Annotated in this window: 44 protein-coding genes and 1 pseudogene (1 of these 45 running past the window's edge); 22 read left to right on the plus strand and 23 right to left on the minus strand. The window is 59.0% G+C overall.

The window, feature by feature from the left end; all coding sequences use genetic code 11:
* The 4 genes and pseudogenes from QD409_RS23840 to QD409_RS23855 form a co-directional block, all read right to left on the minus strand.
* A pseudogene (locus QD409_RS23840) lies at positions 1–338 on the minus strand (DNA-binding response regulator); the annotation flags it as partial.
* A 259-nt stretch (positions 339–597) separates the two neighbouring features.
* Entirely contained in the window at positions 598–1,269 is a 672-nt protein-coding gene (locus QD409_RS23845) for a Crp/Fnr family transcriptional regulator (RefSeq protein WP_159432188.1), read from the minus strand.
* A 252-nt stretch (positions 1,270–1,521) separates the two neighbouring features.
* On the minus strand, positions 1,522–2,742 hold the full coding sequence (locus tag QD409_RS23850) for a polysaccharide pyruvyl transferase family protein (protein ID WP_430763821.1): 1,221 nt from the start codon (positions 2,740–2,742) through the stop codon (positions 1,522–1,524).
* Positions 2,739–4,160: a hypothetical protein gene (locus QD409_RS23855; RefSeq protein WP_430763822.1), complete on the minus strand. Its 1,422-nt coding sequence runs from the start codon at positions 4,158–4,160 to the stop codon at positions 2,739–2,741. The genes QD409_RS23850 and QD409_RS23855 overlap by 4 nt, the downstream gene beginning before the upstream one ends.
* A 187-nt stretch (positions 4,161–4,347) precedes the next feature.
* On the opposite strand from QD409_RS23855, the gene QD409_RS23860 reads away from it, so the two are divergent.
* The 5 genes from QD409_RS23860 (at position 4,348) to QD409_RS23880 (ending at position 19,573) form a co-directional block, all read left to right on the plus strand.
* Positions 4,348–5,154: a glycoside hydrolase family 16 protein gene (locus QD409_RS23860; protein WP_430763823.1), complete on the plus strand. Its 807-nt coding sequence runs from the start codon at positions 4,348–4,350 to the stop codon at positions 5,152–5,154.
* A gap of 306 nt (positions 5,155–5,460) precedes the next feature.
* Positions 5,461–7,374, plus strand: a complete 1,914-nt coding sequence (locus QD409_RS23865) for an amino acid adenylation domain-containing protein (protein WP_430763824.1) — start codon at positions 5,461–5,463, stop codon at positions 7,372–7,374.
* Entirely contained in the window at positions 7,371–15,449 is an 8,079-nt protein-coding gene (locus QD409_RS23870; RefSeq protein WP_430763825.1) for an amino acid adenylation domain-containing protein, read from the plus strand. Before QD409_RS23865 ends, QD409_RS23870 begins: the two co-directional genes overlap by 4 nt.
* Positions 15,446–17,929 carry a condensation domain-containing protein gene (locus QD409_RS23875; protein ID WP_430763826.1) on the plus strand — a complete coding sequence of 828 codons (2,484 nt, stop codon included), beginning with the start codon at positions 15,446–15,448 and terminating at the stop codon, positions 17,927–17,929. Before QD409_RS23870 ends, QD409_RS23875 begins: the two co-directional genes overlap by 4 nt.
* Before the next feature lie 42 nt (positions 17,930–17,971).
* Positions 17,972–19,573, plus strand: coding sequence for a glucosamine inositolphosphorylceramide transferase family protein (locus QD409_RS23880; protein ID WP_430763827.1), 1,602 nt, complete (start codon positions 17,972–17,974; stop codon positions 19,571–19,573).
* Here QD409_RS23880 and QD409_RS23885 read toward each other — a convergent pair.
* Both QD409_RS23885 and QD409_RS23890 read right to left on the minus strand, forming a co-directional pair.
* Complete coding sequence (locus QD409_RS23885) at positions 19,543–20,280, minus strand: 4'-phosphopantetheinyl transferase family protein (protein WP_430763828.1); 738 nt, start codon at positions 20,278–20,280, stop codon at positions 19,543–19,545. The genes QD409_RS23880 and QD409_RS23885 overlap by 31 nt on opposite strands.
* A gap of 1 nt (position 20,281) precedes the next feature.
* Entirely contained in the window at positions 20,282–21,466 is a 1,185-nt protein-coding gene (locus tag QD409_RS23890) for a DegT/DnrJ/EryC1/StrS family aminotransferase (protein WP_430763829.1), read from the minus strand.
* Positions 21,467–21,678: 212 nt separating this feature from the next.
* On the opposite strand from QD409_RS23890, the gene QD409_RS23895 reads away from it, so the two are divergent.
* On the plus strand, positions 21,679–23,394 hold the full coding sequence (locus QD409_RS23895) for a GMC oxidoreductase (RefSeq protein ID WP_430763830.1): 1,716 nt from the start codon (positions 21,679–21,681) through the stop codon (positions 23,392–23,394).
* On the opposite strand, the gene QD409_RS23900 is transcribed toward QD409_RS23895, so the two are convergent.
* Together QD409_RS23900 and QD409_RS23905 are read right to left on the minus strand one after the other, a co-directional pair.
* Entirely contained in the window at positions 23,391–24,227 is an 837-nt protein-coding gene (locus tag QD409_RS23900; RefSeq protein ID WP_430763831.1) for a methyltransferase, TIGR04325 family, read from the minus strand. The two genes, QD409_RS23895 and QD409_RS23900, sit on opposite strands and share 4 nt — an antisense overlap.
* 51 nt (positions 24,228–24,278) lie before the next feature.
* Positions 24,279–25,784 (minus strand): oligosaccharide flippase family protein, encoded by a 1,506-nt coding sequence (locus QD409_RS23905; protein ID WP_430763832.1) that lies wholly within the window; start codon positions 25,782–25,784, stop codon positions 24,279–24,281.
* A gap of 270 nt (positions 25,785–26,054) precedes the next feature.
* Between QD409_RS23905 and QD409_RS23910 the strand changes: the two genes are divergently transcribed.
* Positions 26,055–26,228 (plus strand): hypothetical protein, encoded by a 174-nt coding sequence (locus tag QD409_RS23910; RefSeq protein WP_159432189.1) that lies wholly within the window; start codon positions 26,055–26,057, stop codon positions 26,226–26,228.
* Here the strand turns inward: QD409_RS23910 and QD409_RS23915 are convergent.
* The 4 genes from QD409_RS23915 to QD409_RS23930 form a co-directional block, all read right to left on the minus strand.
* On the minus strand, positions 26,218–26,910 hold the full coding sequence (locus tag QD409_RS23915) for a sugar transferase (protein ID WP_430763833.1): 693 nt from the start codon (positions 26,908–26,910) through the stop codon (positions 26,218–26,220). The two genes, QD409_RS23910 and QD409_RS23915, sit on opposite strands and share 11 nt — an antisense overlap.
* 130 nt (positions 26,911–27,040) lie before the next feature.
* Entirely contained in the window at positions 27,041–28,348 is a 1,308-nt protein-coding gene (locus tag QD409_RS23920) for a glycosyltransferase family 4 protein (RefSeq protein WP_430763834.1), read from the minus strand.
* A 4-nt stretch (positions 28,349–28,352) separates the two neighbouring features.
* Complete coding sequence (locus tag QD409_RS23925) at positions 28,353–31,610, minus strand: Wzz/FepE/Etk N-terminal domain-containing protein (protein ID WP_430763835.1); 3,258 nt, start codon at positions 31,608–31,610, stop codon at positions 28,353–28,355.
* A 31-nt stretch (positions 31,611–31,641) separates the two neighbouring features.
* Positions 31,642–32,979 (minus strand): polysaccharide biosynthesis/export family protein, encoded by a 1,338-nt coding sequence (locus QD409_RS23930; RefSeq protein WP_430763836.1) that lies wholly within the window; start codon positions 32,977–32,979, stop codon positions 31,642–31,644.
* 311 nt (positions 32,980–33,290) lie between these two features.
* Here QD409_RS23930 and QD409_RS23935 point away from each other — a divergent pair, with 311 nt between their 5' ends.
* The 3 genes from QD409_RS23935 to QD409_RS23945 all read left to right on the plus strand — a co-directional run bounded on the left by QD409_RS23935 (position 33,291) and on the right by QD409_RS23945 (position 38,482).
* Positions 33,291–34,478, plus strand: a complete 1,188-nt coding sequence (locus QD409_RS23935) for a glycosyltransferase (RefSeq protein ID WP_430763837.1) — start codon at positions 33,291–33,293, stop codon at positions 34,476–34,478.
* Positions 34,479–34,914: 436 nt separating this feature from the next.
* On the plus strand, positions 34,915–36,087 hold the full coding sequence (locus QD409_RS23940) for an acetate/propionate family kinase (protein ID WP_430763838.1): 1,173 nt from the start codon (positions 34,915–34,917) through the stop codon (positions 36,085–36,087).
* 19 nt (positions 36,088–36,106) lie between these two features.
* Positions 36,107–38,482 carry a phosphoketolase family protein gene (locus tag QD409_RS23945; RefSeq protein ID WP_430763839.1) on the plus strand — a complete coding sequence of 792 codons (2,376 nt, stop codon included), beginning with the start codon at positions 36,107–36,109 and terminating at the stop codon, positions 38,480–38,482.
* Here QD409_RS23945 and QD409_RS23950 read toward each other — a convergent pair.
* From QD409_RS23950 to QD409_RS23960, 3 genes are all read right to left on the minus strand, one after another.
* Positions 38,479–39,402 (minus strand): patatin-like phospholipase family protein, encoded by a 924-nt coding sequence (locus QD409_RS23950; RefSeq protein WP_430763840.1) that lies wholly within the window; start codon positions 39,400–39,402, stop codon positions 38,479–38,481. The genes QD409_RS23945 and QD409_RS23950 overlap by 4 nt on opposite strands.
* A 67-nt stretch (positions 39,403–39,469) precedes the next feature.
* A complete protein-coding gene (locus QD409_RS23955) occupies positions 39,470–39,640 on the minus strand; it encodes a hypothetical protein (protein WP_167668035.1) in 171 nt (56 codons plus the stop codon).
* 83 nt (positions 39,641–39,723) lie between these two features.
* On the minus strand, positions 39,724–40,185 hold the full coding sequence (locus QD409_RS23960) for a YbhB/YbcL family Raf kinase inhibitor-like protein (protein WP_092852815.1): 462 nt from the start codon (positions 40,183–40,185) through the stop codon (positions 39,724–39,726).
* Positions 40,186–40,325: 140 nt separating this feature from the next.
* Between QD409_RS23960 and QD409_RS23965 the strand changes: the two genes are divergently transcribed.
* The gene (locus QD409_RS23965) at positions 40,326–40,583 is read left to right on the plus strand and encodes a DUF2934 domain-containing protein (protein ID WP_092852817.1); all 258 of its coding nucleotides are present in this window, start codon (positions 40,326–40,328) and stop codon (positions 40,581–40,583) included.
* A gap of 134 nt (positions 40,584–40,717) precedes the next feature.
* On the opposite strand, the gene cydX is transcribed toward QD409_RS23965, so the two are convergent.
* Genes cydX through QD409_RS23980 form a run of 3 tightly spaced genes read right to left on the minus strand, consistent with a single transcriptional unit; the run spans position 40,718 to position 43,634 of the window.
* Positions 40,718–40,849, minus strand: a complete 132-nt coding sequence (cydX, locus tag QD409_RS23970) for a cytochrome bd-I oxidase subunit CydX (RefSeq protein ID WP_092852819.1) — start codon at positions 40,847–40,849, stop codon at positions 40,718–40,720.
* A gap of 21 nt (positions 40,850–40,870) precedes the next feature.
* Positions 40,871–42,025, minus strand: a complete 1,155-nt coding sequence (gene cydB / locus QD409_RS23975) for a cytochrome d ubiquinol oxidase subunit II (RefSeq protein WP_430763841.1) — start codon at positions 42,023–42,025, stop codon at positions 40,871–40,873.
* A 25-nt stretch (positions 42,026–42,050) separates the two neighbouring features.
* Positions 42,051–43,634: a cytochrome ubiquinol oxidase subunit I gene (locus QD409_RS23980; protein WP_430763842.1), complete on the minus strand. Its 1,584-nt coding sequence runs from the start codon at positions 43,632–43,634 to the stop codon at positions 42,051–42,053.
* A 101-nt stretch (positions 43,635–43,735) separates the two neighbouring features.
* Between QD409_RS23980 and QD409_RS23985 the strand changes: the two genes are divergently transcribed.
* The 4 genes from QD409_RS23985 (at position 43,736) to hemN (ending at position 48,272) form a co-directional block, all read left to right on the plus strand.
* On the plus strand, positions 43,736–45,337 hold the full coding sequence (locus QD409_RS23985; protein ID WP_430763843.1) for an ATP-binding cassette domain-containing protein: 1,602 nt from the start codon (positions 43,736–43,738) through the stop codon (positions 45,335–45,337).
* Entirely contained in the window at positions 45,337–46,272 is a 936-nt protein-coding gene (locus QD409_RS23990; RefSeq protein WP_430763844.1) for a hypothetical protein, read from the plus strand. Before QD409_RS23985 ends, QD409_RS23990 begins: the two co-directional genes overlap by 1 nt.
* A 114-nt stretch (positions 46,273–46,386) precedes the next feature.
* Positions 46,387–46,923, plus strand: a complete 537-nt coding sequence (locus QD409_RS23995; protein WP_430763865.1) for an ATP-binding cassette domain-containing protein — start codon at positions 46,387–46,389, stop codon at positions 46,921–46,923.
* Positions 46,924–46,925: 2 nt separating this feature from the next.
* Entirely contained in the window at positions 46,926–48,272 is a 1,347-nt protein-coding gene (gene hemN / locus QD409_RS24000; RefSeq protein ID WP_430763845.1) for an oxygen-independent coproporphyrinogen III oxidase, read from the plus strand.
* Between the two features lie 88 nt (positions 48,273–48,360).
* Here the strand turns inward: hemN and QD409_RS24005 are convergent, their stop codons facing one another.
* Positions 48,361–50,283: a PAS domain S-box protein gene (locus tag QD409_RS24005; protein ID WP_430763846.1), complete on the minus strand. Its 1,923-nt coding sequence runs from the start codon at positions 50,281–50,283 to the stop codon at positions 48,361–48,363.
* Positions 50,284–50,403: 120 nt separating this feature from the next.
* On the minus strand, positions 50,404–51,153 hold the full coding sequence (locus QD409_RS24010; protein ID WP_430763847.1) for a Crp/Fnr family transcriptional regulator: 750 nt from the start codon (positions 51,151–51,153) through the stop codon (positions 50,404–50,406).
* A gap of 134 nt (positions 51,154–51,287) precedes the next feature.
* Here QD409_RS24010 and QD409_RS24015 point away from each other — a divergent pair, with 134 nt between their 5' ends.
* Together QD409_RS24015 and QD409_RS24020 are read left to right on the plus strand one after the other, a co-directional pair.
* Positions 51,288–52,031, plus strand: coding sequence for a response regulator (locus QD409_RS24015; protein ID WP_430763866.1), 744 nt, complete (start codon positions 51,288–51,290; stop codon positions 52,029–52,031).
* A gap of 144 nt (positions 52,032–52,175) precedes the next feature.
* On the plus strand, positions 52,176–52,871 hold the full coding sequence (locus tag QD409_RS24020; protein ID WP_430763848.1) for a CBS domain-containing protein: 696 nt from the start codon (positions 52,176–52,178) through the stop codon (positions 52,869–52,871).
* Between the two features lie 339 nt (positions 52,872–53,210).
* On the opposite strand, the gene QD409_RS24025 is transcribed toward QD409_RS24020, so the two are convergent.
* Entirely contained in the window at positions 53,211–54,047 is an 837-nt protein-coding gene (locus QD409_RS24025) for a universal stress protein (RefSeq protein WP_430763849.1), read from the minus strand.
* A gap of 240 nt (positions 54,048–54,287) precedes the next feature.
* On the opposite strand from QD409_RS24025, the gene QD409_RS24030 reads away from it, so the two are divergent.
* Both QD409_RS24030 and QD409_RS24035 read left to right on the plus strand, forming a co-directional pair.
* Positions 54,288–54,938, plus strand: coding sequence for a CBS domain-containing protein (locus QD409_RS24030; RefSeq protein WP_430763850.1), 651 nt, complete (start codon positions 54,288–54,290; stop codon positions 54,936–54,938).
* Between the two features lie 76 nt (positions 54,939–55,014).
* Positions 55,015–55,530: a GNAT family N-acetyltransferase gene (locus tag QD409_RS24035; protein WP_430763851.1), complete on the plus strand. Its 516-nt coding sequence runs from the start codon at positions 55,015–55,017 to the stop codon at positions 55,528–55,530.
* A gap of 100 nt (positions 55,531–55,630) precedes the next feature.
* Here the strand turns inward: QD409_RS24035 and QD409_RS24040 are convergent, their stop codons facing one another.
* Together QD409_RS24040 and QD409_RS24045 are read right to left on the minus strand one after the other, a co-directional pair.
* Complete coding sequence (locus tag QD409_RS24040; protein WP_430763852.1) at positions 55,631–55,831, minus strand: hypothetical protein; 201 nt, start codon at positions 55,829–55,831, stop codon at positions 55,631–55,633.
* A gap of 20 nt (positions 55,832–55,851) precedes the next feature.
* The gene (locus QD409_RS24045) at positions 55,852–56,034 is read right to left on the minus strand and encodes a hypothetical protein (protein WP_430763853.1); all 183 of its coding nucleotides are present in this window, start codon (positions 56,032–56,034) and stop codon (positions 55,852–55,854) included.
* 314 nt (positions 56,035–56,348) lie between these two features.
* Between QD409_RS24045 and QD409_RS24050 the strand changes: the two genes are divergently transcribed.
* The 3 genes in view from QD409_RS24050 to QD409_RS24060 are tightly spaced (at most 32 nt apart) and all read left to right on the plus strand, a layout consistent with a single transcriptional unit that may run on beyond the window.
* Positions 56,349–56,651: a hypothetical protein gene (locus QD409_RS24050; RefSeq protein ID WP_430763854.1), complete on the plus strand. Its 303-nt coding sequence runs from the start codon at positions 56,349–56,351 to the stop codon at positions 56,649–56,651.
* 8 nt (positions 56,652–56,659) lie between these two features.
* Entirely contained in the window at positions 56,660–57,247 is a 588-nt protein-coding gene (locus tag QD409_RS24055) for an ANTAR domain-containing response regulator (protein ID WP_430763855.1), read from the plus strand.
* Positions 57,248–57,279: 32 nt separating this feature from the next.
* A protein-coding gene (locus tag QD409_RS24060; RefSeq protein ID WP_430763856.1) for a CmpA/NrtA family ABC transporter substrate-binding protein crosses the window boundary here: on the plus strand, positions 57,280–57,671 show its 5' portion. The gene runs 883 nt beyond the window's last position; the window shows 392 of its 1,275 coding nt (coding positions 1–392); the start codon lies at positions 57,280–57,282; the stop codon falls past the right edge of the window.

Consider the following 57,671-nt stretch of genomic DNA (forward strand, 5'->3'; position numbering starts at 1 on the left):
CAGCAGATCTTGGCACTGACATCGGCGTCAGAAACCTTGCGTCCCCCGATCATGATGAGAACGGCAGATGGCAATACTTCCATATTGCGCATTTGCCATTCGTCCAGCGAGCCGACCGTCACGATATGCAGGGCGCTGTCGCACTCGGTCAAACTCTTCGATAGGCACTCGCGATCCAGTGCGCGGGAATCGATGAGCAGAACGTAGTCTTCCCATTCATCGATGCCGGGCGCGCCGGCCGCGATGAACGGCTTCAAGGCGTCGGATGTCCGAACTGAAATGATACGTGCGCCCGATTCTGCGGTGAATTTTTCACCTGTGAGTGATTGTCCAATCATGGCCGCTATCCCCAACTCTAAATTTCGCTTTTGTATTTTTTGCAACTTTTTCAGTATTTAGTCGATTTAGAGAGCATATCATCCGTTTGAGTCGAGGCTTTTCTTGGTTTTTCATCTCGGTCCCCTCTATTTTAGATTTATATGAACGTATTAATTGCTTATTTTTCTCTTCAGTGCATTAACATATGTTAACATTGAATTGAAATATTAAATATAAGCACAGTTTTAGTCTCTATTTATAATAGAGACTAAGTGCTACTCAAATGATGGTTGTGTCAAAATCGGACTCGTCGAAGTCGACGAGATCCGCCAGACGTGCGCGGTCGAGAAAGGCAACGATACCGTTGCGGAAGGACAGCAGACCGGCTTCACGCATGTCCCTGAGCACACGATTTATGTGCACTGTCGACAGACCGACGGCATCGCCAATATCTGCCTGCGTCAAAGGGCAATCGAAGTACTCGGAGTTAGCATAGTCTCTTGACATGCCAACACGCGTTCCGAGCTCAAGCAGCATGTAGCCTGTTCTTTCGAGCGCATCGCGCCGCCCGATGTTGGCAAGCCTCTCCGACATGCGCGCCTGATGCCGCACCAATTCGGCAATGACGATGCGATAGAAGTATGTCGGCGCGTCGACTTTCGGAAGCGCGGTGAAATCTGGGAAAGCCGTCACCGTTACATTGGTGATTGCCCGCACGGTCTCGCGTGAAAGCGCTGCCAGCGATGTCGAGATCATATCGCCGCGCAGCACGAATTCTGTGACGAAGCGTGTGCCGTTCGGCAGCGTCTTACTGCTCGCAGCCCAACCATTCAGAACGAAGAGAAGACGCGGCGTATCATGTCCGTAGCCGCAGATCTCACTCCCCGCAACGAAGGTTCTCGCTACGCCACCGAGACTTCGAACATACTCAATCGGAATCTGTGCCGCCATGCCGTCATCCCATCGACCGAAGACCATATCTCGAATGTTCCGTTGACCATCTGAAATATAGTCTTCGCGAGTTCAAACCTCTTAGTACCATAGAAAATCCGCAGTGTCTCCGATGTAAATCAATACCCGCTATTTCCAGAAGCTCCATCGCTCCCGTGCTGGCGCCTTGTATGCTTCATATGGGACAGTAATATTTCGAGGTGTTTACTTTATGCGTAATTCAAAATGGCGAAATATTTCGCGAGAAACATGTTATACCTGCAATGCAGGATATCGATCACTTTCGGTTAAGTGCCGACGCATGTTGGAAACTCCGGCTCGGGCCTCCGCAATGGTAAGATGATGTCGAAGGACTTCAATCTCCTCCTTCTGGGCTGCCTTCAGCAGCAGCGCGATATGCTCGGGCGTTGGCGATGCCTCCTTTATGAAATAGGCCTCGCGCCCGACAGAATTGAAGAATCCTTCGACCTTCCGGTCCCAACCCAAGCCGATATGCGGGATTCTCAGCGCATAGGCCGCGATGCAGGCGTGCAGCCGGTGAGCCAAAATCACATCCATTGACTGGATTGTCTCTATCAAATCAACCGGAAGTCGCGGCCGCCTGGAAACAGTCAGAGTGCCGGCACCAATAGCACGATGCTTGGCAACCGAACTGCGGATGCGCTCCGCAAAAGCCTGATCTTCGCGAGCTCCATTGCAGAACAAGACGACGCGTTGGCCGTCATCCAAAAGCAATGCGATCAAATCCCTATAGGGGGCAATACTCGAAAATGGGATGCCGGAGGCCTTGGCACTGCCATGTCTCTGCAGGATTAATGGGTCGGTGACGCAGAGTCCTACGGTCAATCGGCCCTTGGATGGGGAGACTGGGTCCCTAGCGGTCGGCGAAGCCCGAAGCAACAGTCCGGGATCGCGCACGATTTTGGCGCTCGGCCCTTCGGGGAAGTGCTCAAACCAAGCGTCTTGCGCAAAGCCATCGCGCACGGAAAGATGGACAAGACGCGTCTGCTTCAATCGTGCAAAGAGATGGTATGCCGGCTCCGACCAATGGTTGCTGACGCCGACGGCGTAGATCGCCAGCGGGCGATCGTGCCGGGAGACGCAATCAAGCACAGTGCCGATCTTGAGCGGGAAATTCAGGTCGTCGTCCTGAAACAAATTGCCGCCGCCGATCACAACAGCGTCCGCAGATGCAACCTTGTCTTCCCACTGCCCGCGAAGTTTGTTCAGGCGACGCTCGAGCCCGGCGCGGACAAGCCGTCGACGGATGCCTGCGGGGAGCCGATGGAGCAACCCGAGCACGAGGCGCCTGCGCCCGCCGTGGCCTGCGCCAAAGGCCTGCCGCCCCGCGAGATCGATCGTCTCGACTTCGATCTCGCCCCTGCCATTCGTCAATGCAAGTTCGACGCATTCTGCGAGCAGTCCGTCGCCTAGGTTTTCACTATACTTCACATTGAAAACAAGGATCTTCATCGCAGTTCTCCAGCAGTACGCAAACTACCTCCGGATTTGGACAGTATATGCTGGGCCTCGGCGCCGAATGCGGAAATGCTCCCTGCGAGAATGTAAAATATCAGTCCAAGATCATACACCGTGCCGGAGGCGAAAGCAGAAATGAGAACGGTGATGATCCCGGCCTTGGCGGAGCGCACGACGGCGGCGGTCTCCCGCGACGGATACGGGAAGCGCCCGTCTGCCGTAAGCAGCCGGCCGACGAACAATGCAAAGAGCAGCGTGCCGAAGAGCCCGACATTGGACAAAAGCACAAGACCGAAGCTTGATGCGCGGGCGCTGCCAAGGCCGGCACCGAAGCCATTCGTGTCCAGGAAAGCCCGATAAGCCATGGCGTTCCACATGAAGCGCTCGCGCCCGGACTGACTATCGGCCTTGGAGAGCAGCATTTCGTCGAGAAACTCGTGCAGACTATGGGCGAGATCCGGCATGACTATGAGAACGAAGAAGATGGCGAGCGGCATGCTCGCCAGAATGGACACGATCAGAACCGGCCGTCCGGCACCGGGCTCGCGGCGGAAAGCCAGAAATGACTGCAGGCTGAGAATAGGCAGGATAGCGGCGAGCCCGATAAGCGCGGTCGCCGACGTCGATAGGATCAGCGCGACCAGAAGCAAGCCTGCAAAGGCACCTGTGATGGTTGAGCGGATACCGCTGAGCCACAGGCTGGTGATGATGGCAAAGAGGACGAGCGTGAAGTCGGCGAATGCCGAAGCCTCGGGAAAGGTTCCCGAAATGCGCTTCAATCCCCCCTTTTCGGCATTGGTCAAAAGGGCGTAATTGGCCGTCCGCACGAAACTCAACAGAGAGTCCGTGTGGGTGAAATGGGTAATTATGTCGGCAAGTGCGAAGCCGAGATCGACGCTCGAGACGATCAAGATCCCTTTGACAAAGGTCAAGGGCATGGTGTCACGCCGGAAGAAGGCAAAGGTAGCGATGAAGCAAATCAGGCCGCCGGCGGCATAGACCGATTGCGTAATATTATTTGAGGAGAAGCGCAGCGGCACCAGCGCAATCAAGCTGCGAGCGCCAACCATGCGCTCAACCGACATTGTCTGCGTCATGCCTTGAAACATTCGTGGGAAGAAAATCGCTGTAAAGATTCCGAAGGCGGTCAGAAGCAGCAGGAGGAACCCGGGACGCCAGGGGACCAGGGCGGCGAGAAATGGCCCCTCTCCATAGGCTGCGAACAGGCGAACGGCGAAGAACACCAGAAATAGGCTCGGCACGAGCACAGACGCGCCGCCGAGGCCAGGCACGCTGAAAGCGGCAGCCGCGCCAAACACGGTCGACAGGATCATGATGATAAACGACCAACGGACAGGCGTCGTCAACGTCACAACACCAACGATCAGTGTTACAAGCCCCATGGCATTCATTGTGAGGTAATCCAGCCGCTTTGCGTATTGCTACTGCAAGCTAGCACGTCGCCCATGCGGCTGTATTTCCGCCTTCCCTAAGCCTTTTGGAGGACGCATCGGCCGAAATGAGTCCTATACCATGGGTGTTACGGCGCTCATGTTGGTTTGCATGGATCACGTCTTACAAACCTGCCGCGCTCGATGCTTGACCAGCCGCCGCGCGTTTCTTTACGCGTCGGTTGCCACAGCGCTCGTTGCGATCTGCGATACCAAGGTCGCATATGCCGGCGATACCGGCGATGCGCTTGATGTCGACAACATGACGTTGACCTTCCAGGATGCTTTTGACACGCTCAGCATCTCTGCCTGGGGACCTGGCACGCGCTGGATCGCCCATACGCCCTGGAATGGCGATTTCGGAGGTGCCCGCTTCGCTGATCCGAGTGGCGAGTTCCCCTTCGCAGTACAGGACGGGATGCTGCGCATTACCGCCGCGCGCGATAGCGAGGGTGTCTGGCGCTCCGGCCTGATTGCTTCCGTTGACAGCGATGGAAATGGCTTCGCTCAGCAATATGGTTACTTCGAGATGCGCGCGCGGCTGCCTGATGGGCCGGGCGTGTGGCCGGCATTCTGGCTGATTGGCAAGGATCGCTCGAAGGCCACTGCCGAGATCGATGTGATCGAATATTATGGCGACAAGCCGGGTGCCTATTCCTCGACGGTGCATGTCTGGCACCGCGATGGCCGGCACGATTCCGACTATTCCCGCATCAAGGCATTCGCCACCGCGAACCCCGCCGACATGCATCGCTATGGCGTGAAGATCGATTCAGACTTCATACGCATGTATTTCGATGGAAGTCTCGTCTGGAAAACCAAAGTTTTGCCGGAGCATCGCCAGCCAATGTATATATTGATCGATCTCGGCATCGTCGACGGCATAACGAAGGTGGCTGCCGCCGACCCATCCTTCATGTTTGTCGACTACGTCAGAGCCTACCAATTCCGGTAGGTCCTTCATCATCATTCTCCCCGGCAACTCATCTCGACCTCTGTCATACATCTGCGTGGCAGATGCAGCCATTCGCATGCGGATCCGCATGGCGGCGCGCGTAATGCTTTCGGTCGAGTTGGGCCGGTCTCATGAAACCTCTCAGACGAAATGGCTACGCTGCAGTCTGACTTACGACTTTCGATGGTGCGAACAGTCATCCCAATGATCAACTGGTGCTTTTGCCCCAGCGTGAAATTCTGCGGTGGACGGTGAAGCATCTCATATCGCGGCGGCGTCAGTCGCAGGACAACCAGGAGGGCGATAATGATTGACCGCGAGGCTCAAGCAAAAGTAGCTGGCCCGGCAAGCCTGCATTACGATCGCAATCTTTGCCTTCATGAAATGCTGCGCAGCCAAGCTAGCGCGGCACCGGAGGCGACGGCCTTAGTCTTAGGCGACACTCACGTCACCTATCGCGATCTTGATCGCATATCCGACGCGCTCGCGCAGTATCTGATCAGCGCCGGCGTTCAAAAGGCCGATATCGTCGGCCTCTTCCTGCCGCGAAGCGTGAATGCCGTCATTTGCACCCTGGCCATCCTGAAAGCCGGCGGCGCCTATCTTCCCCTGGATCCTGCCTTTCCGGTCGAGCATCTCGATTTCGTCGTCGGAGAATGTGCCCCGAAGGTCGTTTTCGTCGACCCCGCTTATGGCGACAAGCTGGCGAGCGTGCCGAGCATGAGCGGCCAGGTCATCGAAGCAGATGCCATTATCGCCGAGATGGCGAGCCAGCCCGGGGTTATCGCGCCCGCCGTGGATATAACGGGCGGTGATCTCGCCTACGTCATGTATACCTCCGGCTCGACCGGGCGGCCCAAGGGTACGATGATCTGCCATCGCAGCATTGCCAGGGTTGTTCTCGACCAGACCTATATCGATTTCCGTCGGGATGATGTCGTGCTCCACACGGCCACCATCTCCTTCGACGCATCGACATTCGAAATCTGGGGTGCGCTTCTCAATGGTTGCACAATGGCGATCATGCCCGACGCCGATTTCTCCATTTCGCGTCTGACCGACTTCATGCAAGCAACGAATGTCAGCATCTCCTTCCTCACGACAGGACTGTTCAATCTCTTTGCCGATCATGCTCACGTATCCCTGCCGAGGCTTCGGCACATCCTCTTTGGCGGCGAGGTCGGCTCGGCTGTTCACGCCCGACGCTTTCTGGAGCACCATCCTGGCTGCAGGCTCAGCAATGTCTACGGGCCGACCGAGACGACCGTCTTTGCCACCGCCTTCCAGGTCCTGCCCAGCTTTTCGGGCCCAGAGCTGCCGATCGGCAAGGCGATTGCTCATACCGGGATCGCGATACTGGACGAGGAATTGCGCATCCTTCCTGCGGGCATTGAGGGTCAATTGGCGATCTCGGGCGACGGCCTCGCCATAGGCTATTTCAAGCGGCCGGAGCTGACGGAGCAGAAATTCGTCACTGTCGAGACGAAAGACGGCAGGACACGCTTCTATCTGACGGGCGACGTGGCCTGCCTGAAGCCGGACGGCACCGTTACTTTCAAGGGGCGCCGCGACCGGCAGGTCAAGATCAACGGCAAGCGCATTGAGCTCGACGAAATCGAAGCCGCGCTCAGGCGCGATCCACGCCTCGCCGACGGCGTAGTGCTTTGCCACACGCAGGGTGAGAACCTGAAACGCATCATTGCCTATCTATGCCCGAAGGAAAGCCATATGGGCGCGGGCGCCGATCTGGCGCAAGGCGTCATGGCGACGCTGCGCGCAGCTCTTCCGGCCTACATGATCCCGAATGCCGCAGTCATCGTGGACGCCTTGCCGCTGACGCCGGCCGGCAAAGTCGATCGTTCGAAATTGCTACCCCCTGCGGTCGAAGCCCAGACAAGGCCAGCGGACACCAGGAGCCTGACCGAAGAACTCCTCACGACCCTGTGGCAAGACGCATTGGCTCTCGAAGGCGTCGATCCCGACAGGAACTTCTTCGACCTCGGCGGCACCTCCCTGCAGCTACTGGAAATTCATGCCGGTCTTGAGGAGGCGCTCGGCCGGGCGATCGATGTGGTCGCGCTGCTGCGTTATCCGACAATTCGGGAACTGGCGCTTCATCTGGATGGGCGCACGCCGGGTCCGACACGCATTGCCGCCACCGCTCAGCGCGCAGCACTTCAGAAGAAGGCGATTTCTCATATTCGCAGGAGCTCTCTATGAAACGGAATCACCAGGAGAATGGCAAACAGCGTGATTTCGAAGATAATGAGGACCTGAACGAGCAAATTTCCGGGCAAGTCGCCATTGTCGGCATGTCCGGCCGCTTTCCCGGCGCTCCATCAGTACCGGCGCTCTGGCAGCTTGTGCTTGAGGGAAAGAACGCCTTTTCGCTTTTTTCGCCGGATGAAATCGAAGACGCGTTCACCGACGAAGAGCGTGCGCAGCCCAACTATGTCGCTGCAAGGCCTCATCTCGATGGCGCTGACATGTTCGATGCCGAATTCTTCGGCATGTTTCCGCGCGAAGCTGCGATAACCGATCCGCAACATCGTATCTTCCTGGAAATATGCTGGGAGGCGCTTGAGGATGGCGGCTACGATCCGCAGCGCTATGCCGGTCTGATTGGGGTATTCGCCAGCTGCTCGATGCCGACCTATCTGATCAACAACGTCCTGCGCGACCGCGCGAAGGCCGAGGAGTTCACATCGAACTACCAGATCGGCTGCTTCCACGAACTCGTCGGCGCTCTCAACGATGCGCTGGCAACCCGCATCGCCTATAAGTTCAATTTGCGCGGGCCTGCCTTTACCTTGCAGTCGGCATGCTCAAGCTCCCTGCTTGCCGTTTCGCAGGCGTGTCAGAATCTCCTCACATATAGCTGCGACGTGGCTCTTGCGGGCGGCGTCTCGGTCACCATTCCGCAAAAAAGGGGCTACATCTACCAGGAAGGTGGCATGGCCTCGCCCGACGGCACCTGCCGCCCGTTCGACGCCAACGCTGCCGGAACCGTCTTTGCGAGCGGAGCAGGCGTCGTCCTCCTGAAGCGCCATGAGGATGCCCTGCGGGATGGCGACCACATCTATGCGGTCATTCGCGGCTACGGCATCAACAATGACGGCAGCGACAAGGTTGGCTTTACGGCGCCGAGCGTGGAGGGGCAAGCCGAGGCTATTGCCACAGCTCTCGCCAATGCCGGCGTCGAACCCTCAAGCATCGGCTATATCGAGTGTCACGGCACTGCGACGCCGCTCGGCGATCCCATAGAATTCAATGGATTGACGAGGGTCTTTGCGGATGAGGTACCGGGGTCGGCCAGCTGTGCGCTTGGCTCGGTCAAGGGCATCATCGGCCATACCGACGTGGCAGCCGGCGTTACGGGGCTTATCAAGACAGCGCTGGCGTTGCGTTGCGCCAAGATCCCGCCGATGCCCAACTATAGTCAGCCCAATCCGCGCATCGATCTCAAAAAAAGCCCCTTTTACATCCCGACAGCAGCCGGCGCATGGCCGCAGGGACCAGCACCGAGAAGAGCCGGCGTCAGCGCCTTTGGCGTCGGCGGCACAAACGTTCATATCGTTCTCGAAGAGCCCCTTCACCCGTCGACCACGTCGAAAGAGGTGGAGGGCCACTACATCCTCCCTCTTTCGGCGCGCAACAAGCCGGCCATCGCGGAGATGCGTGCAAATCTGAGCAATCATCTCGCCGAGAACCCGAAGCTTTCGATAGCGCAGCTGGCGCACACGCTGCAAACAGGGCGGCGCGAGTTCGGCCACCGGTTGGCTATTGCCGCCGAAAGCGTCGAGGAAGCGATCATCAAGCTGACGACGGACGGCTATCAATCCCTTGTCGCCGCCGACCAGCCGCCCGTCGCATTCATGTTTCCCGGCCAGGGTGCGCAATATGTCGGCATGGGCGCAGGGCTTTACCGCTCCGAGCCGGAGTTTACCCGCTGGATCGATCGTGGTTCCGAGCTTCTGAAAATGACGCTCGGGCTCGATCTGCGTGACTACATCTGCCATACCGGCCCAGTGACGCAGGCTATCGCCGATGAGCAGCGCGAAACACGGATTGCTCAACCCTGTCTTTATCTTGTCGAATATGCGCTTGCCCGATTGTGGCTCAGCCGCGGCGTCAAACCGTATGCCATGATCGGACATAGCGTTGGCGAGTTTGTAGCCGCCACGCTCGCCAACGTCATTTCGTTCGAAGACGGCCTACGTCTTGTGGCCAATCGCGGGCGGCTGATGCAGCATCAGCCGCAAGGAGCGATGGTATCCGTCCGTGCCGATGCCGGCACGACGGCTTCCTATCTGCAGGGCGCCGTCGAGATCGCCGCGATCAATGCGCCGAAGCTCTGCGTCATTTCCGGCCCCTTTGGCGACATGGATAATGTATGCGCCGCACTTGCCGCCGCCGACATAGCCTTCAGCCGGCTGCATACGTCACACGCCTTTCATTCGGCGATGATGAAGGACGCCGCTCTCGCGCTGCGCGAGGAGACGGAGAAGGCGACATATGGTACTGCGACCCTGCCCTTCATCTCATGCGTCACAGGCGACTGGCAGACCACCGAACTCGCGACATCGCCCGATTACTGGGCTATGCATTGCCGCGACGCCGTTCGCTTTGCCGACGGCCTGGTCGCGCTCTGCCGCGACCGAAAGCCGGTTCTTCTCGAAATCGGACCGGGCCGCACGCTGTCGGTCTTTGCCGCGCAGACGATCGCAAGGGACGGTCTTTCCGCCGTCGTCCAATCCCTGCCCGAACATGATCGAGCCTCTGCGGCCGCCGAAACTCTGGCAGAAGCGCATGGCAAGCTATGGATGGCAGGCTGTCCGCTGAATTGGCCGGCCATTCCCTCGTTAGCGCAACAGCGGCTGGCTTTGCCCACCTATCCGTTCCAGCGGCAGCGCCATTGGATCGATGCCCCTCCATCCGCACGTCGTTCATCGACGCTGCGGGCGGACGCCGAACCGAACAATCCTCCCACAACCGGATCCTTTGTCTCTGACGTCAACATCACCGAGGAGAATCGAACGATGAATGTTGCATCACCAATTCCAGTCCCCGACCGCCTGCCGCGATTGGAAACCACTCTTCTGACGCTGCTGAGCGACATGTCTGGTGAAACGCTCGGGCCGGATGAGCGAGCAGCGACATTTCTGGAGCTTGGCTTCGACTCGCTTTTTGTCGGCCAGTTCGCGCAACGTATCGAGAAGGACTTCAAGGTTAAAATCTCTTTCCGGGAATTGCTGAGCGATGTTCCCTCCGTCGCCGATCTGGCGGCCCATCTCGATCGGCAAATGCCACCGGACGCAGTAAAGGTGGCAGATCCGTTGCCATCAGCGCCCCCCGTCGCGGCCGTACCGATGCCGCCCATGCCGGTACAGATCCCGACTGTGTCACCGGCTCCGCAAGTCGCATCGATGCCGGCTGCGGTATCGGATCTCGCCACAGTGATGCAATCACAGATTCAGATGGCACAGTCGCTGTTTTCTCAACAGCTGCTGATGCTGCAAGCCATGCAGGGCGGCACTCAGGCTCCCTTGGCCGCGAGTGCGGTGCCGGCAGCGCCGATTTCGCTTTCGCCACAGCCTGCTGCGCCAAGCCAGCCTCCTTCCAACGCCTCAACCGAAAGCGATTTCGGCACCGAACGCATCAAGCTCTATCGCCCGAACGCCAAGAGCGTGACGTCGGAGATTTCCGCTGCCAAGCAGGATTTCATCGCCACTCTCACTAAGGCCTATGAAGCCAAGAACGCCAAATCCAAGACATTCACGCAGGAGCATCGCGGCCACCTCGCCGATCCCCGTTCCGCGTCGGGCTTTCGCGCCGATTGGAAGGAGATGGTGTTCCCGATCGTCTGCGACCATTCCAAGGGCGCCTATATCTGGGATATCGACGGCAACCAATATGTCGACCTAGTCAATGGCTTCGGGCAGACGGCCTTCGGACATGCGCCGGACTTCGTGATCGACGCCGTCAAAGATCAGGCCGACCGCGGATTTGCCATCGGCCCGCAGACGCCGCTTGCCGGTGACGTCGCACAGATGATTGCCGAGATGACCGGCCACGAGCGGGTTACCTTCTGCAATACCGGTTCCGAGGCTGTCATGGCTGCAATGCGGATTGCCCGCGCAGTCACCGGCCGCGATCGGGTCGTGGTCTTTGCCAATGACTATCACGGCCAATTCGACGAAGTTCTGGTCAAGGGTCGCAATCGCGCCGACAAGCCGATCGCTCTGCCGGTTGCCTCCGGCATCCCCATGGCTTCCGTGTCGAATATGACCGTCCTGCGCTACGGCGCACCGGAAAGCCTCGATTTCATCCGTGCCAATGCTGCCGATATAGCGGCTGTCATCATCGAGCCGATCCAAAGCCGCCATCCCGAATTGCAGCCACGCGAGTTCGTCCTGGAACTGCGCGATATCGCCACCAAATCCGAATTCGCACTGGTCTTCGATGAGGTTGTCACCGGCTTCCGCGTCGATCCGGGCGGCATGCAGGCGGTCTGGGGCATCAGGGGCGACATGGCGACCTATGGCAAGGTCGTCGGTGGCGGCATGCCGATCGGCGTGCTTGTCGGCAATCCGCGCTTCATGGATGCGCTCGATGGCGGCTACTGGGCTTATGGAGACAACTCCGTTCCCATGACGGCTCCGACATTCTTTGCCGGCACCTTCGTCCGTCATCCGCTGACGCTCGCCGCCGCCAACGCCGTGCTGCACCATATCAAGGGAGAAGGATCCGCCCTCTATAATCGTGTCGCCGAACGAACGGAGGCACTGGTCGCGGAGATCAGGGCCGATCTTGCCAGGCGCGGCATCGCCGATGTCGTTCATGGCTACAAGAGCTGGTTCGCCACGGACTTCTCCAGCCAGGATCCCCTCGGTGCGCTGTTCTATGCCCAGATGCGGCTGAATGGCGTTCATATACAGGACGGCTATCCCTGCTTCTTGACGACAGCCCATACCGAGGATGACTTCCGCTCCATCGCGAAAGCTTTCCATGACAGCCTGGACGCGATGCAGGCGGTTGGGATATTCGTGGCCAAGGAAGAGCCAAGCATAGCTGCAAAACAGGCGCAGGCACCGGCGCCGGTCGCGCGGCTTCAATCCGCACCACTGACGGAAGCACAGACGGAAATATGGCTTGCCGCCCAAGCGGGTGACGAAGCCTCATGCTCATTCAACGAGTCCTTTTCGCTGACGCTGGAGGGAAAGCTGGATGAGAAAACCATCCAGAAGGCCTTCGACGCGGTCATTGCGCGCCACGACGCGTTTCATATTCGCTTTGACCGCAGCGGCGAGCATTTCCAGTTCATTCCGGACTTCAAGCTCGACCTGCCGATCCTCGAAGGCGTCGATGAGAAAGGCCTCGCCGACATCGTCGACGATGAAGCACGTACACCCTTCGATCTGATCAACGGCCCCCTTGTCCGCGCCAGCGTCGTTAAGCTGGCGCCCGAGAAGCACGTGCTGGTCTTTACGGCCCATCACATCGTCTGCGACGGCTGGTCGATCAATACCTTCGTCGAAGAGCTGGCGACTGCCTATGAGGCCTATAAGGCAGGCAATGTTCCGGAATTTCAGCCGGCACTCTCCTTTGCGACCTATTCGACGGATCTTTCTCCCAGGCCGGAGAAATGTCAGGCGACGGAGCAATTCTGGCTTGATCAGTTCAAGACGGTTCCCGATCTTCCCGACCTGCCGCTGGACCGCCCGCGCCCGGAATATCGCAGTTTCGCGGGTGGAAGCTGCACCGGCTACATTGATGCCGATGTCTACAAGGCGCTGAAGAAAAAAGGCGCGAAATCGGGCGCCACGCTGTTCTCCACCCTGTTGGCGACACTCCAGGTGATGATATCGCGACTATCTGGCCAGGGCGACATCGTCATCGCCATTCCGTCGGCTGGTCAAAGCCTGCTCGACGGCCAGATCCTCGTTGGTCACTGCGTCAACCTGCTGCCGCTGCGTCAGGCTGTATCGCAGACGGAGCCGTTTGCAGCGCATCTGAAGGCAACGCAGCAGCTTGTTTTCCAGGCCTTTGAGCACCAGGATTACACATACGGTACGCTCGTGCGCAAACTGAATGCCAAACGCGATCCGCGGCGCCTGCCCCTGACAGAAATCCAGTTCAACCTCGAGCGCATGGCCGGCGGATCGTCCTTTGGCGACCTCAAGCCGGCGATGGAGCCGAACGCAAAGGCCTTTTCCAACTTCGACCTGTTCTTCAACATGATCGAGGCGACCGATCACATCCGCATCGACGTCGACTACAACGCCGACGTCTTCGATCGCGTGACGGTGGAGCGGTGGATCGGCCACTTCTCGACGCTGGCAGCAACCTTGGCCAAGGACATGGATCGCAAGGTCGGCGAACTGTCCCTGCTCTCGGCGCAGGAGAAATCCTGGCTGGCCGACGATCTCAATCGCACGGCCATGCCCTATGATCACGATCAATTCGTCTTCTCGCTCTTCTCCAAGCGGGCGGCCGAGCATCCGAATGCGGTCGCTGCTCAACATGACGGCCAGTCGATCACTTACGGCGAGCTGGAAACGCGCTCGAACCAGCTCGCGCTCTACCTCCAGATGGCGCTTCCCGATCCCGGCCAGCGCATCGCAATCCTGATCGAACGCTCACTGAACATGATCGTCGCCCTCCTCGCAGTCATGAAGGCAGGACATACCTATGTGCCGATGGATCCGGCTCACCCGGAACCGCGCCTGCGGCAGACGCTGGATATCGCCCGCATCGGCGGCCTGATCTGCGACAGCGATGACACGGCTCGGCTAGCGGCCGCGGATACCCCTGTTATCCGGCTCGACCAGGATGCCAAGGCGATCAGCTCGATGACCGGGCTTCCCCTGAAGACCCTGCCTGTCGATACGACAGCATCCGCCTATATCATCTTCACCTCCGGTTCGACCGGCATGCCGAAGGGCGTGGAGGTTTCGCATCGATCCCTGACGAACTTCCTTCTCTCCATGGCCAAGGAACCCGGCTTTACTGCAAACGATACGCTCGTTGCGGTCACGACGATCTCCTTCGATATTGCCGGCCTGGAGCTTTATCTGCCGCTGATATCGGGCGGAAGGGTCGTCATTGCCAGCCGCAGCGAGGTCCAGGACGGCTTTGCGCTCGTAAAGCTCATCTGCGACTATGATGCCACGGTGTTACAGGCAACGCCGACGCTTTGGCAGATGCTGGTCGAGGCCGGCCTGAAGGATCGCCGGACGCTGAAAATGCTCTGCGGCGGTGAACCCTTGCCTAAGGAACTGGCGCGTTCTCTGCTTACGATTGGCGGCGAACTTTGGAACATGTACGGCCCGACAGAAACGACGATCTGGTCGTCACTGCAGCGCATCACGGACGCCGATCAGCCGATCACGATCGGCCATCCCATAGCCAATACTCAGCTCTTCATCCTCGACCAAAGCGAAAATATCGCGCCGGTCGGTGTCATCGGTGAGCTGCATATCGGTGGCGACGGACTTGCGGAAGGATATTTCGATCGTCTTGATCTCACCGAGAAGGCCTTCGTTCCGCATTGCTTTGCCATCGGCAGACCGATGCGTCTTTACAAGACCGGTGATATCGGGCGGCGGCTTGCCGATGGTTCCCTGCAGCTGCTTGGCCGGCGCGACCAGCAAGTCAAGCTGCGCGGCTTCCGCATCGAGCTGGGCGACATAGAGGCCGTCATATCCAAGGCGGAAGCCGTGCGCCAATGTGCAACGGTCCTCGCCGAGAACGCCAAGGGCGATCGTTCGCTGGTCTGCTACATCGTGCCGAATGCAAGCGGCAGCGATCTACCGGTAGCCAATATAGCGGCACACGCCAAAGCTAGTTTGCCGGCTCATATGGTGCCGAGCTTCTGGGTGATGGAAAGTGAGCTGCCGCAAACCGCCAACGGAAAGCTCGACCGCAAATCCTTGCAGCAGCGTGGCGTGCCGCAGCGTGAGGCTGCGCCAACCAAGGTCCAGCCAAAAACCGAGATGGAACAGCGATTGCTGGCGATCTGGCAGGATGTTCTGAACCTCAGCGACATCGGCGCCGACGATAATCTCTACGCGCTCGGTGCCGACTCGCTTGCCATATTCCGCATCGCCGCCCGTATGCGTGACAACGGCCTGCCGCTCGAGGCAAAGCACCTGCTGCGCCATCCGACGATTGCCGCGCTAGCAGCCTTTGCCGACAGCCAGGGAGGGGATCTGTCCGATCCCGTTCAGCTGCACATACCATCACTGCGAGATTTTCGTAACGGCGCACGCCGCGGCCTGGGGGCATCTTTATGAGTACGGTTGACAATAGTCCAAGCGGTCCGCTTGTCGAACCGCAGATCATCGGCGAATTTCCTTGCACGCAGACGCAGTTGCGCTGCTGGATCCTCGATCAACTCAACCCCGGCAATCCGGCTCTCAATGTCGCGGTCCGGTGGGAAATCCGGGGGAACTTCAAGGCCTCGACCCTCGAGGCGGCCTTTCGAAAAGTCATTCAACGCCACGAAATACTGCGAACCCGGTTTATCGAAAGAGGCGGCCAGCCGTTCCAGCAGGCTGTCAGCGACGTGAATTTCAAGATGTCGGTGATCGACCTTCGCGGCATGCCACTGGAGCAGCGCCAGGCAAGAATCCTGTCGATCGGCGAGGAGACCGCGCAGGCACCGTTCGATCTCAGCACCCCTGGCCTATTCCGGGTGACCTTGCTGATGGCCGAAAACGAGCGCGGTTTCCTATTGATCACGGCGCATCAGAGCTGCTTCGACGGCTGGTCCATCCGCGTTCTCGGACGGGAGGTCGGTGAAATCGCCGCTGCGATCGACGCCGGACGTGCACCCGTCGTGCCGGAACTGCCATTGCAATACGGCGATTACGCTTTGTGGCAACAGGAATATCTGCAAAGCTACGGTTTCGAGACGGAGAAGACCTTCTGGCGAGACATGCTGCAGGGCGCTCCTTATTTCGAAGTCAGCCCGGATCGGCCTCGCGGCCAAGTCAAAACCAATCGCGGCAACATTCTTTCCATCGTCCAACCGCCCGTCTTCACCGATCGCATGGACGCTGCGGCGCGGGCGCACCGCGTTTCGCAATATAGTTTCGGCGCAGCCGTACTCAGTGCGGCTCTTCATCGGCTGACTGAGGCCCAGACCGTTCTGTTCGGCTCGCAGATCGCTGGCCGCGAACACAGCGACCTCGAAGACATGATCGGCGTATTCATCAACAATATGGTGCTGCGCTTCGACTTTCGCTCCGATCTCAGCTTCGACGAGCACATACGCTCCGTCAGCACGACGATCGAAGGCGCACTGAACCATCAGCGCATGCCGTTCAACAAGCTTGTCGAACTCGTCAACCCGGTGCGTGATCCGGCCCGCAATCCGCTAATTTCGGTCAATTTCAATCTGCAGAAGGCATTTCTCGAAGATCGCTCCTACGGCGGCTTCGAGCTGATCAGCTCGCCCTCGCAATCCCCCGGCGTCATCTACGATCTCAGTTTCATCATGATCGGCCGGCCGACCGGCTGGCGCATGTCGATCGAATACAATGCCGACTTGTTCGACGCCAGCACGGTCGAAAGCCTCCTGCAGCTATGGAGGAATGCCTATGAAATTGCTCTCGATCGCCCTGAGGCGCCGCTTTCTTCGCTCGCTGCGCCGAACCGACACCTGGCGGCTTCCGCCAAGGCTGCGCCAATGGACGGCGCCCTCACAAAAAAATCGCCGCCGGATACGCGAATGGAGGCGCTTGCTGAGCTGTGGAAAGAGATCCTACAGGTTCCGCAAATACGCCCGGATGATGATTTTTTCGCGCTCGGCGGCCACTCGCTTCTCGCGCTCCGATTACTATCGGAAACACGCGCAAGATTCGATGCAGCACCGACATTACAACTTCTATTCAGGCAGCCGACGTTTGCGGGCTTTGCAGCGGCGATCTTCAATACCGAAGAGATCGGGGGGCCACGAGAAAAGGTCGTAAACCCGTGGGAGCTGATCACCTGCAAGCATGGCGTGGGTACGGGGGCGGTCTACACGCTGAATCACCCCTTTCTGTACTATCGCCTCGCCAATGAGCTGCCGGACTCTGTCTCGGTGTACAATGTCAACATGTTCCATGCCGATTTGAAAGGTGGTCTGGACCGCCTGAAACTCGAGGATATCGCCGGCCTTGCGATCGACGCCATGCAGATCGATAAGGCAGCTGGGCGTGTCGCTGTCGTCGGGCTCTGCGTCAACGGTGTTCTTGCGATGGAAGTCGCCCGGCAGATGCGTGAAAGAGGCATCGATGTCGGCGTCACGGCAATCATCGATGCATGGGCTCCAGGCTATTTCGCATCCTTGCCGAAACGGGAGCAAGCACGATGGAACCGGGAGCGGCGGCGCAAGCGCCTCGCCTACTATACTAGAAAACTGCTGTCCCGGCGCATTCGGCTGATCGACTATCTCAAGCAGTTCAAGGTCTCCCAGTCGCTTCTGAGCATGTTCGGCGTTAAGGCGGGCCAATACTCAGCCGAAGAGGAGGCAAACGGGGCCGTTACGAAAGTGCTGATGGCCGCGGCACGCCATTACAAACCACTGCAAATGAAGGATTCCAGTGTCGTGCTGCTGCGAAGCAGCGCCAACCACCCTCGCGCTCGCCAATTGCGGTTTGGATGGGGCGATGCGATTGCCAGCGAGTGCTTGGTGGTCGACATCGATGGCTGGCATGAGGATTCGCTGACCAGCAGCGGTATCCACGGCCTCGCGTCGTCTCTCTCCGGAAAACTCGTCGACAGCTAGGGCTCATCCAATGAGCCAGAATGAAGTCAAAGGGGAGCGGCTATGAACAAAACCAAGCCATTGAGGGTCGGCGTTCTTATCGCGCGCGCACGCGCTCTCGAAAACTGGGAGCTTATGATCCTGGATCGCATTATCGCGGCGCCTTGGCTGGAGCTGGCTGCTGTATTCACCCATTCGCATCCGTTTGGGGACGGCAAAGTTTCGAAGCTGTTATCCTGGGGGGCGCGATTGGAGGCCAGTGCTTTAGCCCGCCAACCCGCCTACTGTCCAAAACATTTCGATAGCCGGCACCATTTTATCGATGTTTACGATGCCGACAACGACAAGACATGCACCGCCGACAATATCACTGCGGCATCGTTGCGCCGCCTGAAGCTCGACCTTGTCATCCGCATGATCCCAAAGAGCATGGCTGACGATGCGATCGCCGCTTTGCCATTCGGGGAATGGGCCTTCAATCTCTCCGATCAGCGATCTGCTGATATGGCTTGGTTCGGCTATGCCGAGGTTCTTGCGCGTGCTTCCACAGCAGACTTGGTTCTTTATGCGAAGTGCGGCAGCGAAGCCGACAGGCTGGAGATCGCGCGGGCGGCGTTCAATATCAAACCCAGTGCGGCAAGATTGAGTGCATTCGTGCGGGAGCGAAGCGTGACACTGCTGATGCGTGAATTGGCGCGCTTGGCCGACAACAGGCGGTTCACTCCGTCCGCCTTCGTCGATCCAGTCGGCGCGCATGCGCCGTCGCTCGGCAACCTCCTTCGCTACGGAAGCATCGTCGCTGGCTCAATCTCACGCAAGGCGTTCAGGTCGGTGAAAACGAAACTCCACGCCAGTCCCGCGATTTGGACGCTCTATACAGGGCGCGGTCACATCGGCGATTTCGATCCCAGCAGCGCGGTCGAAATTCCGCCCGCCGGCAACAGCATCAAGGCCGATCCGTTCCTGTTCCAACATCAGGGTCAATGCTATCTGTTCTACGAGGCCTATTCCCGCAGCGACCGCAAGGCTCACATCGCGGTCGGTCGTTTTGACGGCAACGCGCTCATACAGGTCGGGGTCGCATTGGAACGTCCCTATCATCTTTCCTATCCGTTCATATTTCGCGATGGCGGTGAGATCTTCATGATTCCGGAAACGCACCACGCCCGGCGCCTGGAGGTCTGGCGCTGCTGCGAGTTTCCCCTGAAATGGGAGCTTCATGCCACGGCCTTCGAGGGCCAGTCGCCCGCCGACAGTGTTTTGATCCGTCACGGCGGCAAATGGTGGCTATTCACCAACCTGTCGGATTTCCATGCCTATGAAGATCACTGCAGCGAGCTCTATCTATTTGAGGTCGATGGCCCAGCCCTCAAGGACATAAAGCCTCACAAGCGGAATCCCGTCGTTATCGGCAGTACAGACGCTCGCGGTGCGGGGCGCATCTTCGAGCATGAGGGCAGGCTCCTACGCCCCTCGCAGAACAATACGCATGGCATCTATGGCTACGGGCTCAATATCATGGAGATCGAGAAGCTCACGGTGGACGATTATCGCGAGCGCCGCATCCGGACGATAACGCCCAGTTTCAAGGCGGGTCTCCACGGCTGCCACCATTTCGATGCGACCGATGGGCGTTACATTCTCGATGCGAGATTGACCAACTGACCTATATCCTCGTCGCGATAGCGCAGGCATACGCGGCGCCCTCCGGTTGAGGCGACGACAGCGCCGGCGAAGTTGATTGGCGTTTCAAGCTCCAGAACGGCCCAGTTTGCGGGTGCGCCTGCATCCCCTTCCAGCCGCTCCAATCGCGATTCACTCGACCTGTCGAAGGTGATGTCGAAACTGTCCAGCGGCAGCGACAACCCGGCACCGTGGGCCTTGATGAAGGCTTCCTTGCGTGTCCAGCACCGATAGAAGCCATCCATGTAGCTATCTGCGGGTAGAGATCGAAGTGTCTGATATTCCCGGAGGGAAAAGAACCATTTTGCAATGTCTTCCTTCAGGAAACGAATTTCCTCGATATCAATGCCGAGTTCGTAGCGATCCGAAACGGCAAGGACTGCCAGATCTGCGCTATGGCTGAGATTGAAGTGGATGGGGTAAGCGCCGTAAGCCTGTACGGAAGGCTTTCCGTTGTCGCCATAATCGAAACCTATCGATCGTGGTGAAATTCCGAGATAGCGCCCCAAAATGATCCGCATTCCGGTTCTTGCGGCGACAAAGCGTTGCCTGTCCCGATCACGGACGAAGCGAATTGTCCGAATGCATTCGTCAAGCGATAGTAACGCGGCAGACATACCAAGGTCGGGCGGCGGCATGTCCAGCTTCCAACTCCAGACGTCGATGGTGTCGGGCCCGATGCTTTCCATGCTAGACCGTCGCGTAATAGAGGTGGTCGTTTATCGATCTTGCCTGCCGCGACATTCGCCTGGCCATGTAGGCGACCACCGCCACAGGATAATTCTCCCCAAGGCTGATCCGGCAACTTCGCTTCAGGATATCGAGAGTCTGCGTGCAGAGATCCGGCGTGTACTCGATCTTCCGCTCCGTCCAGAGGAAGGGATTCATCGCCGGATGGCCAGTGCGTTGCTGCAAAACCGGTTGCCAGTTGGTGTAGACATGGCGGCTGGAATCGAAAAGCCGATAGACACCGCGCTTGTTTTCCTCGGCAAATCTCTTGGCCTCCTCCGATGTTTCGAAGATGACATGGAGGCCGGCGGCGTTGTTGACATCGTTGTGAGGGCCGACAATGAGGTTCGCGTTTTTGGCGAAGATTTCGCTCATCACATCATAGCGCTCGCGCATGCGGGCGATCATGGGATCAAGCCTCTTCAGCTGCACATTCAGCATGGCGCCCTGAATCTGGCTCGCTTTGAAATTCACTCCCAGCAGAGGCGGTTCGTTGGCATTGTCGAGGTGCCCACGAAACATCGAGCCGATGTCGTGATACATCCGGGCGCGTGCAAACAGCCGCGCATCGTTGGTCACGACAGCGCCGCCCTCCCCGCAATTTATGTTCTTGAATTGGTTGAAGCTGAATGCGCCGGCATCGCCGATCGCGCCAACCCGCTTGGTCTTGTAGCGCAACCCGACGGACTGACAGGCATCTTCTATGACCACGAGATTGTTCTCGCGGGCAATCCGCATGATGCTGTCCATGTCGCACACCACGTTCGACATATGGACTGGAATGATCGCCCTCGTCTGCGGTGTGATTTTGCGCAGGATATCCTGCGGATCCATGGTGAGCGTGTGGTCGATATCGACCAGAACCGGCACCGCACCGGCCGCCAACGGAGCTGCAGCGGTTGCGATCCAGGTATAGGCCGGCACCAGCACTTCATCGCCGGGGCCGATACCGGCAGCGACCAGCGCGGAAATCAGAGCTCCGGTCCCGCTGCTCATGGTGAGCGCATGCCGAACGCCGAATTTGGTACAGAAATCGGCTTCGAAACGTCCCAGAGGGCCACCGGTCTCGTCGCTGTATCGCGCCAACTTGCCAGAGACAAACACCGGCGCGAGCGCCAACCACTCCCGTAACCCTACCTTGGCCATAATTTTCGTTCCCCCGGAAAATAGGCATTTGCTGAAGAGCCTATCGTGTGATTACCGCATTTTCAGCATGGACTTCCGACTAAAAAGACCAACGGAACTGGCCGGATTACCTATCCGAAATCGGTAGACATCACCCCTGCCTATACCAATCGAACAATTATCCGTGCGCGCGCGATGCTGGTAGAAAATGGGAAAGTGGTGGGAAAACGATCATGATGAGCCGTGACTTGAGATCCATGCCGCATGGCATTGAAATATACGCCGATATTGCCATTGTAGGCGGTGGTCCGGCCGGAATTGCGATCGCGCGCGAGCTTGCCGACACCCGGATCCGTGTTCTCGTCATCGAAAGCGGCGGCAGCGACTACGAGGCCGAAATTCAAACGCTAAATTCTGTCGAAAACATCGGCCAGCCTTCCGTCTCGCCGAATGCCGTACCTGAAGGACGGGGTTATAGCGGCAGGCTGGCATGGCTGAATGATGTTCCGGCATTTGAGTTGCGAAACCGCATGCTTGGCGGCAGCAGCCATACCTGGATCGGTAAATGTGCCGCCTTCGATGATGTGGATTTCCGCAGTCGGCCTTGGTTGCCGCTTTCCGGCTGGCCGATTGAGCGTAGTCAATTGCTGCCCGCCCTTGATCGCGCCGCCAAACTGCTCAACCTCGGGCCTAATCGGTACGATGAAAGCCTCTTTGCGCTGCTACACTCGACCCCGGACGATCTCGGCCTGGATAGGCGGCTGCTTCGGCCATTCTTCTGGCAGTTCAGTCACATGCGTAATCAGCGCGCCGTGCCGACACGATTTGGCCGCCTCGCACTCGATATTACCGCCACGAACATAGATTTTCTGACGCATGCGACGGTGACCCGGATCAATATCGACAGCCATGGCCGCAGCGTGACGTCCCTCGACCTCAAGAGTGCGGCAGGCCGGGGTGCAAGCGTCCATGCGAATACGATCGTTCTTTGTGGCGGCGGTATCGAAAATGCTCGCCTCCTGCTTGCGTCGAACTCGGTGCTGCCTGCGGGTATCGGCAACGGATACGACGTCGTCGGGCGCTATCTCTGCGACCATCCACGAACGTCGCTCTGCCGTTTCACCGGACGCGATATCGACCCTATTGCGCAGCACTTCAACTTCTATGGCCTAAGCCACGCCGGACGAACGCAATTTTATCTCCGGGGTCTGTCTTTGAGCCCGGAAATCCAAGCGCAGGAAGGCCTGACGAATTGCGCTGCCTATCCCGTTCAGATCTACGCCCAGGACGATCCCTGGGTGGCGCTCTGGCGCCTGACGAAGGGAACGAGCAAGACGTTCAAGGGAGATCTGCTGGCGGTGGCGAAATCGGCGGATATGGTGACCTCGGGGCTCTACAATCGTCTGGTGCGGAAGCGCGGCTTGCCGCACCGCTCGACCGAATTGCGCTTCGACGTCATGGCCGAACAGCAGCTCAATGCCGAAAGCCGCATTACGCTCACGGAGCGGCGTGACAAGTTCGGTCAACCGTTACCGCGCATCAACTGGAAGATCGGCACACGCGAGATAGACAGTGTGAAACGGCTGGCGCTGGTAATCTCCGACGAATTCGCTCGCGTCGGCCTGGCGAAGCCAAAGCTTCCGGACTGGATCGCCGGAGGCGAGAGTGACGCGCCCGTGTTCATGGATATGGCTCACCCTTCCTGCGCCACACGCATGGGAACCGATCCGCGGACAAGTGTCGTCGATATCAATGCTATGGTTCACGGCACCGAGGGCTTGTTCATTGCGGGCAGCTCCGTGTTTCCAACACCCGGCCATGCCAATCCGACCTTGATGCTGCTTGCCCTGTCGATCCGGCTCGCCGACCACCTCAAGCAGCGACACGCGGCCACGCAGTCGCACAGGCTGCATGTGAGCGAACCGGACCTATCCCTCCAGCAAGGCTAGCCAAGACGGAAATAGAAACCGGCGCTCTCGCTGCGGCCGAGCTCAGGGTGAGTATCGATCGCGCGCGACAGCGCGGGAATGGACCAGCGATCGACCTGCCTGTAGCCTAGCCCCGCGATGTCGCCGACGAAATCCGCCTCGTTACGCATGTGGTAAGGGACGAAGGATTTGCCGATGCGTTCGAGCGTGACAATGGTGCTGCCCTTGCGCAACGCAACCTTGTTGAGGATCAGGTGATGCGGCAGGGACGGCATTTGCATCAGGAGGCTGGACAGCGGCGTGTCGAGATATTGCATCAGTCCCGATCCGAGGAACAATGGCATCTCGCCCGCGTCTTCGACGCGGTTGACAAAATGCAAGCTCGTCAGCCTCTCCTTTTCGGCAAGGTTTCGGCCGGCGCGAATAATGGCCGGTAGATCGTACACCGTCCAACGAAATGAGCCGTCCAGCGGCAGCAATGGGCGAAAGGCGCGATACTTCGTGCCCATATGGCCCCCTGCATCGACAAGGCCATCGATCTCGCCCAGCAGGCTGCGAAGCCAGAACAGCACCGGATAGTCCCACGGTGCCACTTCACACATTTTGGCATAGGCCACGGGCGCGATCTCGTCGTGGTCGTAACCGGCCAGCCTCTGCCTGCGGGCCGCAACCATCGCGGCTTCAAAGGTGGTATACGCGCCCGTAAACCGCCGTGGAAAGGGCGACAGATAGTTCAGCCGCCCTCTGGCAAGGCGGAGTGGCGCAAGCCCGTAGGCGGCCGCCTGTGCGGTTCCCTTAAGGATTGTGTACGCATAGCCTGCCCACCATAAGTGGGACCATAATGAATTCGTCATCTTGCCTACCCCCAATCAGCACCTATTCGATCGCCGCGATTATCATCTGATCTACGGGATCGTCGCCGTCCCTCCACCCACCTTCTTCAGAACAAGAAGCGTGCAGACATAGATGGCGCCGCCCGAGACCACCTGCAGCAGCACCGTCAACACGCGCTGCATGCTGAGCGATCCGGCGAAATAGCCGAGCGCGGTGACTGCTGCCGCCATCAGCGCGACTGCTATCGCAACATAGCCGCTCTTGCGCATGATCTCTGCCCAGCCAAGACCCCCATAGCATTTCTGCAGACGCATCGACGTTAGGAAGGCGACCAGGGAGGCTACGCATTGCCCCCACGCCGCAGCGACGACGCCGAAAGGTGCGAGCGCCAGGACAAGCGCGACGGAAACCACGGCATTGAACAGCAGAGCGGGCGGCATGCGCCTGATATTGCCTGACAAGGATAGCAGCGCTTCCGTAACATAACCCGGCATCAACAGAACCTGCTTCACCGACAGGATCGCCACGAGAATCGCCGCCGGTGCCCATTTCTCGCCGAGCACGATGTCGATCAGATCGGACGATATCAGCGAAAGGCCGAGATAGACCGGCGTGGAGATCGCCATGAGAACCATCATGAAAACGGTCGCGGACGGGCCGATATCCCGAGCCTGCCTTCCATCCGAGCCGATCCCCAGCGCCGAGCGGCGAAACAGTGTCCAGGCAAGCATGCGCGCCGGCTCGCCGATAAGTTCTGAAAATGCCGCCACGATGCGCTCGGCCACCCGAAAATAGCCCGCCTCCGTAAGCCCGAGAAAGCTGCCGATCGCGAGCGTTCCGGAATAGGAGCGCAGGAAGAGGATCAGCCGGTTCGACAGGATGTGACCTGAAAACCCGAGAACCTCGCGTGCAAAGGGCCAGGTCAAATGCAGTCTTGGACACCAACCGAGCACGGCTGCCGAACCGGCAAGGCAGACCAATTGCGAAACGAGCCGGCCGGCGGCAAGGGAAAAGACATTCCACCCGAGCCAAAGCCCGATCATCGTCACGCACAGGCCCGCAATCTCGCTCGCTATCCGGATAATGGACTGCTTGCGCAGCAGGCCGCGAGCAATCAATAGCCCCTCATAGACCGCATAAAGCGACGCCGGCAAAAACCAGCAACTGAAAAGAGCCAGGAGAAGCGCTTCGTGCGGCCGGTGGAAAAGAAACCAGGCGATGGCGGCGCTGAACGCCCCGATGATCGTCACAAGCACGCCGGCAAGGATCGAGATCGTGCCGATCTGGTCGAGTTCCCGGTCGGTACACTCGGCCTTCATGACAAACTCGCCCCACCCGCCTTCCGCGATCACGACAAGCATGACCACGATAGCGGAGCTGAACGCGTAGAGGCCGAATTCTGCCGATTCCAACGCGCGCGCAGCAACAAGGAAGATCAGAAGCTGCACGGCCTGCGAAACGATTTTCGAGACGAGCGTCGATGCTCCGTCGCCGATTACCGCCGGCGTACGGGAGCGAAGCCAATGTTTCAGACTGGCCCAACCAACACCTTTAGGGCGAGGCGATAGGCTATCCATCAACCCACCACCATGGAAGGTAGATGTAAGTGAAAACTCGTTCTCACGCTCCTTGGTTGATAATTTCCGCCGACGTGCAGCATGTAACTGCGCAATTGTTTCCAGTCTTGCTCCTGATAAAAGGCACAGCGTTCCCATTCAGGACACGATTCCGCGTAATGAAATATTGTCTGTGGACGGGGCAAGTCGGAGCTAGACGTTTTTGTTTCACAGAAGTTATTGTTCCGAACACCAGAGTCGGATCTAAATTCTTGGCGGTGAAAAAAGGGCTTGCCGGCAATTGCCATGCAAAACCAAGCAGAGCAGCTTATGAATGACGATAAGCATGATCCCAACGCCTCGAAGCAGCAAGGCGGATCGCGCCAGAAATATCTGCTTCGCTGGATTTTGGTGATCTTCTGCCTTGCCGTGTGGATCGCCATGGCCGCGCTTCTCATTTGGTGAGACGTTCTTTTTCGTTGCGCGCGAACAGCACGACGCCGACGGTTTTTACCAGAATTGCAAAGTCGGCGCGCAGTGAGCGACTATGGAAATAATCGAGGTCAAACTGAACGCGCTCCTCATAGGTGGTCTCGGCTCGACGATTGACCTGCCAGAGGCCGGTGATGCCCGGCCGAAGCCCTAGATAGCAATAGAGGTTTGGTCCATAGCGCTCGAGTTCCGCAGCGACGACGGGACGAGGTCCGACCAGGCTCATGTCGCCGCGCTGAACGTTGAGCAATTGCGGCAACTCGTCTGCGCTGGTCATCCGCAGGTACTTTCCGAGCCAATGCACGCGCGGATCGCTCTTGAGCTTCTGCGTCGATAACCATTCCTGTCTTCGCGTCTCGTCACATGCCAACAATTCCTCGAGCTGCCGGTCGGCATCCTTGCGCATCGTGCGGAATTTCAGGCATTCAAATGGGCGTCCGTAACGGCCAACGCGCGAATGGCGGTAAATGATGGGGCGACCGTCGACCAGAAGCAACGCGATCGCAATTACCAGCAGCGCCGGTGCCAGGAACACCAGTCCCAGCCCGGAAAGAACAAGGTCGACAATCCGTTTGGCGCGGTCCAGTCGTTCTGCCCGCCTCACCTCGCCGCGAGATCGCTCGCGGTGAGCAACGCTGTCAAAAGTCGATAACATCTCTTTGACCCCTCACCACATCGATGCCTCTTTCAAAGCTGCCAGCTACCCTCATCCTTGACAATTGACCCTGCGGGCATTGGCCTAGTCCCATTGGCGTAGGGCGCGGGCGCAAGGCTAACCACAAGCCTCAACCGGTTTCGTCGGTCAGCCGACGAGCAGTTGGAAAGTCACCATTTACCATCGTCTTCGGGCCTGTCGTGTCGGCGTTTGCGCGTTCAAGAACGCGGTCGTAGAGAGCGAGCAATGCGTCTCGCCAGGACGTCGGCGTGTGAGCCATCTCGTGTGACCGACGAATGCAATTCAGGCTCATCACGCGAAGCAGCATGTCATCGCCGGCAAGCTGGCGTACTCCGCTGGCGAGCATCTCAACTCTGCCGCTTTGAAAGGTCAGTCCACACCCGAGCGAAGCGAGTTCGTCGCCGAGAAGCGCCGTATCGGGCAGGATCACGGGTATGCCGCTTGTCACAGCCTCAAGCGCTGCCAATCCGAAAGGCTCCGGCACCCGGGATGAGACGATGAGCGCGCGCGCATCGCGAAGGATGCCCCGCATCTCGTCCTTGGACTTCCAGCCATGGATGACAACTTCGGGAAAATCCTTTTCGAGACGAGCCCGGCCAGCGCCATCGCCTATGACTTGAAGCCTAACGCCGGCAAGCCGTGCCGCGATCGCAGCATCCTCAAATCCCTTTTCCTGCTCCAACCGTCCGACAAAGAAGAAGTCGCGGTTCTTCCATGAGTCCGAGGGATGATCGAGGAAAGGTTCAACCGGGTTGCGAATTGTTTCTATGTTGCTCGCCAGGATCCGTCCGCGCGCGAAATAATCGCGCATGCGTTGATGTACGATGACAATATTGGCGGCTACCTGCTGGATCGGGAAATAATGCTCCCTCACCAAATGGCGGGCCGATCGCCAGATTTTCTCGTGATAGCCGCGCTTGTCGCAGTTTGTGGTCAGGCAACCGATCGACATCGGCGTCAGGGGGCAGACCTGATTTTTGCGATAATTGGCAAATCCGCCGTTTGGACAGGAGAGAAAATAGTCATGGGCGTGCAGAACGACACGCTCGCGAACGGGCCATAGAGCACGGAAAATCGAAGGAGAGAGGATCTTCGACCAACCGTGGATGTGATAGACGGTACCCTCGGTATCGGCACGCGAAATCAGGCCGTTGAGGTCGGCATAGGCGCGAGGATTGTAAAGACCGCTGGCAAATGCGCTGAAACGTGACTGCTGTGTCAACGGCAGCGCGTCGAGATTGATTGTCTCGGACGCCGGCGGATCGGAGCCGGCGATATCGCCGGCAAAATATGTCACGGCAATCCCCGCATCCTGCAGCAAGCCGGCGGACAGGATCGCCAGGTTCGACGCTCCGCCTATCCTGGTGGAACGGTCATTTATGACAACGACGCGATCTAGGCCGGAGGAGCGTGCCACCGGACTATTCCAATGCTTCGATGTTCTGCGGTGCCAGCCTGCCCTTGAGCAGGTCGCGAAACGCGATGGCGTTACCTCTAAGGCGACCTTTGCGATCAACCCAGGGCTCCGGCCGCCAGACTTTGACAAGATTGGCTATGAGGTTGCGGCCGATCTGCATCGTTGCCTGCGGCACGCTCATGGTGCGCTTGCGCATGAGATAGAGCGGGTTTGCGATCTGCGAATAGCCGAGACGGACGCCGCTCGACCGGCCGCTTTTCGTGCCGAGGTGAACGCCTTCGAGCTGCCTGGCGCTGACAAGCTGGCCATACTGGGCAACGAGCCTGCTGAAATCGACATCCTCAAGCCAGCCGTAGAAGGGCAGGTTTTCGTCGAACCGCAGACAGGCGGCTTTGACGATGGCCATGCGGATAGCCATGTTGCAGCCATAGCCATTGTAGACCGGCCGGATTTGCATCGCGGCGCCTGATCGCCGCCGATGCTCGCGGTCGACCATGCGCAAGCCGTCGCGAACGGAAATGCCCGGGCCGGTGATACCGTCGGCAAGGACCGTACCGGTGCACATGGCGACATCGGGCTGGAGCTGGAACAGCCGCTCCGTTTCCTCGATATAGGTTGATGTCATCAGAAAATCGTCATCCAGGAAAAGGACGACATCCGCGTCCTGGATGCTGTCGAGGATCCGATTTCGCTGACGGCACAGCCCGCGCTCGCAAATGATCACCCGAACCGGAAAGTCGAGATTCCGCAGGCAAGTTGGATCGATGTCTTCGGGCGAGGAAAGACAGACGACAATCTCGTCAGGCTTACGGGTCTGACTGGCGATGTGCGGAAGGATGGACGACAGGATGTCGCGTCGCCCGGCACTTGCTATGCCGACAGCAATCTTGAGCGGACGCGCCCTGGTATGGCTCGTGAGGCGTCTTGCGGATGCGCGCACCTGGCGCTCCTGTGGCTTGCGGCGCAAAAGCCGCGTCTGGTGGCCTTGACGCCTCTCGGAGCTGCGGTTGGCAATGATGCCGAGGATGTTGATCGTCGTCATACCGAAGCTTGCCAGCGCGTCCGACAGCCTCTCGACGGTCATCTTGTTCGTCTGCCCGACGACGACGACGATGCCCTCGAGGTAAGTGCAGATGACGCGTGTATCGGCAGAATCCTCGAACGCCGACATGTCGACGATGACGACCTTGTATTGCCGCCTCAACAGATCAATCTCGGCCTTGAGCGCAGGCAGATGTCCATAGCGTTGAAAGGCTGCGACGGATTTCTCTGTCTCATCGACGGTGACGACCGGAACGCTGCCTTGTGCGTGCACGATCTCCGCCCCGGGCTCCTGATCGGCCTTCGCGGCGAGCGGGCCGCTCTCATGGGCGACGGCATAGCGGCGTGGCACATCGTTTATGTTCAGCGCCTCCATGCCGAACTCCGTTCCGGACTCGGTTACGACACAGCTCAGCCTGGCATTGAGGAAGTCCGCATCGACCAATACGACCGAGGCGCCCTCGTGCTGGTAGAGCTGTGCAAGATTGGTCGCGATCGTGGTCTTGCCTTCGCCGGTGCCGACCGAGGTTATGCCAACCACCATGGGTGCGTTGGGTGGAAAGGCAGAATCGATGGAGTGCTTGACGCCGCGCAGAGCTTCGGAGAACTGCGAATAGGGCGTATCGAGCACCGATCTTAGCGGCAGCATGGTTCGTCGCCAGCCGGCATTGCCGACCACCATGCTTGCCGGCAGGAAAGACGGGCTGGTATAAACGGGGACATGCCCTAGTGAAGTGATCCCCAATTCCCGCCGCAGCTTTTCATTGGAACTGACGCGACGATCCAGGCCATCTCGCAAGAGCGCCGCCATGACACCCGCCGCCAGGCCGAGCATAACCGCAAACGGCAGGACGAAGGAGGATTTCGGCCAGGTCTTTGCTAGCGGCACGGCTGCTGCCGTCACGACACGAACGTTGCCAAGCGGAAACGATTCCTTCTGCAGCGCGCCAATCAGCTGCTGCAAAATGCTCTCATACATCCGGCGATATGTCGTCGCCCGGCTTTCCATCTCCGATAGCTCCACCCGTGCCAGATTCTTGTCCGTTCCGGCCTCCTTCAAGGAGGACAGTTCATCGCTGAGGAGCTTCTCGCGCGCTTTGGCGATGTCGAGATTAGTCTTGTAGAGCGCTTGGATGCGCTCGAATTCCTTACGCATCTCTCCCCTTATGCGATCGATTTCCTGCTGCGCAGCAACGATGGCGGGATTGTCGGCATCGTATCGGCCGGCGAGATTGTTCAACTTGATCGTTGCGGCGCCGAGATCTTCCTGCAGCTTCTGTATGCGCGGGTTGCTCATCGTCTCGTCGACATCGCCTTCGACCTTGCCGCCGGCCATGAGCTGGTCGAGGGTCGCAAGCTTGGCTGTTTCCGCCGCAGTTTGGGCTCCTGCTGCAACGGCCTGACTGCTGATCTCGGACAGCTGCTGCTGATCGAGAGACGAGGTCGCACTGACCTCCATGATGCCGTTCCTGGCACGAAATTCTTCGACGCTCATGGCCGCTTCGCGTGCCTGCCGGCCGACCTCGATCAGACGCGTCTCCAGCCATTTGGCACCACTTTGTGCTGCCGAGGCGCGTTCCGACAGACCTGTGCTGATATAGGCCTCCGCGATCGCGTTCGCCGTCCGGGCTGCCTTTTCCGGATCAGTCGAACGATATCCGATCTCCAGAATGTAGGACTGACCGACACGATTGACCTCGACCCGGGACAGGAACGACGCCATCGTGCGGCGCATCAGGTCGTCTTCGGTATCTTCGGTCTTAGCGCTTCCATCATCGCCATGATCGAAAAAACTGACAAATGCGCGCAGCTTGTCATGCAGGGCGGCCTGCCAGGACATGCCGCCTATGATTTCGGGGTCTTCGGTGAGGTTGAGTTTCTGGACGACGGCGCGTGCCGTCGCCTCGGACTTAACGATCTCGACCTGGCTCGCAATTTCCGCCGCTTCGATGATGACCGTTCCGGTGAACGCATCCTGTGAGACGATGCGCCCTTGGTCGGGATCCATGACGATGCGCGTGCTAGCCGTATAGACCGGCTTGGTCGTCACCATGTAGAGGCCGCCGACACCGAGGCCGGCAACTGTAAACACGGTGAAAATCAACCAGTGGCGCTGCAGAAACCGCCAGACGTCGCGAAACGAGATATATTCGCTGTCTCCCGCGCCTCTGGTGTTAGATGGAGTGCCGCGAAAGCCCTTACCGATCTCGTGAACTGCCATGATTGTCGCCCCCACTTTGGCTCGCTTGTCGCTATTGAGACTGACCGGTGTCGGCGGACGAGAGCGCCGTGCCGTCCAGGCTTCCGGAAATGTTGTAATGCACGTCCAAAACATCCCCCGGCTGCAGCTCGGTCCCCTCTGATACCTTGGCGGCATCGTCCCCTTTGCCGCCTCGGGTTATCCAGTATTCGAGGGGCTGCAGATCGAGCGCTTTCATGCTCTGGCTCCGTGAAAGCGACGCGCCTGAAATCTGCAGCAGTTGCAGCGTCGTGTTTCGCTTAAGTTTCGTGTCTTCGATTTCGGTCTCTGTGGTCTGCAGCAGTTGGCCGGCCTCGGTCTTGCGCTGACCTTTGAGATTGAGCGCATCGCGCTCGGTCTCGTTCAGCTTCTGCTTGGCTTGCATTGAGGCAACGACAAGATCCAGCTTGCCAGCCTGCATCTCAGCGACGATCCGCTCCAGCGAGGTCTTTCGCGATGTGGTCAGGATCTTGGTATCCACCAGCTTCGCGATGTCGCTCAATTCGTCCTGAGCTATCTTCACCTGCTCGTCCTGCGATGACATTTTCTCGTCGAGAATGTTGATTTCGTTGCGCAGCAGCGTTTCCAGATCCGCGGCAGCGGCAAGTTGCTGCCGCAAGGCGTCCGCCCTCGCGTTGAAGAGGTCGACCTCGCTCGTCATGATCAGCCTGATCGCCGATCCCTCGGGAGCAGCTTTGATCTCCGGCGTAAACGTGATCGTCGGCTGATCGTTGAGTTCGGCCATCAGGCGCGCCCGCCTCGCTCCGAGCTGCTTCAACTGAAGCTCCATGCGGCTGATGTCGCCGGCATAGGTGATCTGCTGTGCCTCCGAGTAATCGCCGGTCTGGTTGTAACGACGCTCGCGCCCGCCCGCCATCGCCATGGCCTGCTTCACGGTCAGGCCCGGCCTGAATTCGAGCTCACCCGGTTTTTCGACCGCGCCCGATACGTAGATCATCGGATATTTGACAACTTGAACGGAGGCCGTCGGCGCCACCGCCAGACCGGTGATCTGCTTCAACTTGTCACCGATGTCGGAGCTGATGGCCTCGACAGTCTTGTCACCGACCTGCATTTCCCCGATCATCGGGATCGAGATCGAGCCCGATTGCGACACGACGTATTCACCGTTGAGCGCAGTCCACTCCTTATATTCGCCAGTCGCTGCGATCCATTCGACGATCGCCACCTTGATCCGGGCTTGAGGCCCGACATGGTAGAGATCACTGGCCGCAGCGTCGGCGATGCCGGGCGTGCCCGCACCGGAAAGCAGCAATGCCAGCAACCAGGGCGCCATGGACCGAGGCGGCATGAGGAAGGTATGGTAAGGCAAGGTGCGAATTCTAACCATGAGCCGAAAACTCGCTTTCGTGTCGCTTGCGCCATCGGGAAATGAAGGCGCCACGAAACGAGATCAGCAGCCGAACGCATAGCGTGTAAATCCCCTACCAAAGCAACAGGGCTTATCATTTCTGGCAGGGAGGTATGGGCTTCACCAATCTCTTAGTCGAATGCGCATATCCTTGTGTGCAGGCCCTGATCCCTGGCTAAATCTTTCGGTTACTCCCTTCGGCCATTTGTATGCCGTCTCGAACCGATGTGGGCCCTGTCGCAAACGTTGCCGACTGCACAATGTTGTTGCGACCCACGGAGGGGCGAGCAATGCGTGTAGCGATCGTACATTATTGGCTGGTGTCTATGAGGGGCGGAGAAAAGGTGGTCGAGGCCCTCTGCGACATGTATCCGGACGCCGATATCTTCACTCTCGTCTATGATGAAAGCCGCATCTCCGAAAAGATCCGAAAGCACAAGATCAGCACGTCCTTCCTCCAGCGGATCCCCGGAGCAGTCAGGGGCTATCAATCGCTCTTGCCGCTCATGCCCTTTGCTTTAGAGAGCTTCGATCTTACGGATTACGATCTGATCATTTCCAGTGAATCAGGCCCGGCCAAGGGCATCATCCCGGCGCCGGGGTCAACGCATATCTGCTATTGCCACTCTCCCATGCGTTATCTCTGGGACCACTATCATTTCTACCGATCTCACGCAGGTCTCGCATCCCGGGTCATGCTGCCGATGCTGGCGCCACTGCTGCGCTCCTGGGACGTCAATACGAGCATGCGGGTCGATCGCTTCGTCGCCAACTCGCATCATGTTTGTGATCGCATCAGCAAATACTATCGGCGCCATGCAACCGTGCTCTACCCGCCCGTCAATGTCGATGATTTTACGCCAACAACATCGATCGAGGACTTCTATCTCTGCGCCGGCCAATTGGTTCCCTATAAGCGCATCGACCTGGCGGTGAAGGCCTTCAGCCGGATGGACCGCAAGCTGGTCGTTATCGGCGAAGGAAGTCAGATGGAGGAGCTGAAACGTATGGCCGGCCCTTCCATCACCTTCCTGGGCCGGACCCCGTTTTCAGTGTTGAAGGAAAAGCTGGCGCGCTGCCGTGCGCTGATCTTTCCTGGCGAGGAAGACTTCGGCATCGTTCCCGTTGAAGCGATGGCGAGCGGGCGGCCCGTTATTGCCTATGGAAGCGGCGGAGCTCTGGAAACGATCGTGCCGGGAGTGACCGGGCTCCTCTTTGACGAGCAATCCGTGGATGCCTTGATCGACGCCGTGCTCGATTTCGAGGCTACAGAGCGCCGGTTTCATCCCGCGATACTGCACGCCCATTCGGAACAATTCAGCCTGCGAACATTCACGACGGGCATGCGGGCCATCATCAACGAGGAATTGATGATCCGCAAGGCCGACAAGCTTCGCAGCTATCCCGCCATTCAGCGCGCACTTGAAGCGCAGTTGCCGATGTTTGCGACGGATACACCCACCACGACGCTGCAGTAGGATACGGTACGTCCTGCAATCCTCACGCGGATGCTGGTCTGGGATTGAGGGCGGCTCTAGGTTAAATCGGGGCCTGCATGGCTCGTGCCTGCCCGACGCAAAGGCCGTTCTGATCTCCGTTCAATTTGTCCCACCGCGCATCTCAGGCACGCGATGGGAACTCCTACCATTCCCCTTATGTATGGCCTGCGGGGTAGCGCCGCTGATACGGAACTGAGCCAGCAGCGAGTTGAGCTCTCACCTCCGCGGCAAGGCTGTGGCTTGCAGCTGTCTGCTCTTCGACCAGGCTCGACCAGAACGGCAGCCTCGTCGCCTGCCTGCTCCCCGCATGAGATCAAAGGTCGCGCCAAAGCGTCGCAGAAGACGATCTCCCCGGTTGCCACCGCACGCGAACACACTAACTTACGGTAGCTGAAACCCTTCACCAGAGGCTGACATGACTGACAATGTCCTGCTGACATTCAATGCTGGATCCTCGACCTTGAAAATCGGGATCTTTGAGCTGACGGGCACGCAGGCGATCAATGTCGGTCGCGGAAAGATCGACTTCGACCAAACGCCGCTGTCCCTTCGCTATTCCGTCGGACAAGATCGCTATGAAAAGTCGATCAAGGGTGACAACGCCGCGAATTTCGTCTCCGTCGTGGCGGAAACCCTGGATCATATGCTCGCCCATCTTCCCGGCAGATTGCGAGCGGTGGCCCATCGTGTCGTCCACGGCGGCATGACGTTTCAGGAGGCTGCCCTGCTGGACGACGCTGCGATCGGGCGGATCGAGAAGCTCATTCCCCTTGCCCCTTTGCACCAGCCTCAAGCCTTGCGCGTCATCCGATCCATCGAGACGCTTCGCCCCGATGTTGCGCAAGTCGCCTCGTTCGACACGGCATTCCATTCGTCGCAGGCAGATATCGTCCGGCGGCTGGCCATCCCGCGGGGCATGCACGACGATGGCGTGCGCCGCTATGGCTTTCACGGCCTTTCCTACAAATACATCGCTTCCCGGCTTCGGCAGATCGACCCGACTGCTGCCAAGGGTAAAGTCATCGCATGCCATCTCGGCAGTGGCGCGAGCTTATGTGCCATGGAGGATGGCATCAGCCGTGACACAAGCATGGGCTTTTCGGCGTTGGACGGGATCCCGATGGCGACACGCCCCGGCTGGCTCGACCCCGGCGCGCTGCTCTATCTCATGAGAGGCGGAATGCGGCAGCCCGAACGGATCGAGGACTTTCTCTATCACGAATGCGGCCTGCTTGGCGTTTCCGGCATCAGCGGCGACACGCGGGTACTGCTCGAGGACACACGCCCGGAAGCAGCGGAGGCCATAGACCTCTTCTGCCTGCGCATATCAGGCGAAATCGGCCGGCTGTGCGCGACGATCGGCGGCCTCGACGCCGTCGTCTTCACGGCCGGCATCGGCGAAAATCAACCGCAGATCAGAGCCCGCGTTGCGCAGAGATTGCAATGGTTGGGTATCGAGATCGACAAAGACGCGAACAACAGCAATTTGACCTCGATCAACGCGGCAACCAGCAATGCCAGGCTATTTGTCATTCCGACCGATGAGGAACAGGTCATCGCCGACGAGGCCATGGCACTCATCATGTGACGAAAACGAGGAGACGGAAATGAACGTAGTCACCACACCGCTTTCGCCCGAGGAACTCTCTCTGATCGACCGCTACTGGCGGGCGGCCAATTATCTGTCGGTCGGCCAGATCTATCTGATGGACAATCCGCTGCTGCGCGAACCGCTGCAGCCGGAGCACATCAAGCCGAGGCTGCTTGGCCACTGGGGCACGACACCCGGGCTGAATTTTATCTATGCGCATCTCAACCGCGTCATCAAGGCGCGAGATCTGGACATCATCTACATGTGCGGTCCGGGTCACGGCGGTCCCGGCATGGTCGCCAACACCTATCTCGAGGGCACCTACAGCGAAATCTATCCGGATATTTCCGAGACCACGGACGGGATGCAAAAGCTGTTCAAGCAGTTTTCCTTCCCCGGCGGCATCCCAAGCCATGCAGCCCCTGAGACCCCAGGTTCCATCCACGAGGGCGGCGAACTCGGCTATGCGCTCGTCCATGCTTTTGGTGCCGCCTTCGACAATCCCGACCTCGTCGTTGCCTGCGTCGTTGGCGATGGCGAGGCCGAAACAGGGCCGCTGGCAGCAAGCTGGCATTCCAACAAATTCCTCAATCCGGCGCGCGATGGCGCGGTGCTGCCCATCCTCCACCTCAACGGCTACAAGATCGCCAATCCCACGATCCTCGGCCGGGAAAGCGACGAGGACCTGCGCAACCTGTTTTCGGGCTATGGCTACGAGCCCTTCTTCGTCGAGGGTCACGAGCCGACTGCCATGCATCAGGCGATGGCCGACACCTTCGATCGGGTATTCGACCGCATTCGCGGCATACAGAGAACGGCCCGCGAAAAGGCGGCGCCTGAAGGAATGCCACGCTGGCCGATGATCATCCTGCGCAGTCCGAAAGGCTGGACCGGCCCCAAGGAGGTCGACGGCAAGAAGGTCGAAGGTTTCTGGCGGGCGCACCAGGTGCCGGTCGCCAATTGTCGTGGCGATGAGAGCCATCGCAAGATCCTGGAAGACTGGATGCGCAGCTATGATCCAGACGATCTCTTCGATCGCAGCGGCCAGCTCAAAGCCGAATTGAGCGCGCTTGCGCCGCAAGGCGAAAGGCGCATGGGTGCCAATCCCCACGCCAACGGCGGCCTGCTTCGCAAGGAATTACGGGTTCCCTCGATCCACGACTACGCGGTCGAGATCGGCGAGCGCGGCAGCCAGCAGGTGCAATCGACCGAAATTCTCGGGCACTACCTGCGCGATACGCTGAGGCTCAATGATCCCCAGCAAAACTTCCGTATCTTCGGTCCCGACGAGACGGAATCGAACCGGCTCGGCAGCGTCTTCGAAGTCACCGACCGAGTCTGGATGGAAGCTATTGAAGACTATGACGTCCACCTGGCTGCGGATGGTCGAGTGATGGAGGTCCTGAGCGAGCATCTATGCCAGGGTTGGCTCGAAGGATATCTGCTAACCGGGCGGCACGGACTTTTTTCCTGCTACGAAGCCTTCATCCATATCGTCGACTCCATGTTCAACCAGCATGCCAAGTGGCTGAAAGTCTCGCGCGAATTGCCATGGCGCAAGCCGATCTCGTCGCTGAACTATCTTTTGACGTCGCATGTCTGGCGGCAGGATCACAACGGCTTTTCCCATCAGGATCCCGGCTTCGTCGATCTGGTCGCCAACAAGAAGGCTGACGTGGTGCGTATCTATCTGCCACCGGATGCCAATACGCTGCTCTGGGTCGGCGATCATTGCCTCAAAACCTATGACCGCATCAACGTCATCGTCGCTGGCAAGCAGCCTGAATCGCAATGGCTCAGCATGGACGAGGCGATCGCCCATTGTAAGGCAGGCGCCGGCATATGGGATTGGGCGAGTTACGAGGGCAATGCGATTGCCCCTGACATCGTCATGGCCTGCGCCGGCGATGTCCCGACCATGGAGACCTTGGCTGCCGTCATGCTGCTGCACGAGGCGATCCCCGATCTGAAGATCCGTACGGTCAACGTGGTCGATCTTCTGGCGCTGCAGGATCCGAAGCAGCATCCGCATGGCCTGGAACATCAGGCATTCGACCAGATCTTCACCACGGACAAGCCGGTGATCTTCGCCTATCACGGCTATCCCTATTTGATCCACCGCCTGACCTACAGGCGGACCAATCACGACAATATCCATGTGCGTGGGTTCATCGAGGAGGGCACGACGACCACGCCGTTTGACATGACCGTGCTGAACGAGCTGGACCGTTATCACCTTGCTCTTGAAGCGATCGACCGCGTGCCGGGCCTGGCGGAAAAAGTTCCAGATGTCATAGACGGACTGAAGGCGAAGCTCATCAAGCATCGCGACTACGTCCGGCGTCATGGCGAGGATATGCCTGAAATCAGCAACTGGCGGTGGAGGCGCTAGAGAAAGGCGAGGCGAACCGCTTCCAGCTTGCCTTGAGCGAAGCCGGCCCGGGCGGAGGGGATGCGGGTCGCCGGATCCATCTGGTTCGTACCCATTGCAGTACGGGAATCGTCGTCCGGTGTGATCACCTCGACGCGGCTGCCCTGCTTGCGCAAACCCTCAACCTGGCTTGCCAGGTCCATGCCTGGCTGCCGGCGCAGGCCTTCGAACTGGCCCTCCGGTAGCGGCCCGCTTCGTCCGCTGAACGGCGAGAGCACCACGACGTTCGCATAGCCTGCTGCAAGATCGGCGTTGTCAGTGGAGCGCACCCCGCCATTGATGTAACGATTGCCGTTGATACTGTGCGTGGGTGCCATGCCGGGCATTGCTGTGGCCGCGGTCACGGCGTCCACCAAATCGGCGCCGGACTCGCGGTCGAACGCCATCAATTCGCCGGTATGCGCGTCGACGGCCACGACGATCATCGGCCTGTCCGGCCATTCATGGCGAGGCAACCTCGCTGCGACCATTGCGCGCCGCTGTTCGACTGCCGCGGGTCCGAGTATCGCGTCGCTTTCCAAGCCGAACGCGCCCATCGCGCGTTGTAGATCGATTGCTGAGCTCGCTGCTGCACTGATGGTCCTCATCCGCTCGAATACCGTGAACATCGGCAGGGATGGAGCCGAAGAAGGCGACCGCGCCCATTTCTGCCCGGCCGATTGAACCGATGGCGAAAGCACCCAGGCCAACAGTTCCGCCGGTGGCATGCCACTGCGCACATGCGCCGCTGCGGTGGCGCCGGACGATGTGCCAATCACCAAATCGGCGGCCTCCGTCAGATCGAGACCAGATTCGGCCAGCCCTGCGATGATACCGATCAACCATGCATTTCCGGCAGCGCCACCACCACCGAGAACCAGCGCGACGTTTTTCTGAGCCATCTGCTCACTATTTCAGCCAGCGGACACTCCTGTCCATCGAAATAATTTGGCCGTGCCTAACCGAGATTTATCCGGCAAAGTGTGCCAGCAGGATCACCAGAACCGCGCCTGCAAGCCCACCGATGAATATCACGCGTTGCCATCGTCGCTTTAGGATGATCTCGCCTTGACGGACATCATCGGCCGGGAAGGTACGCGGTTTCTCTTTGTCTGCGTCATCATGGTCATTTCTGCTCATTGCAACCATCCAACGAACGCCGGGTTTCGGCGGCCTTTCAACTCGTGTCGGCGCGACCGGCACTGTGGCATGCCGATCGTAGCCTATGACTGGTAGGTGCCTGTGAGGCTCGCCTCCGCCAGCATGTGTTTCTTCACCTTCTGCCACATTGCTTCCGCCCCGACGGCGTCAGGAAGCGTCACCCTTGGCACATCGAGGGCGGCAAGGCGGAAGATGTAGCGATGCGGAGGATCACCGCTTGGCGGCTGCGGACCGTCATAGCGGGCGTTTCCGAAATCGTTCTTGTAGAAGCGCAGCGCCTTCTCCTGCATCGTGTCGACGCTTTCCGCCAGGGCTTCCCACTGCGCGGGAATGTTGGCGATGCCGCAATGATGGAACGTGCCGCTGGGCGCATCCGGATCCTCGACGACCAGAGCAAAGCTCTGGGTCTTCGCAGGAGCGCCACCCCAAGCAAGGGGCGGGAACATATTCTCACCGTCCAGCGCATATTTGCTTGGTATCGGCTCGTCTTCAGCAAAGGCCTTGCTGATCAACGTCAAAGTCATCAGATCCTCCTTTCTGTCGTGGATTAATGTGTTTGTGAAGTTGGGAACATAAGGTGCAACCCGTCAGCACCATTATTGTTCCCCGCGGCCAACATTCGCTCCCACCCGCGGTTCGAAACGCCCACGAAGCAGGAGAAGACATGACGGATGAACGGTTCGAGTGGATAAGCAAGCGGGCCTATGCCATTTGGGAGGCGGCCGGACGACCCTCGGGACGCAGCCAGCATCACTGGGAACAGGCGGCCAAAGAGCGTGAGATCATGGAGCGGACGCGAGCGTCCGTCGACGGCGAAGAGATACTTGCGAAGCTTCGGAAAAAGGTCGCAGTGAGCCAAGCTGAAGATAATGCGTCGGACATCGAGAGCGACCAACACCCCAACGGCCGCCGTCTCGGATGAATTCCGTCCGCTATCCCCTCGCCTGCCTCCATCGCGCGGTACAAGGAACATAGCAAGATGCGACCGCCGGCCATTCTTCTTACCAACGGCCGGCGGTCGGTCTCATCTCAGCTCTCAGCGGGATGCCTGCATCCTTACGGTGTGGGCAGCTGCAGGATCTCGTCGGCAGGCTCTTCGCGCAGAACACGCAGCTCGTACCAAAGCGCGTTCAAAATACCCATGGAAGCCGCTAGCCCCAGCCCAAGAACCCATGCGAAATACCACATATTATCTCTTCCTTTCCTAGTTCAGTAAGCTGAATGCCCGGCCTTCTCGACGCTCTTCTCGCTGACCTTGCCCCATAGAACCCGGTAAACCCAGGCGGTGTAGAGAAGGATGAGCGGCATGAATATGGCGGTTGCCAGAAGCATGTTGCGCAGCGTCGCGCGGCTGGACGATGCGTCAAAGACGGTCAACGAGTGGCTGGGATTGGTGCTCGACGGCAGTATGACCGGGAACATTGCCAGGCCGACCGTCGCGATGATCATCGCGACCGAAAGCTTCGATGCGATGAAGGTCAAGCCCTCGCGGCGGGTGCGGAAACCCAATGCCACGAAGAAGGGGCCGATGACACCGATGGCGGGTACGAGCCAGAGAATGGGATGAGCCTCGAAATTGGCAAGCCAGGCACCGCCATCATGCGCGACGCTTTTCAGAAGCGGGTTTGAAGGGCCATCCCATTTGATGGTCGAAGTAACGCGGTAGCCGCCGAGCAGCCCGAGCCAGACCAGCACGCCGCCTCCGGCAAAGAGCAGACCGGCAACGAATGCTGCCTTGGATCCAATTGCCTTCGCACGCTCGGCGACGATGCCCTCGGCCTTAAAGGCGAGCCAGGCCGCACCGTGCATGACCAGCATCGACAGGGAAACCAGACCGCAATACAGCGCGAGCGGATTGAGCAGCCCGAAAAGAGTGCCTTCGTAGATCGGACGCAGATCCGAGGTGAAATGGAACGGCACACCCTGAAGCGCATTGCCGACGGCAACGCCGAAGATCAGAGATGGAACGGCGCCGCCGACGAAAAGTGCCCAGTCCCACCGGGCCCGCCATGCCTTCTCCGGTCTCTTTGAGCGGTATTTAAAGGCGACGGGTCGCAGGATGAGGGCCAGCAGCACCAGAAACATCGCAAGATAGAAGCCCGAAAAGCTCAGCGCATAGAGCGCGGGCCATGCTGCGAAAATGGCGCCGCCGCCCAGGATGAACCAGACTTGGTTGCCCTCCCAGACCGGGCCTACCGTGTTGATGGCGACCCGGCGCTCGAGGTCGGTCTTTGCGACGAAGGGCAATAGCGTCCCTACGCCCATGTCGAAGCCGTCCATGACGGCAAATCCGATGAGCAGCACACCGAGCAGGATCCACCAGGTGACGCGCAGCGTTTCATAGCTGAGAAGAAATTCGATCATTGACTTGGTCCTTTTCGGGAATGGGCTATTCGCCCGGCTGCATCGCCGGTTTCGCTTCCATGAGCGGAGCCGAAGGCTTGCCTGTGATCATGTCGGCTATATCAGGACCCTTGTGGATGGCCGCCAGCATCAGCCGAACTTCGATGACGGCGAGCACGCCATAGACCAGGGTAAAGCCCGCAATACTGAGGATGAGGTTGTAGATGCCGAGTTCCGACGTGGCGAGGAAGGTCGGCAGCACACCGTCGATGATCCAGGGCTGGCGACCGAATTCGGCGACGAACCATCCAAGCTCGATCGCAATCCACGGCAACGGCATGGCAAGCACAGCCAGGCTGAACAGCCAGCGCGGAGCGCCTTTTTCCCGCATCGTGTACCAGAGGGAGGTAACGAAGAGGACAAGCAGGGCAAAGCCGCACGCCACCATGATGCGGAACGAGAAGAAGAGCCAGGGAACCTGCGGCACCGAGGACCAGGCGGCATCCTTGATCTGCTGATCGCTCGCAGTGCGCGGATCTTCGACATATTGCTTCAGAAGGAGCGCATAACCGAGATCCTGGGACTTCGCCTCGAACGTCGTCCGTGCTGCCGCGTCGTTCAGATTCACCTTCAGCTTCTCAAGCGCGTCATAGGCGCCCAAGCCGTTGCGCACACGCTCTTCGGCCTTCGCCACCAGCTGGTCGATGCCGGGAATTTCCTTGTCGATCGATCGGGTACCGATCAGGCCCATGACCCAGGGAATATGGACGGCATAATGGGTCTTGCGGTCCGCAAGGCTTGGAATTCCGACGGCCGTGAAGGATGCCGGTGCGGGCTCCGTCTCCCACATGGCTTCGATGGCCGCGAGCTTCATCTTCTGGTTATCGGTCAAAGCGTAGCCGCTTTCGTCACCCAGCACGATCACCGAAAGGGACGAGGCGACGCCGAAGGCGGCCGCAATCACAAAGGAGCGCTTTGCGAGCGCGACATGCCGATTGCGCAGCATATACCAGGCGGAAATACCAAGGACGAAAACCGCGCCGCAGACGTAGCCGGCCGAAACCGTGTGGACGAACTTCGCCTGGGCGACGGGATTGAACAAGACCGCCATGAAGTCGGTCACTTCCATGCGCATCGTGTCGGGATTGAAGGCCGAACCGACTGGGTTCTGCATCCATCCGTTGGCAATCAGAATCCAGAGCGCCGAGAAGTTCGTACCCAGTGCCATCAGCCAGGTGACGGTCATATGGGCGCGTGGCGAAAGTCGATCCCAGCCGAAGAAGAACAGACCTACGAAGGTCGCCTCCAGAAAGAAGGCCATCAAGCCTTCGATCGCCAGCGGTGCACCGAAGACGTCGCCGACATAGTGAGAATAATAGGCCCAGTTCATGCCGAACTGGAACTCCATCGTAATGCCCGTCGCAACGCCGAGCGCGAAGTTGATGCCGAAGAGCACGCCCCAGAATTTCGTCATGTCGCGCCAGATGGTTCGCCGCGTCATGACGTAGACGGTCTCCATCATCGCGATCATGATGGAGAGGCCGAGTGTCAGGGGTACGAACAGGAAGTGGTATAGCGCCGTCAGGGCGAACTGAAGCCGGGATAGGTCGACGAGAAGTGGGTCGAACATGGGAGGATCCTTTCTTTGTCGATATCTGTTAGCGCGAGCGATCCTTGGGCGAGTTGATCTAGATCAATCGCAAAGCAATCGATCGATGCCAAAAGAGCTGCATGAACAAAGACAAGGCATCGACCACTAACCCAGAATGCGTCCGCAGCGGCGACAAAATCGACGCGCTCGCGCTTGCGCGCGACGGCGCGAAAACCAGCTTGCGGGCAGTGTTTGCGGTCCAGGTCGCGCGCTTAGTTCTGCGGCTGGGCTTCTCGGCAACGGCCGCCATGGTCGCTGGCCGGCTGGTAATGGACCTAGGGGTGGATCCCTGGCTACCGATCCTTGCGATCGGCCTTCTCGCTTGCTCCTCTATCGCGGGATTGCTCGGCGACAGGATGCAGGCGCGCGCCGAAACCACGATCGCGACGGGGTTGCGCGATGTCGCAAGAACAAGCCTGAACGCTATGTCGCCGCGACAATTGAACCTGCTGCCCATCGGGACGCTGGTCGTAGCCATGCAGCGCTACCCTGAAGCCGTGGCCTCCCTGGTCATTGGCCACCGCATGGCCTCCATGATGATGGGAATCGGTCCGATGGTGGCCGCAGCCATGCTCTTGCTCGTCTCCTGGCAGGCTGCGGTCCTCGTCATCTGTCTGACGCCGGTCATGATTTTGTTCTTTGCATTGGTGGGCGATGCAATCCGGAGCCGCGCGGTAGTTCAGGAACGGGCCTTCGGCCGTCTTGCGGGGCAATTTGCCGATCGCATACGCGCGCTGCCGACTATTCTGGCCAATCACGCCCTTGCCGAGGAGGAGAGAAAGCTCTCCGCCCGCCTCGAGACCTATGCGCGCGAGACGATGGGCGTTCTCGGCATTGCATTCATCAATGCCGGCATCATCGACTTTTTCGCGTCGCTGTCGATCGCCTTGCTCGCGGTCTTTCTTGGCCTTGGGCACCTCAAATTGATGATGATCCCAGGCTTTTCCGATCTCGCGCTCTGGCAGAGCCTATTCATCCTGATGATCGCGCCGGAGTATTTCGCGCCTTTCAGGCGTTTCTCCGAACAATATCATGCCAAGGCGGAAGGTCTGGCTGCAGCGAATGCGCTTGACCGGCTGCTCAATGCCGATGTTCCAGAGACGGTTACCATTGCCGCGCTTGACCGACCTCTCTCGCCGCTTCCCGAACACGGCCTTGTTGCAATCACCGGTCCCAGCGGCTGCGGCAAGTCGACCCTGCTGCGCCGGCTTGCTCGATTAGAACCGGAGGCAAATCCCGGAGCGATGATTTCCGGGGATATGGCATGGGTTTCGACCGACAGCTTTGTCGGCGGACACACCCTTCGCGAGGCGATCTGCTGGAAGCTACCGCCTGTATCGCCGCAGAGGCTGTTCGATGCCGCAAACGCGGTGGGCCTCCTTGAAGATGCACTTCTACCCGGTGGTCTTGATGCACTGCTTAGCCGCGGCGGGAGCAACCTTTCAGGCGGCCAGAGACTTCGCGTCTCAGTCGCCCGCGCCCTCCTGTCGGGGAAGACGGTTGTCGCAGACGAACCTACGGCCAAGCTCGACGCAACAACATCTGCACTCGTTCGGCAGGCGCTTCTCAGCATAGCGCGCTCACGGCTGGTCGTCGTTGCCACGCATGACAGGGAGTTGGCGGGCGTCGCAAGACTGACGATCGACCTTTCAAACAACAAAAATATCGAGGTGGCGGCATGATGAGCGAACCCCTCTCCGCGAATAAAAAGCACTGGCGCCGGGCGACACTCCTGAGCTGTTGCGCCCTTTGTTGCGGCATCCTGCTGGGAGGCGTCTCCGCCTGGTTCCTGGGCGCCGTCGCGACCGCCGGACTGACGGCGGCGGCTGCCACCTTCAACTTCCATGTTCCTTCGGCGTTCATCCGTCTATTCGCCATCGGGCGCACGGCCGCGCGCTATGGCGAGCGCCTCATCGGCCACAAGGCTGCTCTTGGTGATCAGGTACGTCGCCGGGTGGATCTGTTTGCATCCATGGCGGCGGCACCCGCCGTCCGCAGTGCCGGCTGGCAGCTTGGAGACGAGGCCCGCCTTGCCGATTATCTCGATGATGTTGACGATGTCGACTATGCGTGTCTGCGCGCCCGTCTTCCGCTACTGACGATGGCAGCCGGCCTTGCGGCACTCCTTGTTTGTTCCGCCATCATCGCGCCATTGTCACTGTTGTCCATTGCGGCCATGGTATTGGTCGGCGCCGTGATTGGCCGCAGACTGGCAAAGGTCGGCGCAGTCGTCTGGACGAAGATGCGATTGCAACGACGAGATGGCGCCGAACGACTGGGAGCCGCCATGGCTTCCACCATCTCCTTGAGGGCCGAACGCTTTTGGGATGAAGAGTGTCGATCGGCCATGGATGCTTTCTCCGAGGCCGACGACTTAGTGTTCGCCTTACGCCGCCTCCAATCGGGATCTGATGCGCTTGCTTCCCTTGCCGGCCCGATTGCAGGCATCAGCGTCGTGGCCGCCGCCTGGTTGGCCGGCGACCGCGGTGAGATGATGCTGCTGCCTATCGCGCTTGGATTTGCATGGCTGGCACTTGGCGAATCCATGAACGGAGCCTCGCGAATTCTGATCGCCAATCTGCGGCGGGACGCCGCCTGGGCCGAGATCAGCCAGTGAAAAAGAGATGCGGCCCCCCCGCCAGTCTGTTCAAGGCGCGAAACGCCGCTCGAACTTCGGCACCGGCATCTCCAACGTATTTCCCCATCGGGTGCTCCGATCGGCATTCAGCCGATTGCACTCTGCTTGAGACCTGGATTTCCAACGGTCCTGGTCGGCACCAGCGGCAGCGGCAAGTCGAGCCTCCTGAAGCAGATCGCGGGCTGGATCGGTGAAGACGCCTTCGAGGGAACCGAAGCAGGCTTGTCGGCGCCACAGCGGCGGGCCCTGACGACCCTTGTCCTTCACGATGCGGCAATTCTCGATGACACTGTCAGAGGTAATCTCTTCGATCCCGAAGGCAGTGACACGATGATGTGGCAGGCGCTTGCGGCCGTCGAGCTCGACGAGCGCATCCGTAGTGCCGGCGGCCTCGATGCATGGATAAGGCAAGATATGCTCTCGCTCGGCGAGGCGCAGCGGCTCAATCTGGCCCGCGCTTTCCTGACGCATACGCCGGTCGTTTTGCTCGACGAACCGACCGAGCATCTCGACACGGCACAAGGCCAGCGAATCCTCGCTCGCCTTGCCGATCACTTGAGCAACCGCATTGTCGTGATCTCGACCCATCGCCCGATCTGGCTCCACGACAGCACCATCCTGGAATTGTGAACATGACAGCAGTCCCCACCCACCGTCTGATCGAAGCGAAGGTTCCGCGTTATACCAGCTATCCCACGGCACCGCATTTCCATGACGGCGTCACCTCAAGGATGGTCGCAGGCTGGATCGGCGCACTCGCTGCCGATGAGGCGATTTCCCTCTACCTGCATATTCCCTTCTGCGATCGGCTATGCTGGTTCTGTGCCTGTCATACGAAGCAGACTTTGCGGTATGGGCCTGTCAGCGATTATCTTGCGACCCTCCATAGCGAAATCATCTTGCTCGGCCGACACCTTTCCGGCCGAGGTATCGTGCGCGCAATCCATCTTGGCGGCGGGTCGCCGACCATGATCAGGCCTGACGATCTGCAAAGCCTGTTTCAGCAGCTGCATGCCAACCTCACCATTGCAGCGGATGCAAGCGTCAGCGTCGAGATCGACCCGAACGACATGGACGAGGCACTGCTGGATGCTTTGGCCAGGGTTGGAACGACGCGGGCAAGCCTCGGTATTCAGGATTTCGATCCCCGCGTTCAGAAGGCGATCAACCGTGAGCAAGGTTTTGAGATAACGCGCGATATCGTCGACGGATTGAGGGCCCGCGGGGTCGGTTCTGTCAATCTCGACCTGCTCTACGGCTTGCCGTTTCAGACGGTCGCAACGCTTGGCAAGACTATCGACCTATCGCTGTCGTTACGGCCGGATCGCGTCGCGATTTTCGGTTATGCTCATGTGCCCTGGTTCAAGAAGCATCAGACGATGATCGACGAGGCAGCCCTCCCCGATCCTGATTCGAGGCTCGAGCAGGCGCAGAGTGCCGCAGCGCTGATCAGGAAGGCCGGTTATCAACCAATCGGCATCGATCACTTCGCCTTGCCGACGGACAGCCTAGCGATAGCGGCGCGCAAAGGCCGTCTGACGAGAAACTTTCAAGGCTATACGGACGACCCTTGCGAAACGCTCATTGGTCTTGGTCCTTCGTCGATCAGCCGATTTCGCGAAGGCTACGCGCAAAACACTCCCTCGACCGGTGAATATAGCCGTCTGATCGAAGCGGGCAGTCTTGCTATTGCCCGCGGGCTTTCGCTCTCTGAGGACGATAGACTGCGCGGCTGGGTCATCGAGCGCTTGATGTGCGACTTTGGCTTTTCCAGCATCGCCTTGCGCAACACGTTCGGCGAGAGCGCCGAGCCAATTCTGCGCGAGGCGGCCATGCTTGCACAGGTATCGCCGCATTTCGTCGCTGACGATGGCGGCTTCTCCATCAAACGGGAGAGCCGCCTGTTCGCGAGGTCTATCGCAGCCCACTTCGATACGTACCTGAATACGGAGAAGGCACGGCATTCGGCGGCAATTTAGTGTCTTTCTATCGCCGCCATTCGGCGCCAACCGAAGATTGCTGCTGTTGTTTGAGTTAGCTAACTCGATGGCGGGGGGTGCTCAGCGTCTAGTCGAGAAGATCTCGAAGCCGCTGTGCCAGCTCGCGGGCCGTATAGGGCTTCTTCAGCCAGGTTCCGGACTGCGCGAGTTCTCGCCCGGCGATGGTTGGTTCCGCGTAGCCGGAGGTGAAGAGAATCTTGATTTCCGGCCTCGATGCGCGGACGGCGTTGGCAAGCTCGTCACCAGTCATGCCGCCGGGCATGACGATATCGGTAAACAGCAATGCGACATCCTGGTTCTCGTCCAGCCGGTCGAGCGCGTCCTTGCCATTGGCCGCCTCGACGACTTGATAGCCGGCATCGACAAGCCTGGATACCGCGACCCGGCGCACGCGCGGATCATCCTCGACGACGAGAATTTTCTCCGACCCGCGGGGAATGGTCTGATGGGCAGGATCGCCTAGTGGACTATCGCCGACGTCGGCATCTTGTCGTTGCGCGGCTGGGAGGAAAACGCGCACGCTCGTCCCCTGACCTATCTCGCTGTAGAGCTGGACATGGCCGCCGGACTGCCTGGCAAAGCCATAGACCATGGAGAGGCCAAGGCCGGTGCCGGCACCAAGGCCTTTCGTGGTGAAGAAAGGTTCAAAAGCGCGCTGCTTCGTGTCTGCCGACATGCCGTGGCCAGTGTCCGTCACCGCAATCAGGACGAATTCACCCGTGCGAACCTGCGGATACATCTGTGCATAGTCGACATCGAGATGAACACGCGAAATCTCGATCGAGAGCTTGCCGCCACGATCCATGGCATCGCGCGCATTGAGAACGAGGTTCAGCAGTGCATTCTGCAATTGCGACGCATCGACCAGCGCATTGTTTGCCGATCCGGAAACGATCGTACGAAACTCGACCGTCTCGCCCAGCGTCCGCCGCAGGAGATCGGAAAAGCCCGAAACGAGCTGGCCGACATCCACGAGTTTCGGATTAAGCGGTTGACGGCGCCCGAAGGCAAGCAGCTGTCCCGTCAGCTTTGCCCCGTCTTCAGCGGCGTCCTGTGCCTCGCGCAACAGCGGACGGAGCTTTTCGTCATGAAGCTTGTTCTCGATCATTTCGAGGTTGCCGCTGATGACCGTGAGTAGGTTGTTGAAGTCATGCGCCAGGCCCCCGGTCAGTTGCCCGATCGCTTCCATCTTCTGCGCCTGCCGCAGTTCTTCCTCGATCTTATGCCGGCTCGTCAGATCACGGATGAAACCGGTGAAGATGCGCCCGCCCTTGGTGATCGCCTCGCCGACGGCAAGTTCCATGGGAAACAGCGACCCATCCTTGCGCTGCCCCGTAACCACCCGCCCGTAGCCGATGATGCGGCGCTCTCCAGTTGTCAGATAACGCGAGATATAGCCGTCATGCGCAGCGCGATCGGGCTGCGGCATCAGCATCCTCACGTTTTTGCCGCACACCTCCGCAGCCGCATAGCCGAACAGCTTTTCCGCCGCGGCACTGAAGGACGAAATCGTCCCGACATCGTCGATGACGACCATGGATTCCGGCACGGTATCGAGAATCGAGCGCAGATGCGCCTCCCTCTCCGCAAGATCGTCCTGAGCTCTCTTCATGTCGCTCACATCATTGTTCGTCTGAATGATCAGCGTCTTGCCGCCAGCATCCGGTGCAACGCGCGCCCAACGTGTCGCAACAAAGAGTGAGCGGCCGTCTTTCCCGCGATGCACGACCTCGCCTTCCCACGCACCATCACGCCGGACGATGTTGCGGATTTCCTCGAGCGGCCTGGGGAAACGGGTCGACAGGAGCTCGTGAACAACTTGTCCAATGGCTTCCTCCGGCGACCAGCCGTAGAGAGCCTGGCAGCCGCCCGTCCAGTGGCTGATGATCCCGTCCAAGCCATGTACGATCAAATTGACTCCGTCGAGCAGGCGGGTGATTTCGTCCACTTTGTTTCCACCCAAAACGTTACTGACGGTCTTGCTGCTCATTGGCTCTCTTCATCTGCACCTAGAGCATTTTCGCTTTTCTTCGAATCGCGAAGGCACTCCATTTTTCTGTTTTCACACATTCCGGACGGAAAACCGCTGCGCACTTTTCCTGGAATTACTCTAGTGGTGATTACCCGAAGCGTAAGAGATTTGGCTACGCTCGTCGCCATAATATTCATCGTCGCCGGAAAGTTGGGCGAGCACACCATGCTTCATGACCCGCACCGCGTGGCGGCCGATCGAACAGATGATCCCTCGTTGGGTCAGCTTGGTCATCGTTCTGGAGACGGTCTCGATCGTCAGACCGAGATAATCTGCAATGTCGAGCCTCGTCATCGGCAATTCGACAATGGCGATGTTCCCTCGAAGACCCGGCCCGCGCTGCACTTGCCTGAGCAGGAAAGTGCACAGCCGCTCCTCCGCATTCTTTCGCGACAGCAGCACCATCTGATCCTGAGCGGCAGCCATTTCGTCACAAAGGCGCGAGAATACCTCGGGCCGCAAGTCGGGGCACCTGGCAACCTCAGCCTCGAATGTCTTGCGCGAGAAGCGACGGATACGGGTGTCGACGATCGCCTCGGCGCTATAGAGATAATGGCTTTTCAAGGAAACGCCGACGATGTCGCCGGCGTGCAAGAAGCCGGTGATGACGCGGCGTCCATCGGAAATGATCTTGAAGATGCGCAGGCTGCCCTCGACCACCTCGAAAAGGTGCTTTGCCGGATCGCCTTCGAAGAAGAGGGACTGGCCGGCGGCCAGACACTCGACGGGCTGCTTTCTGAAAAGTGCCTGCAGGCTGTCCGGCTCGGCGCCGAACAGCGCCGGGTTCGTGACTTCCTTGAGATGATGAACATTATTCGTCTGCAGCATGACCGTTCCTCTGAGCTGTCGATGGGAACAGATGACCTGTCGCAGGTGACACCAGGATGTTGCGCGTGTTAAAAACGGTGCTGTTTGGTAACAGTCTGTAACAACGGCGGTTTAGTACATTGATCGAATCGACGATGGCGGCGCTCCACCATCACGCGCATATCCTCGTCGTGGACGACGACCCCCGCATTCGCCAGATGTTGACGCGCTATTTCGAGGATGAAGGCTACATCGTTTCTTCCGCCGCGGACGGGAACGAGATGCGGGTGTGCATGCGCGCGCAAAACTTCGACGCCATTCTACTCGATCTCGTCCTTCCGGGCGGCACGGACGGACTTGATCTTGCCCGCGAAATTCGCGCCCAGTCGGACGTGCCGATCATGATGCTCACAGGCCGTGATGATGTCGTCGACCGGATAGTCGGGTTGGAAGTCGGCGCTGACGACTACATCGCCAAGCCGTTTCACCTTCGTGAGGTCCACGCCCGCCTCAAATCGATCCTGCGCCGACGCCAGGCTCCCGCGCGGGTTTCGGAGCCGAGCGCCGAGGAGATCATCGGTTTCGAGGGATGGAGGCTGAACATTAGCCGACGTCAGGTACTGGACCCTGAGGGACAAGAGGTCGAATTGACGACGGGCGAATACGAAATGCTGACGGCATTCGTTCGCAATGCAGGACGCGTCCTCACGCGTGAAGTGCTCATGGATCTCACCAGAGGGCGCAACCTTGAAGCCTTTGATCGCACGATCGATGCCCAGATCGTGCGGCTGCGTCGCAAGATCGAAACGGATCCCAAGAAGCCGCAATTCATCAAGGCGGTGCGCGGGGTTGGCTATGTCTTCACCGCGAAGCTGGATCGAACAGCGCCTGCCGTCTGACTACGTCGGCCGGACTCCAAAAATCTATGCCCGTCAGCGGCGCCCGCTTTGATCGTAATCAAAGTGAAATCCCGCCGGAGCTCTATCCTCACGGCCAGTCGCCGGATCTCATCGGCAACGTCACCTTGAAGGAGTAAGCTCGACATGCTTGTCCACGCGATCATGACATCCCCTGCCATAGCCGTTCGCCCCGAAACTTCCATCACGGATGCCGCCCAGACGATGCTTGACAATCATGTCAGCGGTCTTCCTGTGGTTGATGCGGAAGGCAAGCTGGTTGGTATCGTCAGCGAAGGCGACTTTATCAGGCGCAGCGAATTGCACACCGAACGCAAACGCTCGTGGCTGCTCGAGCTACTCACCAGTCCGGGAACGCTCGCTGCTGAATATGTATCGACTCACGGCCGCACGGTCGAAGACGTCATGACCTCCGATGTGGTCGCGGTAACCACCACAACCGGCTTGCAGGACGTGGTCGAGCTTATGGAAAAGCACCATGTCAAACGCCTTCCCGTTGTCTCGCACGGCAAGCTCGTCGGCATCATCTCCCGATCGGATCTTCTAAAAGCTCTTGTCAATGCCCTTCCAACGCCGGTAACCGATAGCAGGGATCAGGAGATCGCAGCGGCGATCATAAATGAGCTTGCCTCGCAGGATTGGAGCCGGCGCGGCTCCATCCGCGTCAAGGTGGTCGACGGCGTCGCCGAGCTCTCAGGGAGCATCATGGATGAAAGAGAGCGCCAGGCGGCAAAGGTTGCTGCCGAAAATGTCTCCGGCGTGCGTGCGGTCTTCGACAATCTGGTTTATATCGATCCCTATATCGGCGTTGGCATAGTCTAAGCGATTTCGCTTGGCACAAGACGGCGGCGCCCAACCCCACGGCGTCGCCCGTCCAGGCCTCGCCCGATGCCGGGTGCGCAGCTTTGTCTCGATGTCGTGTGTTCTCCTCGACGTCGTGGCCTTGTGTCGGGCGAGGCAGGAATTCACGCGAGATGGCGCTGGAAGCCACTGCAAGATGCAGCACCGACGGCCGCACAAATCCGGTCTTCACGATAAAAGCTTAGATCTTATGACGCCGAGCGATCAGCATTGCTCGTTGACGACGTTCCATCGAACTTGCAAAACCTGCGGAAGCGGCGGGCCAGGATTGGCTGGCCAGCCTCGTCACAGCCCGAAGGCCTAGCGCGCCATCAGAATTGGCAGGTTGGTTTGCTGCAACATGGCACGAGTAACACCTCCGAAAATTCTCTCCCGCACTCGAGAGTGACCGTAGCAACCCATAACGACCAGATCGGCATCCACATCGCCGGCGTGTTGCAGCAAGACATCATTGATGGGGCGCGAGCCGCTTGCCACGACGTCGACAGATACGTTGATCCCGTGACGAGCAAGGTAAGCCGCTATATCGGCGCCCGGCTCTTCGCCCTGAAGCCCCGAAAGGGCAACCGGATCAACCATGGTGACGTGCACACGCTCGGCCTTCTTCAAGACATTGATCGCCTGATGAACCGCGCGGCCGGCTTCATGGCTGGAATCCCAGGCTATCAGCGCTGTCTTTGACGGCCAGACGAGGGGGGCGCCTTTTGGAACCATCAGAGCCGGCGTCGGAGAGTGAAACAGCGCTCCGTCGACGGCAAATCCTCTGAGGTCCTCGTCCGACGTCATCTCGCTGCCGATCAAGGTGATGTCGGCATATAGCGCGCGTTGCCCAAGCAAGTCAGGCGCCCAGGGAAAATCGCAGAAGAACTCCTGGACCTCATGCGATATGCCGCTGGCGGCGAGTTCTGCCTTGACGGAAGCAACCCTTTCGCCGAGTTGCGTCAATTCCCGCTCCCGCTCGTTGATCCAGATACTGGCCGTGGAATCCCCATAGCCGCTGTAAGGGGGCATCGCGCCGAAGCCGAGGACGAGCAGCACCAGGTGAGCGTTCGCCGTTTCGCAAAATGAAATCGCAGTCCGCAAGTCTTCGCGGCCATGCCTTGAAGACATGACACTCAGAACCGTTTCGTAAGACATTGATGTGGTCTCCTTGTCGCCGATGATTGCGGCCCAAACCTACGCCGCCGCCTCACCGCGACATTGATCAGCGTCAAGAACATCATTCCGCGATCTGCAAACATGCGTTGACGGATACGTCGCGCGTTCATCGAAGAATTTGACACCGATCAATGTCGAGTTGGCCAATCCGTCGAAAGATCGGGACATCCTCAACAGCCGCCATCGATCGGAGCGAATGCCATGCAGGCGAAAGACATCATGACAAAGAAGATCATATCGATCGACGGATGCGCCAGTATTCGCCACGCAATCCAGCTAATGCTCGAGAATGAGATCAGCGGCCTCCCGGTGCTCGATCAGCTGGGAGGTGTCTGCGGCATGTTGACGGAGGGCGACCTTCTGGCGCGCTGCGAAATCGACTCCCTGAGCCAATCTTGCGCGGAGGTCGCAAAGGTCGACGGTACACTGCTGAACTATATCAAGAGCAAGGCTTGGCGTGTCAGCGACGTCATGACGCCGAACATCATTGCCGTGACGCCGGATACACCGATTTCCATCGCAGCTAAGCTGATGGCATCTCACCGCATCAAACGCGTTCTCGTGCTCGACAATGGTGAACTGGTTGGCTTGATCAGCCGACGTGATCTCCTGCGCGCCATAGCGTATGTGCCGCCGGACACCATCGCGCCGGGCGATGAGGCTCTCAAGCTGGCTGTCATTACGCGCCTGAGAACCGAACTGGGGCTCACGAGCCATCAGGTTCAAATCGCCGTGCACAATGCCCGGGTTTGCATAACCGGGAACATCGATTCCGAATTGCAGCGCCAGGCAATCAGAGTGCTGATCGAACGCATCAGCGGCACGTGCGGCTATGTCGATGAATTGCATCTTGCGCCGCAGATTGCCTGAACGGCGACCATGGGGCCACGGCCGGTCGGCGGGCTGGCTATACAAACGAAATCCTATGCAAACTAAGGAGAAAGTCATGTCCGAACAGAAATGGAATCTTGTCACGCGAGAGGGATTGCAGGTCTCGGTACGACCGGCCGGTATTGATGACGAGACGCTTCTGATGGAGCTCTTCGATCATGTCAGTCCGCAAGATCTTCGTTTTCGTTTCCTCTCGGCGATTAAACATGCTTCGCGCCAGCAGATTGCCGAACTGATCGGCGTCGGCCACGGCGCCGTGCAAAGCTATATCGCCTTTGCGCGGAACACCACGACGCCGATCGCGACGGCCGTCCTTGCCTGCGATGGCGAAAAGAGGCGAGCCGAAACCGCCATTTCCGTGCGCAGCGACTTCAAGGGCCACGGCCTCGGCTGGGGGCTTCTGGGCTTGATGGTGCAGGAAGCTAAGCGTCACGGGATGGAAAAGATCGAGTCCATTGAAGACAGAAGCAATTATGACGCTGTAGAACTCGAACAGAATATGGGCTTCAAAATCAAGCCTTACCCTGATGATCCTAGCCTGTTGCTGCTATCGAAGTCACTCGTCGCATGAGGAGCTCGCTGCGCCGCCATATCGGATCGATGCTGGCGGCTGCTGGCAAGCCGGCGCGGTAGGCCCGAAGGCGCGGATCAACCGAGATCATGCTTCTATTCTAAAAGTTTCCACACTCTCGGCGTCGCGCCTGCAGCCAATTCAAGAGAGACATAAAATCCTCTGCATCGGCCCTGGTGAGCCGGATCAACTGAAGATCCATGATCGACGCTTGCTCGCCGGTCAGCGTGTTGTAGACCGCCCATGTCCTCTGTGAATCACGGAGAACGCGATAGAAGCCGTCGGCGTCCGCTTTGGTCAAAAATCCTACTCCAGGATAGATTACCAACCCTTCGAATTGATCAGATGGACTTGGCCATTGGCATTGATCTGGTCTGCGATGGTCAGGCTGCCGGCCGCCGGCCGGTCCATCGGCAGCGACTGCGCCAGTATCGCCATTGAAGCCAGATGCACAGCAATTCGGGTTCTGTGGAAAGGTGCCATCCGCAAGGCACGTCGGGTCATTATGATTCTACCTGTTCATTCGCCACGCCGGGCCGATCGGTCAGCGCGTCCGCTCCAGACCGATCGCTACGCCTCCGCTTGCAGCTAACATTAAGACGGGTTCGACCCTTTGTCTCCGTCCATTTTTGACAAGTGGCGTGATGGGCATTCGCGGCACATCATAGGCTGTGGGCAACCGGCGGGCCGAATGCCTATCAAGCAGGCATTTGCTCCGAACTCCACGGCGAGGAGAACTCGAACGCCCCGCATTTTCAATGCGTTCCATAGTGGCACGCCAATTGCTTGTGCCAAAGAGTTCGAGAGAGGGATATCAGGTGGCATCATTTCTGCCGTTTTTATGCATAGCCATCGGCTTCAGCTGGGCAGATTGCGCGTCCGTCTTCACGGTAAACCCCGAGACGTCGCGAGCCCGGCTCGCGCTGATGACGGCGTCGACAAGCATCTTCCTGTGTGCGATCGGCCTCTCCTTCGCTAACCACAGTCTCGCCGCCGGTTCGGCATTGGTGGCATGCGGATTGGCGATCGCTCTGGCGCTGGGGAGAAATCTGTCTTCACCCGTGGCCCTGCTGATATCTACCGTCGGTTTCGCGGTTTATCTGCATGGCGTCATCGATTGAAGGTGGCGATGGTTCATTCCGAGCTAACAATTCTGGTCATCGATGAAAACGTCATTCGCGCCTCGATCATCGAGGAAGGGTTGCGTGACGCCGGGCATGGCAATGTCACCGTCATTCACGAAGTCAACGGCGTCGCCCGTATTATCGAGGCGTTGAAGCCGGATGTGATTGTTATCGATATTGAAAATCCGAACCGTGACATGATGGAGCACCTCTTCCAGCTCACGCGGACCGTCGGCAGACCGATCGCCATGTTTGTCGATCGGTCGGACACCGCACAGATCGAGGCCGCCATGGACGCGGGCGTTTCGGCATATGTGGTGGATGGCTTGAAGAAGGAGCGCGTCAAATCCATTCTGGACATGGCTGTGAGCCGCTTCAATGCCTTCTCCCGTCTTCAAAGAGAACTTGCCGAGGCCAAGTCTGCCCTGGAGGAACGCAAGATCATCGAGCGGGCAAAGGGCATTCTGATGAAAATGCGCGGTCTGTCGGAGGAGGATGCTTTTGCCCTGCTGCGCCAAACCGCCATGAACGAAAAGAAAAAGATATCCGAAATCGCCCAAAGCGTGGTGACCGCAGCCGGGCTGCTGATGTGACCGCAACATCGGTAGAAAGGCGGAAACGAAAGATGACAATAATCGAACGATTCAGCGGCAGGCTAGCAGCCCCCGTCCGCGTCAACGGCAAAGAGCAAAAGGTCTTGCGTGCCGGTTTCATCCCGCTGGTCGATGCGTCGGTCCTTATCGCCGCAGCCGAGTTTGGCTTTGCTGCAAAGGAAGGGCTGACGCTCGAACTGGCCAAGGATGTCTCCTGGGCCAATGTGCGCGACCGGCTGGCTTTTCGCCAGTTCGACATCGCCCACATGCTGTCGCCGATGCCGGTGGCTTCAATGCTTGGCCTTGGCTCCAATCCTTCATCGACGATAACGCCCTTTTCGCTTGGTCGCGGCGGCAGTGCGATCACCCTCTCGGTTAGGCTGTTCGATCGCATGCGCGGCTATGCAGACCTTGCGGAAAGGGC

Source organism: Rhizobium sp. BR 315 (genome assembly GCF_050577975.1).
In the GTDB taxonomy this organism is placed as follows: Bacteria; Pseudomonadota; Alphaproteobacteria; order Rhizobiales; family Rhizobiaceae; genus Rhizobium; species Rhizobium miluonense.

What these genes read in the sequence shown, in the direction of transcription:
- QD409_RS23960 (WP_092852815.1), bottom strand. Translation starts at nt 40,185, where the DNA reads ATGACTTTGACGTTGATCAGCAAGGCCTTTGCTGAAGACGAGCCGATA.
- QD409_RS24025 (WP_430763849.1), bottom strand. Translation starts at nt 54,047, where the DNA reads ATGTCTTACGAAACGGTTCTGAGTGTCATGTCTTCAAGGCATGGCCGC.
- QD409_RS23900 (WP_430763831.1), bottom strand. Translation starts at nt 24,227, where the DNA reads ATGACGAATTCATTATGGTCCCACTTATGGTGGGCAGGCTATGCGTAC.
- QD409_RS23850 (WP_430763821.1), bottom strand. Translation starts at nt 2,742, where the DNA reads ATGAAGATCCTTGTTTTCAATGTGAAGTATAGTGAAAACCTAGGCGAC.
- QD409_RS23855 (WP_430763822.1), bottom strand. Translation starts at nt 4,160, where the DNA reads ATGAATGCCATGGGGCTTGTAACACTGATCGTTGGTGTTGTGACGTTG.
- QD409_RS24015 (WP_430763866.1), top strand. Translation starts at nt 51,288, where the DNA reads ATGGCGGCGCTCCACCATCACGCGCATATCCTCGTCGTGGACGACGAC.
- QD409_RS24010 (WP_430763847.1), bottom strand. Translation starts at nt 51,153, where the DNA reads ATGCTGCAGACGAATAATGTTCATCATCTCAAGGAAGTCACGAACCCG.
- QD409_RS23845 (WP_159432188.1), bottom strand. Translation starts at nt 1,269, where the DNA reads ATGGCGGCACAGATTCCGATTGAGTATGTTCGAAGTCTCGGTGGCGTA.
- QD409_RS23950 (WP_430763840.1), bottom strand. Translation starts at nt 39,402, where the DNA reads ATGGCTCAGAAAAACGTCGCGCTGGTTCTCGGTGGTGGTGGCGCTGCC.
- QD409_RS23955 (WP_167668035.1), bottom strand. Translation starts at nt 39,640, where the DNA reads ATGAGCAGAAATGACCATGATGACGCAGACAAAGAGAAACCGCGTACC.
- QD409_RS23935 (WP_430763837.1), top strand. Translation starts at nt 33,291, where the DNA reads ATGCGTGTAGCGATCGTACATTATTGGCTGGTGTCTATGAGGGGCGGA.
- cydB (WP_430763841.1), bottom strand. Translation starts at nt 42,025, where the DNA reads ATGATCGAATTTCTTCTCAGCTATGAAACGCTGCGCGTCACCTGGTGG.
- cydX (WP_092852819.1), bottom strand. Translation starts at nt 40,849, where the DNA reads ATGTGGTATTTCGCATGGGTTCTTGGGCTGGGGCTAGCGGCTTCCATG.
- QD409_RS23930 (WP_430763836.1), bottom strand. Translation starts at nt 32,979, where the DNA reads ATGGTTAGAATTCGCACCTTGCCTTACCATACCTTCCTCATGCCGCCT.
- QD409_RS24005 (WP_430763846.1), bottom strand. Translation starts at nt 50,283, where the DNA reads ATGAGCAGCAAGACCGTCAGTAACGTTTTGGGTGGAAACAAAGTGGAC.
- QD409_RS24055 (WP_430763855.1), top strand. Translation starts at nt 56,660, where the DNA reads ATGGTTCATTCCGAGCTAACAATTCTGGTCATCGATGAAAACGTCATT.
- QD409_RS23965 (WP_092852817.1), top strand. Translation starts at nt 40,326, where the DNA reads ATGACGGATGAACGGTTCGAGTGGATAAGCAAGCGGGCCTATGCCATT.
- QD409_RS24035 (WP_430763851.1), top strand. Translation starts at nt 55,015, where the DNA reads ATGTCCGAACAGAAATGGAATCTTGTCACGCGAGAGGGATTGCAGGTC.
- QD409_RS24045 (WP_430763853.1), bottom strand. Translation starts at nt 56,034, where the DNA reads ATGACCCGACGTGCCTTGCGGATGGCACCTTTCCACAGAACCCGAATT.
- QD409_RS23980 (WP_430763842.1), bottom strand. Translation starts at nt 43,634, where the DNA reads ATGTTCGACCCACTTCTCGTCGACCTATCCCGGCTTCAGTTCGCCCTG.
- QD409_RS23985 (WP_430763843.1), top strand. Translation starts at nt 43,736, where the DNA reads ATGAACAAAGACAAGGCATCGACCACTAACCCAGAATGCGTCCGCAGC.
- QD409_RS24020 (WP_430763848.1), top strand. Translation starts at nt 52,176, where the DNA reads ATGCTTGTCCACGCGATCATGACATCCCCTGCCATAGCCGTTCGCCCC.
- QD409_RS23945 (WP_430763839.1), top strand. Translation starts at nt 36,107, where the DNA reads ATGAACGTAGTCACCACACCGCTTTCGCCCGAGGAACTCTCTCTGATC.
- QD409_RS24030 (WP_430763850.1), top strand. Translation starts at nt 54,288, where the DNA reads ATGACAAAGAAGATCATATCGATCGACGGATGCGCCAGTATTCGCCAC.
- QD409_RS23875 (WP_430763826.1), top strand. Translation starts at nt 15,446, where the DNA reads ATGAGTACGGTTGACAATAGTCCAAGCGGTCCGCTTGTCGAACCGCAG.
- QD409_RS23990 (WP_430763844.1), top strand. Translation starts at nt 45,337, where the DNA reads ATGAGCGAACCCCTCTCCGCGAATAAAAAGCACTGGCGCCGGGCGACA.
- QD409_RS23870 (WP_430763825.1), top strand. Translation starts at nt 7,371, where the DNA reads ATGAAACGGAATCACCAGGAGAATGGCAAACAGCGTGATTTCGAAGAT.
- QD409_RS23915 (WP_430763833.1), bottom strand. Translation starts at nt 26,910, where the DNA reads ATGTTATCGACTTTTGACAGCGTTGCTCACCGCGAGCGATCTCGCGGC.
- QD409_RS23895 (WP_430763830.1), top strand. Translation starts at nt 21,679, where the DNA reads ATGATGAGCCGTGACTTGAGATCCATGCCGCATGGCATTGAAATATAC.
- QD409_RS23890 (WP_430763829.1), bottom strand. Translation starts at nt 21,466, where the DNA reads ATGGCCAAGGTAGGGTTACGGGAGTGGTTGGCGCTCGCGCCGGTGTTT.
- QD409_RS23925 (WP_430763835.1), bottom strand. Translation starts at nt 31,610, where the DNA reads ATGGCAGTTCACGAGATCGGTAAGGGCTTTCGCGGCACTCCATCTAAC.
- hemN (WP_430763845.1), top strand. Translation starts at nt 46,926, where the DNA reads ATGACAGCAGTCCCCACCCACCGTCTGATCGAAGCGAAGGTTCCGCGT.
- QD409_RS23865 (WP_430763824.1), top strand. Translation starts at nt 5,461, where the DNA reads ATGATTGACCGCGAGGCTCAAGCAAAAGTAGCTGGCCCGGCAAGCCTG.
- QD409_RS23885 (WP_430763828.1), bottom strand. Translation starts at nt 20,280, where the DNA reads ATGGAAAGCATCGGGCCCGACACCATCGACGTCTGGAGTTGGAAGCTG.
- QD409_RS23880 (WP_430763827.1), top strand. Translation starts at nt 17,972, where the DNA reads ATGAACAAAACCAAGCCATTGAGGGTCGGCGTTCTTATCGCGCGCGCA.
- QD409_RS23940 (WP_430763838.1), top strand. Translation starts at nt 34,915, where the DNA reads ATGACTGACAATGTCCTGCTGACATTCAATGCTGGATCCTCGACCTTG.
- QD409_RS23905 (WP_430763832.1), bottom strand. Translation starts at nt 25,784, where the DNA reads ATGGATAGCCTATCGCCTCGCCCTAAAGGTGTTGGTTGGGCCAGTCTG.